45 protein-coding genes, 1 pseudogene and 1 other annotated feature (1 of these 47 running past the window's edge) are annotated in these 57,671 nt (G+C 44.3%); of the genes and pseudogenes, 35 read left to right on the forward strand and 11 right to left on the reverse strand.

The genetic code is table 11. The features are described 5' to 3' along the window. The first annotated feature begins 251 nt into the window (after positions 1–251). From L1028_RS00005 to L1028_RS00040, 8 genes are all read left to right on the forward strand, one after another. Entirely contained in the window at positions 252–1,031 is a 780-nt protein-coding gene (locus L1028_RS00005; protein WP_234529740.1) for a response regulator transcription factor, read from the forward strand. 318 nt (positions 1,032–1,349) lie between these two features. Then, a complete protein-coding gene (locus L1028_RS00010) occupies positions 1,350–2,720 on the forward strand; it encodes an ABC transporter substrate-binding protein (protein WP_234529742.1) in 1,371 nt (456 codons plus the stop codon). Positions 2,721–2,849: 129 nt separating this feature from the next. Then, a complete protein-coding gene (locus L1028_RS00015; protein ID WP_234529744.1) occupies positions 2,850–3,731 on the forward strand; it encodes a carbohydrate ABC transporter permease in 882 nt (293 codons plus the stop codon). 3 nt (positions 3,732–3,734) lie between these two features. Further along, a complete protein-coding gene (locus L1028_RS00020; protein ID WP_042186110.1) occupies positions 3,735–4,568 on the forward strand; it encodes a carbohydrate ABC transporter permease in 834 nt (277 codons plus the stop codon). Positions 4,569–4,644: 76 nt separating this feature from the next. Continuing rightward, positions 4,645–5,676 carry a glycoside hydrolase family 130 protein gene (locus tag L1028_RS00025; protein WP_234529747.1) on the forward strand — a complete coding sequence of 344 codons (1,032 nt, stop codon included), beginning with the start codon at positions 4,645–4,647 and terminating at the stop codon, positions 5,674–5,676. 344 nt (positions 5,677–6,020) lie between these two features. After that, complete coding sequence (locus tag L1028_RS00030; protein ID WP_234529749.1) at positions 6,021–6,983, forward strand: acetylxylan esterase; 963 nt, start codon at positions 6,021–6,023, stop codon at positions 6,981–6,983. Positions 6,984–7,031: 48 nt separating this feature from the next. Next, on the forward strand, positions 7,032–9,104 hold the full coding sequence (locus tag L1028_RS00035) for a methyl-accepting chemotaxis protein (protein ID WP_234529751.1): 2,073 nt from the start codon (positions 7,032–7,034) through the stop codon (positions 9,102–9,104). A gap of 206 nt (positions 9,105–9,310) precedes the next feature. Continuing rightward, positions 9,311–11,119, forward strand: coding sequence for a peptidoglycan D,D-transpeptidase FtsI family protein (locus L1028_RS00040; protein WP_234529753.1), 1,809 nt, complete (start codon positions 9,311–9,313; stop codon positions 11,117–11,119). On the opposite strand, the gene L1028_RS00045 is transcribed toward L1028_RS00040, so the two are convergent. After that, positions 11,080–12,270: an AI-2E family transporter gene (locus L1028_RS00045; protein ID WP_234529755.1), complete on the reverse strand. Its 1,191-nt coding sequence runs from the start codon at positions 12,268–12,270 to the stop codon at positions 11,080–11,082. The genes L1028_RS00040 and L1028_RS00045 overlap by 40 nt on opposite strands. A gap of 201 nt (positions 12,271–12,471) precedes the next feature. Here L1028_RS00045 and L1028_RS00050 point away from each other — a divergent pair, with 201 nt between their 5' ends. Next, positions 12,472–13,869, forward strand: a complete 1,398-nt coding sequence (locus L1028_RS00050; RefSeq protein WP_234529758.1) for a polysaccharide deacetylase family protein — start codon at positions 12,472–12,474, stop codon at positions 13,867–13,869. 172 nt (positions 13,870–14,041) lie between these two features. On the opposite strand, the gene ilvD is transcribed toward L1028_RS00050, so the two are convergent. Together ilvD and L1028_RS00060 are read right to left on the reverse strand one after the other, a co-directional pair. Beyond that, positions 14,042–15,727: a dihydroxy-acid dehydratase gene (ilvD, locus tag L1028_RS00055; protein WP_042125516.1), complete on the reverse strand. Its 1,686-nt coding sequence runs from the start codon at positions 15,725–15,727 to the stop codon at positions 14,042–14,044. 317 nt (positions 15,728–16,044) lie between these two features. After that, entirely contained in the window at positions 16,045–17,085 is a 1,041-nt protein-coding gene (locus L1028_RS00060) for an acyltransferase family protein (protein WP_234529759.1), read from the reverse strand. Between the two features lie 186 nt (positions 17,086–17,271). On the opposite strand from L1028_RS00060, the gene L1028_RS00065 reads away from it, so the two are divergent. The 4 genes from L1028_RS00065 to L1028_RS00080 all read left to right on the forward strand — a co-directional run bounded on the left by L1028_RS00065 (position 17,272) and on the right by L1028_RS00080 (position 20,692). Continuing rightward, the gene (locus L1028_RS00065; RefSeq protein ID WP_234529761.1) at positions 17,272–18,015 is read left to right on the forward strand and encodes an alpha/beta hydrolase; all 744 of its coding nucleotides are present in this window, start codon (positions 17,272–17,274) and stop codon (positions 18,013–18,015) included. 32 nt (positions 18,016–18,047) lie between these two features. Next, positions 18,048–18,812, forward strand: coding sequence for an HAD family hydrolase (locus tag L1028_RS00070; protein ID WP_234529763.1), 765 nt, complete (start codon positions 18,048–18,050; stop codon positions 18,810–18,812). 32 nt (positions 18,813–18,844) lie between these two features. Beyond that, positions 18,845–19,585 (forward strand): NAD-dependent protein deacylase, encoded by a 741-nt coding sequence (locus tag L1028_RS00075; protein ID WP_234529764.1) that lies wholly within the window; start codon positions 18,845–18,847, stop codon positions 19,583–19,585. Positions 19,586–19,693: 108 nt separating this feature from the next. Beyond that, the gene (locus L1028_RS00080; RefSeq protein WP_234529766.1) at positions 19,694–20,692 is read left to right on the forward strand and encodes an aminoglycoside phosphotransferase family protein; all 999 of its coding nucleotides are present in this window, start codon (positions 19,694–19,696) and stop codon (positions 20,690–20,692) included. A gap of 64 nt (positions 20,693–20,756) precedes the next feature. On the opposite strand, the gene L1028_RS00085 is transcribed toward L1028_RS00080, so the two are convergent. Continuing rightward, complete coding sequence (locus tag L1028_RS00085; RefSeq protein ID WP_234529768.1) at positions 20,757–21,653, reverse strand: AraC family transcriptional regulator; 897 nt, start codon at positions 21,651–21,653, stop codon at positions 20,757–20,759. A 188-nt stretch (positions 21,654–21,841) separates the two neighbouring features. Here L1028_RS00085 and L1028_RS00090 point away from each other — a divergent pair, with 188 nt between their 5' ends. The 13 genes from L1028_RS00090 to pulA all read left to right on the forward strand — a co-directional run bounded on the left by L1028_RS00090 (position 21,842) and on the right by pulA (position 39,971). Then, complete coding sequence (locus tag L1028_RS00090; RefSeq protein WP_234529770.1) at positions 21,842–23,017, forward strand: galactokinase; 1,176 nt, start codon at positions 21,842–21,844, stop codon at positions 23,015–23,017. Positions 23,018–23,021: 4 nt separating this feature from the next. After that, the gene (gene galE, locus L1028_RS00095; protein ID WP_042186143.1) at positions 23,022–24,008 is read left to right on the forward strand and encodes a UDP-glucose 4-epimerase GalE; all 987 of its coding nucleotides are present in this window, start codon (positions 23,022–23,024) and stop codon (positions 24,006–24,008) included. A gap of 60 nt (positions 24,009–24,068) precedes the next feature. Next, positions 24,069–25,649, forward strand: coding sequence for a UDP-glucose--hexose-1-phosphate uridylyltransferase (locus L1028_RS00100; protein WP_234529771.1), 1,581 nt, complete (start codon positions 24,069–24,071; stop codon positions 25,647–25,649). A 152-nt stretch (positions 25,650–25,801) separates the two neighbouring features. Next, the gene (locus L1028_RS00105; RefSeq protein WP_234529773.1) at positions 25,802–26,965 is read left to right on the forward strand and encodes an iron-containing alcohol dehydrogenase; all 1,164 of its coding nucleotides are present in this window, start codon (positions 25,802–25,804) and stop codon (positions 26,963–26,965) included. 290 nt (positions 26,966–27,255) lie between these two features. Then, entirely contained in the window at positions 27,256–27,792 is a 537-nt protein-coding gene (locus tag L1028_RS00110) for an NfeD family membrane protein (RefSeq protein ID WP_234529775.1), read from the forward strand. Beyond that, positions 27,792–29,366: a flotillin family protein gene (locus tag L1028_RS00115; RefSeq protein ID WP_423802992.1), complete on the forward strand. Its 1,575-nt coding sequence runs from the start codon at positions 27,792–27,794 to the stop codon at positions 29,364–29,366. Before L1028_RS00110 ends, L1028_RS00115 begins: the two co-directional genes overlap by 1 nt. Positions 29,367–29,477: 111 nt before the next feature. After that, on the forward strand, positions 29,478–30,185 hold the full coding sequence (locus L1028_RS00120) for an ABC transporter ATP-binding protein (protein WP_234529777.1): 708 nt from the start codon (positions 29,478–29,480) through the stop codon (positions 30,183–30,185). Beyond that, positions 30,178–31,791 (forward strand): hypothetical protein, encoded by a 1,614-nt coding sequence (locus tag L1028_RS00125; RefSeq protein ID WP_234529779.1) that lies wholly within the window; start codon positions 30,178–30,180, stop codon positions 31,789–31,791. The genes L1028_RS00120 and L1028_RS00125 overlap by 8 nt, the downstream gene beginning before the upstream one ends. 129 nt (positions 31,792–31,920) lie before the next feature. Beyond that, complete coding sequence (gene glcT / locus L1028_RS00130) at positions 31,921–32,796, forward strand: glucose PTS transporter transcription antiterminator GlcT (protein WP_234529781.1); 876 nt, start codon at positions 31,921–31,923, stop codon at positions 32,794–32,796. Positions 32,797–33,076: 280 nt separating this feature from the next. Continuing rightward, positions 33,077–35,140 (forward strand): glucose-specific PTS transporter subunit IIBC, encoded by a 2,064-nt coding sequence (ptsG, locus tag L1028_RS00135; RefSeq protein WP_234529783.1) that lies wholly within the window; start codon positions 33,077–33,079, stop codon positions 35,138–35,140. Positions 35,141–35,240: 100 nt separating this feature from the next. After that, positions 35,241–35,516: an HPr family phosphocarrier protein gene (locus tag L1028_RS00140; RefSeq protein WP_042131974.1), complete on the forward strand. Its 276-nt coding sequence runs from the start codon at positions 35,241–35,243 to the stop codon at positions 35,514–35,516. Continuing rightward, positions 35,509–37,221 carry a phosphoenolpyruvate--protein phosphotransferase gene (ptsP, locus tag L1028_RS00145; protein ID WP_234529786.1) on the forward strand — a complete coding sequence of 571 codons (1,713 nt, stop codon included), beginning with the start codon at positions 35,509–35,511 and terminating at the stop codon, positions 37,219–37,221. The genes L1028_RS00140 and ptsP overlap by 8 nt, the downstream gene beginning before the upstream one ends. A 410-nt stretch (positions 37,222–37,631) precedes the next feature. Next, positions 37,632–39,971 (forward strand): type I pullulanase, encoded by a 2,340-nt coding sequence (pulA, locus tag L1028_RS00150; protein ID WP_234529788.1) that lies wholly within the window; start codon positions 37,632–37,634, stop codon positions 39,969–39,971. Between the two features lie 59 nt (positions 39,972–40,030). Here the strand turns inward: pulA and L1028_RS00155 are convergent, their stop codons facing one another. The 4 genes and pseudogenes from L1028_RS00155 to L1028_RS00170 all read right to left on the reverse strand — a co-directional run bounded on the left by L1028_RS00155 (position 40,031) and on the right by L1028_RS00170 (position 43,030). Beyond that, positions 40,031–41,641 (reverse strand): diguanylate cyclase domain-containing protein, encoded by a 1,611-nt coding sequence (locus tag L1028_RS00155; RefSeq protein ID WP_234529790.1) that lies wholly within the window; start codon positions 41,639–41,641, stop codon positions 40,031–40,033. Between the two features lie 490 nt (positions 41,642–42,131). Next, positions 42,132–42,428, reverse strand: a pseudogene (locus L1028_RS00160) (ATP-binding cassette domain-containing protein); the annotation flags it as partial. Next, positions 42,391–42,750 carry a hypothetical protein gene (locus L1028_RS00165; RefSeq protein ID WP_234529792.1) on the reverse strand — a complete coding sequence of 120 codons (360 nt, stop codon included), beginning with the start codon at positions 42,748–42,750 and terminating at the stop codon, positions 42,391–42,393. The gene L1028_RS00165 and the pseudogene L1028_RS00160, both read right to left, overlap by 38 nt. Continuing rightward, a complete protein-coding gene (locus L1028_RS00170; protein ID WP_234529794.1) occupies positions 42,734–43,030 on the reverse strand; it encodes a hypothetical protein in 297 nt (98 codons plus the stop codon). Before L1028_RS00170 ends, L1028_RS00165 begins: the two co-directional genes overlap by 17 nt. A gap of 259 nt (positions 43,031–43,289) precedes the next feature. Beyond that, positions 43,290–43,576, forward strand: a binding site (T-box leader). A 60-nt stretch (positions 43,577–43,636) separates the two neighbouring features. On the opposite strand from L1028_RS00170, the gene pheS reads away from it, so the two are divergent. From pheS to L1028_RS00185, 3 genes are all read left to right on the forward strand, one after another. Continuing rightward, entirely contained in the window at positions 43,637–44,671 is a 1,035-nt protein-coding gene (gene pheS, locus L1028_RS00175) for a phenylalanine--tRNA ligase subunit alpha (RefSeq protein WP_234529795.1), read from the forward strand. 337 nt (positions 44,672–45,008) lie between these two features. Continuing rightward, the gene (gene pheT / locus L1028_RS00180) at positions 45,009–47,453 is read left to right on the forward strand and encodes a phenylalanine--tRNA ligase subunit beta (protein WP_234529797.1); all 2,445 of its coding nucleotides are present in this window, start codon (positions 45,009–45,011) and stop codon (positions 47,451–47,453) included. 205 nt (positions 47,454–47,658) lie between these two features. Beyond that, entirely contained in the window at positions 47,659–49,710 is a 2,052-nt protein-coding gene (locus tag L1028_RS00185) for a hypothetical protein (protein WP_480246729.1), read from the forward strand. Between the two features lie 240 nt (positions 49,711–49,950). On the opposite strand, the gene L1028_RS00190 is transcribed toward L1028_RS00185, so the two are convergent. After that, the gene (locus L1028_RS00190; protein WP_234529801.1) at positions 49,951–50,379 is read right to left on the reverse strand and encodes a cupredoxin domain-containing protein; all 429 of its coding nucleotides are present in this window, start codon (positions 50,377–50,379) and stop codon (positions 49,951–49,953) included. Between the two features lie 373 nt (positions 50,380–50,752). On the opposite strand from L1028_RS00190, the gene L1028_RS00195 reads away from it, so the two are divergent. Then, positions 50,753–51,688, forward strand: a complete 936-nt coding sequence (locus L1028_RS00195; protein ID WP_234530289.1) for a GGDEF domain-containing protein — start codon at positions 50,753–50,755, stop codon at positions 51,686–51,688. A 69-nt stretch (positions 51,689–51,757) separates the two neighbouring features. On the opposite strand, the gene L1028_RS00200 is transcribed toward L1028_RS00195, so the two are convergent. Further along, positions 51,758–52,105: a phage holin family protein gene (locus L1028_RS00200; RefSeq protein ID WP_234529804.1), complete on the reverse strand. Its 348-nt coding sequence runs from the start codon at positions 52,103–52,105 to the stop codon at positions 51,758–51,760. Between the two features lie 150 nt (positions 52,106–52,255). Here L1028_RS00200 and L1028_RS00205 point away from each other — a divergent pair, with 150 nt between their 5' ends. The 3 genes from L1028_RS00205 (at position 52,256) to L1028_RS00215 (ending at position 55,828) form a co-directional block, all read left to right on the forward strand. Beyond that, a complete protein-coding gene (locus tag L1028_RS00205) occupies positions 52,256–54,622 on the forward strand; it encodes an endonuclease MutS2 (RefSeq protein WP_234529806.1) in 2,367 nt (788 codons plus the stop codon). Positions 54,623–54,653: 31 nt separating this feature from the next. After that, a complete protein-coding gene (locus tag L1028_RS00210; RefSeq protein WP_042125581.1) occupies positions 54,654–55,073 on the forward strand; it encodes a DUF350 domain-containing protein in 420 nt (139 codons plus the stop codon). A gap of 212 nt (positions 55,074–55,285) precedes the next feature. After that, complete coding sequence (locus L1028_RS00215; RefSeq protein ID WP_076284226.1) at positions 55,286–55,828, forward strand: hypothetical protein; 543 nt, start codon at positions 55,286–55,288, stop codon at positions 55,826–55,828. A gap of 85 nt (positions 55,829–55,913) precedes the next feature. On the opposite strand, the gene L1028_RS00220 is transcribed toward L1028_RS00215, so the two are convergent. Next, positions 55,914–57,137 (reverse strand): NAD(P)/FAD-dependent oxidoreductase, encoded by a 1,224-nt coding sequence (locus L1028_RS00220; RefSeq protein WP_234529808.1) that lies wholly within the window; start codon positions 57,135–57,137, stop codon positions 55,914–55,916. A gap of 177 nt (positions 57,138–57,314) precedes the next feature. On the opposite strand from L1028_RS00220, the gene L1028_RS00225 reads away from it, so the two are divergent. Both L1028_RS00225 and L1028_RS00230 read left to right on the forward strand, forming a co-directional pair. Beyond that, positions 57,315–57,548: a spore coat protein gene (locus L1028_RS00225; protein ID WP_234529810.1), complete on the forward strand. Its 234-nt coding sequence runs from the start codon at positions 57,315–57,317 to the stop codon at positions 57,546–57,548. Positions 57,549–57,578: 30 nt separating this feature from the next. Then, a protein-coding gene (locus tag L1028_RS00230) for a spore coat protein (RefSeq protein WP_234529811.1) crosses the window boundary here: on the forward strand, positions 57,579–57,671 show its 5' end (the start). The gene runs 291 nt beyond the window's last position; only the first 93 of its 384 coding nucleotides appear in the window; its start codon is at positions 57,579–57,581; its stop codon lies beyond the right edge, outside the window.

The raw sequence follows: 57,671 nt of genomic DNA on the forward strand, positions 1-57,671 counted from the left end.
AATTTTGTTATATAGTTATTATTAATTTGTTAGTTTATAATAACAACTTAATTTAGTTATATACTTTTTCGAAGATGATTTCAAGGACAATCTATAGTTACAGCTGGGAAATTAGAATAACTTTCGTTATAGTAAATACAAGACTATAAATGAGCGCAATCGTACATTGACGTAATACATAGGGAGCATTCTATTCATGGTGATAGCGCAATCATAATAACTAGGAGATACAACTGGAGGGAAATACTCATATGATAAATGTTATGATTGCGGACGACGAGGAAGTCATTCGCAGGGGGCTCGAAAAAATCACATCCAGAATGGAGATAGACGTACATGTAATTGGATCCTACGGTAACGGGTTGGAAGCCTGGGAGCATATTGAAAAGTTATCCCGAGAGGATATGGATCTGCTGATTACAGATATAAAAATGCCTAGAATGGATGGCTTTATGCTGATTGAACAGGTTAGAGGACATATGGAGGATATGCCTATTGCCGTTCTTAGCGGTTTTAGTGAATTTGAATATGCCCGCCGAGCAATACGCCATGGGGTGATGGATTATTTACTAAAGCCTATTGATAAAACTCAGCTATATGAACTGCTCAAGAGAGTAGAAGATGCAAAGAAAAAGAATGTCAAAGAGCAGGAAGAGATGTTCTCTCAAACGGCAGATGGTGGAGAGCATTACGTCGTTGAACAGACTAAAAGCATACTGGAGAGGGAGTATGATCAGAACTTCGAACTTGAGCGTTTGGCGGAGACCGTTGGTATGAATGCGAGTTACCTTAGCCGTTTGTTCAAAATAAAGACGGGCCAGACCATAACCGATTATCTAATTCGGATTCGTATTACTAAGGCGAAAGAATTGCTGATGGAGCATCCCGACCTGAAAAATTATGAAATTGCCGATAAAGTAGGTTATAGTGATCCGGTTTATTTTAATAAATTGTTCAAGAAAATGTGTGGTATGACACCTAAGGATTATAAAAGCGGCTGTAAATTACCGAAAATGGAACGTGAGTTTTAGACTTATATAGGAAGCTATTATTTAGGAGAGCGAAAAGCTCTCTTTTTTTGTGGTTATTTCGGATAAATTAGATAACAAAATTACTGTAATAAAAACAAATATAACAAATACAAGACCAGAAAAAGCAATTCAAACCATCGTTTTGCGTTAAAAATAGATTTATAATGAGTTTGTAAGCGATATCATCACTTGTTTTCAAGAATTATCAATGATTTTAGTATTGATGATTACTCTATTAAATTGCTAGTGGTGATAAAAGTTATTATTTTTGTTATTAAACTAAATTAGAGTCAAATTGAAGAGAGGGGTCGTAAAAACATGAAAAAAGGCAAAACAATGATGAGTTTGATGGCACTGACACTTATGGCAGGATTGTTTAGCGGTTGTTCTTCAAACAACAACACTAACAATGAAGGCGCTAAAAACACAGGAAGCAATGGATCCTCAACAGAGGCGAGTGCAGCTCCGGCTGATGATACAGCAGCCAAGGACATTAAAGGGGATATCACGGTTATTACGCAAAGAACGGATATTGTTGATACCGTATTCAAAGAGTATGCGGCTAAATTCAATGAGAAATATCCTGATGTAAAGGTAAACTTTGAAGCGCTTGCTACTTACGAAGATCAAATTAAAATTCGCATGAGCACTAGTGACTATGGCGACGTTCTTTTGTTACCTACAAGCATAGCGATTAAAGATATTCCCGATTTCTTCGAACCACTGGGTAAACTGGAAAATATGCAAAAACAATATACAGGTGTGGAAGAGCGTGCAGTAGACGGAATGGCTTACGGAATTCCAATGACCATCAACTTTAACGGTATTATTTACAACAAACAAGTCTTTAAAGATGCCGGGATTACAGAGGTTCCAAGAACCCCTGAACAATTCTTGACTGCTCTGCAATCGATTAAAGACAAAACAAAAGCTGTGCCTCTGTACACAAACTACGCAGCTGGCTGGACATTGACCCAATGGGAAGCGGATCTGGCTACAGTAGCTGGTAACCGTGATTATGTGAACATTGGTCAAGTGGCTAGTGATGACAACTATGTTCCAGGTCAACCTCACTATGAGCTGTACAAAATTCTATATGATGCAGCGCAAAAAGGTTTGATTGAAGAAGACCCAACGACAACAGATTGGGAATCTTCCAAAGCGGATCTGGCAAACGGAAAAATCGGCACGATGGTTCTTGGATCTTGGGCGATTGGTCAAATTAAAGGCCTTGCTACTAACCCTGATGACGTTGGCTTTATGCCATTCCCTACGAATGCTGATAAAGTGCTTGTACCACTAGCGGGTGACTACAATCTGGGTGTCAGCGTTCATAGTAAAAACAAAGAAGCTGCTAGAGCTTGGGTGGATTGGTTCATTAACGAATCTGGCTACCCAACGACTGAAGGTGGCGGTATGAGTCCAGCTATCGGTGCTGAGCTTCCAGAAATTCTGAAACAATATGAAGGCACTGAAGTAACCTTTGATACACTTGCAGCTGCTAAAGCCGGCGAAGAAGGCTGGTCTGATGAAATTGACAAGCAAGCTGAAATCGGTGCTTGGCAGCCAGACTTCAAGAAACGCATTATTGAAGCAGCAATTGGCAACAGAAAAGAATCCTATGATGACATCATGAAGGATCTCAACGACAAGTGGAAAGCCGCTCACGCGAAAGTCATAGCACAGTAACAACTATAAGCTTTCTTAAATGCTATAGGCGGTGGTGGATGTGGGAGGGGATATGCTAACAGGCATTTCCCCCTTCACATTTAAATGAGTCATAAATAAATGAGGATGCTTTTTCTGGAGGTGTATCGGGTGTTCAAGTTTTCGAATTTGAGTTATAAAAATCAACGGATTGCCATCATTTTCTTGTTCTCATTAGTGCCGATCGTATTACTACTCACGTTTGCTTATTATCCAGTCATCAGTATGTTTCGATACAGCTTCACCAGCTGGAATGGACTAAGTAAAAATATGGAATACGTTGGGCTGGAGAACTACAAGACTATTTTTACGAAACCTGAGTATTTTTCCGTATTTAAGGTCAGCTTGTATTATTTCTTCACCACCTTTATTCAGATGGCGCTTGCTTTATATTTTGCGACCATTCTGAGCTTTAGTGTTCGTATGAAAAATTTGTTCAAAGGGATTTTGTTCTTCCCAACCTTGCTAAATGGTGTAGCCATCGGTTTTATCTTTCTTTTCTTTTTCAAACCAGATGGAACGCTAGACACGATTCTTAACCTGCTCGGACTTAGTGGTTTACAACAGAAGTGGCTGCTCAATCCGAATTTGATTAACTTCTCACTTGCAGGTGCGTCACTGTGGAGATACATGGGGATGAACTTCCTGATCTTCCTTGGGGCTATCTCCTCGATCGGTTCGGATATTTATGAAGCCGCTGAGATTGATGGTGCAAACAGATGGCATCAGTTTATGCATATTATTTTGCCAAGTATTAAACGTATTCTGCAATTGAACTTGATTTTAGCGGTTAGTGGCGCCATTGGTGTGTTTGAAATTCCATACGTCATGACAGGCGGATCTAACGGAAGTAGCACATTTGTTATACAGACGGTCGATGTAGCGTTTAAATATAGCAAAGTTGGATTAGCATCAGCGATAGCCGTAGTTTTGCTGGGTATCGTTATAGTAGTTACTATTTTGCAGCGCGTTCTGATCAAGGAGGAGAAATAAACTATGCATTCTGTAAAATATACCACTGCTAGTATATTCAAATATCTCACCTTGATTTTGGGAGCACTTGCAGCATTGATACCTATTGTAGTTGTATTTTTTGCCTCATTAAAAACAGGGCCAGAATACGCTTCAACCGGACCGTTAACACTGCCAGAGAATTGGCTGAATTTCTCCAACTACACAAAGGCTTTTGTTGATGGAAAAATGCTTCTTGGTTTTAAAAACACGGTCATTATCGTTGTGATCTCTATCCTGGGTGCAACGCTGACGGGTTCGATGATGGCTTATATTTTATCCCGCTTCAAATTTAAAGGCAGTAAAGTTCTCATCAGTATGTTTCTGATTGCTACCCTGATTCCGGGTGTTACTACGCAAGTGGCGACTTTCCAAATCATCAATCACTTGGGCTTGTTTAATACCAGATGGGCACCCATCGTGATGTACCTCGGTACGGATATTATCGCTGTATATATTTTTATGCAATTCCTGGATTCGATCTCCGAATCACTGGATGAATCCGCGATGCTGGACGGGGCTTCATATTGGACGATTTATTGGAGAATTATTTTGCCACTGCTGAAACCGGCGATTGTAACAGTAATTATTGTAAAGGGCGTAAATATTTATAACGATTTTTATACTCCTTTCCTGTATATGCCGAAAACAGATCTACAAACGATCTCCACAGCGCTCTTTAAGTTTAAAGGTCCATACGGATCACAGTGGGAAGTTATCTGTGCGGCGATTATGATCGCGATTATTCCGACATTGGTTGTGTTTACCGCGTTGCAAAAGTATATCTACAATGGATTTTCACAAGGTTCCGTTAAGTAAGCTTAGTAGTAGATTTCATAGCAGTACTAGATAAAATAGCAAACTGAAAAGTTGCATACATTTGGAGGGAATACTAATGAGTGAAGTGAAATTGGTAGGAGCGAGTGCAATGAACAACCCGAACATGCCTTGGCAGGATAAGCCTGCCGGCTACGAGAATCCGATTTGGAGACATAATGATAACCCGGTTATCAAAAGAAATCCTGCAAAAGGTGTAGCCCGTATTTTTAATAGTGCGGTTGTTGCGTATGAAGGTAGTTTTATTGGAGTATTTCGTGTGGAAGATAACACAACTCGTCCGCATTTGCGTATGGGACATAGTGTGGACGGTCTGGATTGGAAAATCGATGATGAGCCGATCCAATTTATAGATGAAGAAGGTAAACCTTATCAGCCGCGTTATGCTTACGATCCACGTCTGGTAAAGGTCGAAGATACATTTTATATTATCTGGTGTACAGATTTTTACGGCGCGGCCATCGGTGTTGCCAAAACACAAGATTTCAAAACATTTGTCAGCTTGGAAAATCCATTCCTGCCCTTCAACCGGAACGGCGTACTCTTCCCTAGAAAAATCAATAATAACTTCGTGATGTTGTCCCGTCCAAGTGACAGTGGTCATACACCATTTGGTGATGTGTTCCTTAGTGAGAGCCCTGACTTCGTATATTGGGGTAAACATCGCCATGTGATGAGTAAAGGTGGCCAAGGCTGGTGGCAAAGTGTGAAGATTGGAGGCGGACCTGCACCGATTGAAACTTCTGAAGGCTGGTTGATGTTCTACCATGGCGTTACTGGAACCTGCAACGGTCTTGTATATAGCATGGGTGCGGTTATTTTGGACATTAATGAGCCTTCGAAGGTGAAATATCGCTCGAAAAATTTTGTGCTAACCCCTGAAGAGTGGTACGAGGAAAGAGGCTTTGTGAATAACGTTCTGTTCCCGTGTGCTACTCTGCATGATGCAGAAACCGGCCGTATCGCCATCTATTATGGCGCTGCTGATACTTATGTTGGCGTTGCATATACAACCGTTGATGAAATTGTCAACTATGTTATCGACACCCATGAAGAGGTTGGCGACGATGCGGGTTTAGGCAAAATCTAATAGGGTGAACAAACTTTATCCCCTTCATGAGACCTCTCTACATCTAAGCTAAAGCCGATAGTTGCAGAAAGTGCACTTAAACTAACCTATGTGGTGATGTTTAGTCTAAATAGTTGCACATTGTACACTTATCTCAGGAGATTTTTCCTCGTAATCCCCGCTTTGAGCAAATTTAGTTGTATAGAGTGCAATTAAATGAACAACACAACATATTTTGCTGTAAATAGTTGCAGAAAGTGCAACTTTCGAGCCCTTGTTATTAGTGGAAGCTAACGGAAAACCCTCATATGCGGGTTTTCCGTTTCCATTGTTTTTAGTGAAAAAACTTTAAGGAGGATCTTAATATGGGAAGCGACATGACATTGTCACAATTAAAAAAATATAACGGAAGCAGCCCAAAGCCGGATGACTTCGATCTATTTTGGGAGCGGGCTTTACGTGATCTGGACGCCCAGCCGCTAGATTATGAACTAGAGCCTGCGGAGTTCGTGAGTGAGCTAGCGGAATGTTTTCATCTTTATTTTACCGGTGTTGGGGGAGCAAGAATCCATTGTAAATATGTAAGACCGAAGAAAAGAGGTACGGAAAAAGGTCCCGGTGTAGTAATGTTCCACGGATATTCCTGTGACAGCGGGGATTGGATGGAGAAGGTGACTTATGCGGCCCATGGGATTAGCGTCCTTGCGATGGATTGCCGGGGACAGGGCGGACTATCCGAGGATAATCTTACTGTAAAAGGCACAACCATTCGTGGACACATCATCCGCGGTATTGACGATCCTACTCCGGACAACCTTTACTATCGGAATGTGTTTCTGGATACAGCGCAGACTGCTCGAATATTGATGTCTATGGAAGAAGTTGATCCAGTACGTGTAGGTGCTTTTGGTTTATCTCAAGGCGGAGCGCTTACTGTAGCTTGTGCAGCATTAGAGCCGCGTGTGGGCATGGCTGTTCCTGTGTACCCGTTTCTTTCGGATTATAGACGGGCTTGGGAGCTTGATATCACTACGTCAGCATATGAGGAAATTAACTATTACTTCCGCTTTTTTGATCCCCATCATTTACGTGAGGATGAGATTTTTAATAGACTGGGTTACATCGATATTCAGAATCTCGCGGAGCGAATTCAAGCCAAAATGTTGTGGGTTACAGGGTTATCCGATGTGATTTGTCCACCTTCAACACAGTTTGCCACATACAACAAAGTACTAGCGCCCAAAGAGCTTATGGTTTATTATGAGTACGGTCATGAGTATTTGCCATATCTTTCCGATCGGGCGTTACAAATGTTCATGACCTTGTAAACGATAAGCCAGTAGGCATAACAGACGACAACGGTGGTGAATGATTAGATGAAAGTACAAGTGAAAAAAGAAAAAAGACGATTCCAGCTGCATCCATCCAAATCCATTGGGGTGCGGCTTTTTCTCATCTTCTTTGTTTCGACGATGGTGCTCGTGCTCTCTCTCGGCTACACTTCCTATTCCGTAGCTGAGCATACGATCGAGACGAATGCGCTGTCAGCCAATCAACAGACAGTCGTTCAAACCGCTGAGAAGTTTGATGTGGAATTGTTACGTTATGAGGATGGTCTAGGAAGAATCTTGTACGACAATGAAATTCAAAATGCACTCAAACAAGGGAATAATCCCACTACAAGTAATGAGGAACGTAAGGTACTGTCTAACCAGATTAGTGCGGAGCTAAATGATTGGCTCACGGCATCAAACGGTGTGGAGGCCGTATACCTTATTCCGATGAATGAAGGTTTTCCAATTTCTTCGGCGGGTACAAAAGATAGAGCTTTTATTGAGAGTTTCAGAGAATCCTCATGGTTTAAGCAGCTAGAGGAGAAGCCACAGAGTGTATGGATTCCACGTGAATTACAGGGCCAGGAAGGAAATACGTCAGGTGTTTTCCATTTGGCCAAATCGATTGCCGGTGATTCTAAAAGCTCGGGATACATAGTCATTAACGATATTACAATTAGCGAATTAGAAAATCAGCTTCGTAAAGTGGATCTTGGAACAAGCTCCTACATGCAATTACTAACGAATAAGGATGAATTGATTGCCTCCTCCCAGCAAGTGGGGACGGATACATATCTGAATCTGGGAGGGACGCTTCTGGGTGGTCTGCAGAATACAGCAGGCTCATTGCCAACAAAGGATGAGAAGGGGAAATCTATATTAGCTGTATACGGAACACTAGAAACCTCGGGATGGAGGTTACTTGGTGTTGTACCGGCTGAGAACTTGACGAAAGACGCGCTGCGTATTCTTAAGACTACTTATATTATTGTTGCTGTAGCTGCTGTTATCGCCATTTTGATAGGGTATTGGATGCTCAGAATGGTATCTCGACCGCTGACCAGACTTAAGAATTTGATGTCAGAGGGAGCCGAAGGGAATCTAGGGGTGCGTACAAATATCACCTCACGTGATGAGATCGGTCAGTTATCCAGTTCCTTTAACATGATGATGGAACGAATAACAGAGCTGGTTATTCATACTAATGAAACCGCTCGGAAGGTACTGGAAACCGCCGATGAACTTAGCGGTGTTTCGCGCAAGACCGCTGATGCAGCAATGGATATTGCCGCGGCCACGGAAGAAATTGCGGGTGGTGCTGGCAGTCTAGCTTTGGAAGCTGATCGTGGTAATGAGTTGACAGGGCAAATTTCGGTACAGATGGATTTAGTCAATTCAGCTACTCATGAGATGGATCACACCGCATATAACATCGGCGAACTCAGTGAGGAAGGTTTCAACAGATTGAAAGAATTACTTAATGAGACGAATAGGACTGGCCTGAAGACGAATCAGCTTGTGATGAAGGTTAATGAGCTGACAGAAACGGCATCTTCCGTTATGAGGGTTCTTAATGTCATGCAAAATATTACACAACAGACAAATATCTTGTCTCTGAATGCCACCATTGAAGCAGCAAGAGCAGGCGAGGCTGGACGCGGATTCATGGTGATAGCCGATGAGATACGCCAGCTTGCAGATCAATCGAAAGAGTCGATTGCTGTTGTGGCTGAAATAACAGATACCGTTATGAGAGATATGAACGAGACGGTTGTGGTTCTATCAGAGGTTGCACCGCTCTTTAATCAGCAAATGACCTCCGTGAAGAGCACTAGCGATATCTTCGTATCTGTGCAGGATCAAATGCAGCATTTTATCGCCCGTCTGAATGCTGTAACTGTGTCGATGGACAGCTTGAGTCAATCGCAAAAGGTTCTATCCGATTCGATGAGCAACGTAAGCTCTATAGCTGAGGAATCATCAGCTGCATCTCAAGAGGTTGCCTCACTTAGTGGAGAGCAACAAAGTGTAAGTGATCATTTGGTTGAGCTTTCTTTGAAGCTGGAGGATGCATCCTTGCAGTTAAAGGAGAAGTTATCGAAGTTCAGCGTGTAGGGTAGACGTAACATAATACTAAATTAATGAACCGCTTATTCCTTTAAGAGAAGCGGTTCTTTGTTTTGAGCGGCATAAGGACGCCGGAGGCGTTTTTGTTTGGAAAATAAATTATTGATTGTGATGTTGCAATGAACATTTTATGGCGATTCTAATGGATGTAGGTAGGACATAATTGGTGTGGAGTCTATTCAGGAGGGAAGACATTGCGTAATAACAAACATCGGCGTGTATTCAGCGGTCTTCTTATTTTATCTGCGGCTGTAGCCGTGTTGATCCTTAGGCTGGCGTGGGTTCAACTAATTATGAAGGAACAGACGGTTCCTGGAACAAAATATACACTTGCGAAGATGGCGGAAATTCAAAGTGAACGGGAGACTGTACTGGACAGCGGTCGGGGACGTCTGTATGACCGCAAGAATGAGCCTCTTGCTGGGGAAACCATTTGGACGGCGGCATTTTTTCCACAAGAGGAGATGGCTAAGAAATCTGTGACGAAGGTTGTTTATGAAGAAGCTAAATCCATGCACCGACTGGCAGAGATTCTGGATGTCAGTTATGAACAACTGTTGAATAAGCGATCTTCACTTAAAGAACCTTTGCTATGGCCATCTTCAGTGGGAAAAGGACCACTCGCGTTGTCTCAGGCACAGGCAGAAGAAGTGAGTGCACTGGGGATCGACGGAGTAGGCGTGCTTCCTTTCGCACGCAGATATGAAGGGATTTCTTCAGGTCGGCAATGGCTAGGTTATTTATCGGAAGCCACCATGCATGGTGGAGCTAAAGCTTCTACGACGGGTCTTAGGATACCTATGACGGGAACGGACGGTTTAGAGAAGACATTAGAGCCTTTGCTTCAAGGGGTAGGCCACACTGAAGCATATGTTCAAGTGGATGCGCGCGGGAATCGCCTTCCAGGCAGTCCCATTCAAGTTAAAGCTCCGGGAAATCCTTATTTCCCTCTGTCTTTATATACAACGATTGATAAGAAACTTCAGGAGGAAATTGAGGAGCTTGCGCTCAAATCCGGAATGAAGGAAGGAGCCGTAGTGGTGTTAGACACCAGGACGGGAGATATTGAAGCCATGGTATCTTTACCCTTCTATAACCCGGAGAAGATATCTCCGCAAGGAGGGGAGTGGAACAACCGGGCACTCCAGGCTGCCGTTCCAGGATCGATCTTCAAAATCGTTACAGCTGCCGCGGCGTTAGAAGCCGGTGTGACTTCCGCTGATGAGCTTTTTTATTGTTCAGGGCAATATGAGAAATATGGATTGTCTTGTCTAACAGGAAAAGGACACGGGGCCCTTACGCTGGCGCAAGGATTTGCCGTGTCCTGTAATACTGTATTTGCTGCTCTGGCAGAGCGCTTAAGCGGTGCTCAGCTTCAATCAACTGCACTGGCGCTAGGACTCGGTAGAGATATTAGCTGGCAAGCTGAAAAGACGCTTGGGTTTCCACTTCTAAAACCACTATCCGGAGAGCAAAAGGGGAGCATCTTTACTACCTTACTTCCAGATGACAAGGGAGCCAGAGTACAGACTGCAATTGGACAGCGGGATGTACAAGTCACACCCTTACAAGCAGCTAATCTTATTGTAACGCTACTGCATGGAGGGGAAGTAAGGGCGCCAAGGATTCTGCAGCGAGTCACATTTGCGAACGGGCAGAAGCTGGAGGAGCTGCCGGGACATCTGTCCCCTTCTTCAGCAGGAAGGATTTCTGAGTCTACAGCCCGCCAGTTACTGTCCATGATGCGCAAAGTTGTGACGGAAGGAACCGGAACCCGTCTACAAAGCACACACTGGCCTGTTGCAGGTAAATCAGGGACGGCGCAGACGCTGGTTAAGGGCGTAGCACGTAACAATCAATGGTTTATCGGCTACGGCCCGGTGGATCACCCGAGATATGCTGTATCAGTCGCTGTGGAGAATGTCGCTCCGGATAGTCCACATCTTGCCATTAAGCTATTCGGTCAGATATTTGATTTATTATCGTCTTCTACAGAAGCTTGAGGCTCCGGAGGGGGAGCAGTGGCCGTGCCCTTAGATGAAGGGCCATTTGCAGCAAAGGGCGAAACGATAAACTCCTCTTGAGGCAAATAGATCCAGCTCTGAAGATATCCTTGTTGAATTAGTTCTTTAATCAGAATAAGCAGAATCGGCGACAGGATCAGACCGGCCATACCGAACGCGGATGTGGACAGAATGACGAAGGACAGCATTAGAAAAGCAGACGATACGCCAATCGAATTCCCGGTAATCTTCGGTTCAAGCAGCTGTCTTACAATCAGTACAATCGCCAGGAGTACGATTAAACCGATTGCTAAAGAGGTATTGCCAACAATGAACAGATAGATGATCCAAGGGACTAAAATCGTCGTTACACCAAGGAGTGGCAAGACATCAAATACAGCACAGATAAGCGCCATAGTGATTTCGTTACCGGTCCTTAGTATGAATAAGCCAACCAGTACGATAACAAAGGTAATGCTGATCAGAATAAGCTGAGCTTTTAAATAAGAGCCGATGGCTTTAAAGACATTGCCCTGCAAAAAGGCATAAGCAGTTTTAAATGTTTTTGGCATTTTGTCATGGGCAATCTTGCGCCAATCTTTAATCTCCATACTAAGGAAAAATGCTAAAATAATGGCGATCCCAAAATTAGCCATGAAGGAGGAAAAGGATCCGAGCACACCGACCATATATTTTAGAGAAATAACAAGCCATCCAGTAAGAACATTCGTGGCATTTTTAAAGTAGCCATTCACTTTGTCGGTAATATCCGGCGGCAAGCTTTCGATTTTTTGCTGAAGGTAGGTTGTGGATTCCACGAAATGTTGTTGTACCACATATGTATACTTAGGAAGATTATCTTGAAAGTGAAGCGCTTGGATAGTGATTAATAGCCCAGCGCCAAATAACGTACCTAGAAGAATGATTAGGAACAGAAGCACTGAAATCGCCGAAGCGAATGGTTTGGCAAGCCCCCGTCGGTTCAAGAAACGGGCAAGCGGTTCAATAAGCAAAAATACAAAAAAAGATAGGAATACAGGTGCAGCTAATTGATACAATTTACTGAAGGCGAACATAACCAGATAGACCGTGAGGACAATTAATCCAATGTCGAAGAACGTGCGCCAATATTTTTTGTATAACGGCAGCATAGATATAAACATCTCCCTTTTTAAATAAGTTGATAGGTCAGCTTGAATACATTGTACATGATTTTACGTAAAAACCGTCTATTTCTTTGATACATGTGTTAAAATAGGGGGTAACGTATTTTTTATCTAACTTCACTTGGCCGTATCTGCTTGCAGACGTAAGGCGAGCCAAAGTCAACTCTGGAAAAGCGAGGAATTCATATGCAGACTTTGCTGCTCTGGTTATTTTATATCTCATCTTTTTATGCTTTTATCCCGGGTATGATTAGCCGCATTTTTGGTTACCGTGTCTTTCGTAAAGGAACTGGGCGCAATGAGTTCGCGTTGACCTTTGATGATGGACCTGACCCTCGATTTACACCGTTACTCCTGGATTTATTGAAGAAGTATGATGCAAAAGCAACCTTTTTTGTAGTAGGATCTAACGCTGAACGTTATCCGGAGCTTATTAGGCGGATACATGAAGAGGGACATCTTATTGGAATTCATAATTATGTTCACAAGACGAACTGGCTCATGCGGCCCGCAACCGTTCGGCGGCAGATTCAGCACACGAATGATATTATCTACAACATAATAGGCGAGCGTAGTACTTATTATCGTCCGCCTTGGGGAATTGTCAATTTGTTCGATATTTCCAAACGTCGCCAAGTTGAAATTGTTCTATGGTCGGTAATGTTTGGAGATTGGCGTGAGAAGCTTGGTGCGCAGCGGCTTACCGAGAAAATGCTAGCTCGACTAAATCCCGGCGAAGTGATGCTGCTGCATGATAGTGGCACAACGCTAGGTGCCGATCCGGATGCACCCGAGAATATGCTGGTAGCCCTTGAACTAACACTGCAAGAAGCCCAAAGAAGGGGACTTCGCAGCATTCGGGTTGACGACATGATCAAGATGGAGAAGTCGCCCATTCGGCACTTATCCTTTGGTAAGCGAGTAATAGTAGGACTCTGGTTAGCTTGGGAGCAGGTATTTCAAGTAATGTTCCAGCTCAAGACGATTAACCCAGCTGATCCTTTCATGCATTTTCGAATGCGTAAATATAAGGGAGAGCCTGTTGAACTCGGTGATGGAACCCTGTTGAGTAAAGGTGATAAAGTCATTGAGCTGCATATTGATAACAGGCAATTATTCGAATTAGGTATTCATTCTCGTTCTTCTGCTCAACTTGCGATTCGAATGATTCGCAGAATGGAGAAAGGGTTACCAATGCTGGCTGAAGTTATTGCCAAAGACGTAAACCTCGCGCAAGCCAAAGCACTTTATGGGGTTAGTATGATTAACCGTGGGCCAGAGAAATTCGGCTTTAGTGTACATGATTTGCCCGATGGCATTTTCGCACGTTCCACCAAGTTTTACTTAAAGATCCTGTTAAGTGTGATTCATCCAGATGGGGGTGCTAGGCTCAAGGAGCGTAGTGAGGTTCTTGTACCGAAGCTAATCCTGATGCCTGTCTCAGAATTACTCAAGAAGATGAATCAGCAACTGCCTCATGATGAAAGGTCGGTAAGGAAACGTAAACCGCAGCAAGAGGAAGCATTGTCACTTAACGATTCACATACAGAAGTGGAATTACCAGGAGCAACAGTAACGAATTGATTCATGATATTATTAAGTCTTATATAATGAGCCGTAATATAGATGCCTCACAAACCAGAAATGGATTGTGGGGCATTTTTTCTTGTGCCCAATAAAAGAGCAGTCCGACCATAGATGATCTAAGGTGGACTGCTCATGTATGCTAGGAACAACTAGAATTTGATTATGCTAATTAAATCTTCAGTACTGCACCGTTACTTGCATTGGTAACCATTTTGGAATAGCGAGCCAGGTAGCCAGTCTTAACTTTAGGCTCAAACTCTTTCCAGCCCGTACGGCGAACCGCCAATACTTCTTCGTCAACCAGCAGTTCAATCTTACGATTGTTGAGGTCGAGTTCAATGATGTCTCCATCTTCAACAAAAGCGATCGGGCCGCCTTCAGCAGCCTCCGGAGAAATGTGACCGATGCTAATTCCGCGGGAAGCCCCCGAGAAACGTCCGTCTGTAATCAGACCAACCTTAGCACCAAGACCCATCCCGACGATTTGCGAAGTAGGAGCTAGCATTTCCGGCATTCCCGGTCCACCCTTTGGACCCTCATAACGGATAACGACTACATGGCCTTCTTTAACCTTACCGTTAGCGATACCTTCGAGTGCGGATTCTTGGGAATCAAAGCAGATCGCAGGACCTTTGTGATATCCGCCAACAGAAGCATCTACTGCACCTACTTTAATGATGGAACCTTCAGGAGCGAGGTTGCCGTAAAGGACGGCAAGACCGCCCCTTTCGGAGTAAGGGTTATCGATCTTATGAATAACGGAAGTATCTTGGATCTCATGTCCGATTACGTTCTCGGCTAATGTTTTGCCGGTAACCGTCATGCAGTCTCCGTACAGAGCACCTGGTTTCTTCAGCAGTTCATTCAAGACGGCACTAACGCCGCCTGCGCGGTCCACATCTTCAATGAAAATATCGGATGCTGGAGCCAGCTTCGCCAAATAAGGAACACGGTTAGCCACTTCGTTAATACGTTCAAGCGGATAATCGATACCAGCTTCTTGAGCCAGTGCAAGGGTGTGTAGCACCGTATTGGTGGAGCCGCCCATTGCCATATCCAGTGCAAAAGCGTTATCGAGTGATTCTTTAGTTACGATATCTCTTGGTTTAAGGTCCAACTTAATCAATTCCATCAGTTGAGTAGCGGATCTGCGTACAAATTCTCTGCGCTCATCAGCTACAGCTAGGATGGTACCGTTACCTGGCAATGCCAGTCCAAGTGCCTCTGCCAGACAGTTCATGGAGTTGGCAGTGAACATTCCTGAACAAGATCCACAGGTAGGACAACCGAATTGTTCTAATTCAAGCAACTCAGCATCATTGATTTTTCCGACTTGGTGAGCACCTACGCCCTCGAATACGGAGGTAAGGGAGAGCTTTTTACCTTTACTGTCTACGCCGGCTTTCATTGGACCACCACTTACGAACATGGTTGGGATGTTGACACGCAGTGCGCCCATCATCATTCCCGGTGTGATTTTATCGCAGTTAGGGATGCAGACCATGCCATCAAACCAATGCGCGGAAACGACAGTTTCCAAGGCGTCAGCGATGATCTCGCGGCTTGGTAGGGAATAACGCATGCCGATATGTCCCATTGCGATACCGTCATCAACGCCGATCGTATTGAATTCAAAAGGAACGCCGCCAGCTTCACGAATCGCTTCCTTAACGATCTTACCGAACTCTTGAAGATGCACATGACCTGGAACAATATCAATATAGGAATTGCAGACCGCAATAAACGGCTTTCCGAAATCTTCTTCTTTTACTCCGGCTGCACGCAGGAGACTACGGTGTGGAGCACGGTCAAAGCCTTTTTTAATCATGTCTGAACGCATTTTCTTAGCTGCCATATTGACATTTCCCCCCTAAATAAATTGCAATGAAATATAGTGTCGCATTAACGCAATGAACTCCAAAGACCTGCGTATATACGGTTTATAGAATGAACGGGGACGAGCTTCCTGAAGAAGAAGGGCGAAGCCGATTCTATAAAAAATGCCGCTGTTTTGGTATAAACGGTTCCCGCCTATAATGAACGGAGAAGTCATTGTTATTAGTGAGTCTATCACAAAGAGCACGTTTTTTCTACCGGACAATGTGAAGTTTCTCATTAGGAGACCGATCTTAAATAGTATAAAAAAACCTATCCACTAGGGGATAGGCCACCTTATAATGAGCGCCTTAAGGCAACACGCTGCAGGGTGATCATCCAGCCAATGGGGGGCTCAATAATAGGATGCATCAGCCGTTTTACACTTGGTTGGGCTAAGAGAATGGTCAGTAAGATTGCCGAAAGCACCAATAACATGGCACCTATAGAATGGTTGATATAAGAGTACAGGCCAGAAACAGCGGCAAAACGAACGATAAATCCGTGAAGTAGAAAAACATATAACGTACGGGAGCCCCAGTCAGTCAGCCGGCTAAGCGAGTAAGGAATCCACCCCATAAACGCTAGTGCAGCGGTGATTTGTAGCCCGTAAATGCCCAGACGATAAATTCCTGCGTACCATTCTTGAAGCCCAAGCTGCATGTAGGTCATACTTCCGTAAAGCCAGCCTATCGGCAACTCTGATCCCCAAGATGCAAACAGAAGGAATAGAAGGATGGAGACTGCGGCAGCGGTAATTTTAATCCATTTTTGAAAAAAGCGAGAAAAGGACTGGAACGAAAAATGATAACCTAATACGAAGAATGGCAGGTATACAAAAGTGCGGCTAATGCTGAACCATACGCCATCAAGCTGTAGGTATCCAACGGAAACTCCAGCGGCGACAGCAAAAATGAATTGAGTGGCGGGCGCCCATTTACGCATCCCGATCATAAGTATACGCCAGAAGGCATGACTTGCCAGAAACCATAAGAGCAAATAGGGGGCGAAAAAGGAATGATGGATACCCTGTACCTGATATATGGTGGCGTCTAGCACAGAGTAGAGGCTTTGGAAAATAATGTACTGCAATCCGATTTGCATGATCAAGCGACGGCCTTGTGTACCAGTAAGGTGTTTATTAGCAAAATAGCCCGTAACGAGCACGAAGAGCGGCATATGAAAGCTGAAGATCCACATATATAAGCTATGCAAGCTGCTCATGGAGCCTATCAGTGGTTCTATGGCGTTTCCAACGAATACAGTGACAATGAGAACAAAACGTATATTTAGAAAAAAGGTCTTTCCAGGCGTGTCTAGCGAGTTTTCCCCTACCATGACTTCCCCCCAAAGATGCTTGATGCTTTAATTTTAAAATACAAGATTTTCTTCAATTGAATTGTGAATTAACTCACTAGTGAAAGCGCTGTCATATGTGCCAAATGTGGCGATGTGTTGAAGGTTGTTAGAATAGTGGGTTTCTACTATAATTTTCTTATATGCAGTAACATCCGGGAGTGGAGCATGTTGAAGAAAAGAATAACTAAGCGTCGTATTGGTTTAATTGTATTAATTATTCTTGTTGTAGCCGGATTGCTGCTGTGGAAATATTTAACTCCGTATGCACCGGCTGAAGAAGCCGAAACTGCACTGATTTCAAGCGGTGGAGTTACAGTCGAACAGAATGAAAACTGGATTTCGTTTGAACCCTCCATTACTAAGGGGGCCTCTATCATATTTTACCCTGGAGCTCTGGTGAAACCAGAAGCTTACTCCCCACTTGCGAAGGGCATTGCTGCTGCGGGACATCCTTTCTACATCGCCAAAATGCCGCTTAATTTAGCAGTAACAAAGGGTGATGCCGCAGAAGAGATTATTCGTGTGCATCCAAAGCAATCTTTTGTTCTAGGTGGGCATTCGCTTGGGGGTGTCATGGCGTCACGTTATGCGATTGAGCATACGGACCAGCTGGAAGGTGTGTTTTTCCTGGCTTCTTATCCAGATGAAAAAGGTAGTCTACGAGAGACTACTTTGTCAGTATTGTCTGTAGTGGGTACAGAGGATCAGGTTATTGACAGAGACAGCTACAACAAAGGACGTTCTTATTTGCCAGATAATACGGTTTATAGTTCAATCGTCGGTGGAAATCACGCTCAGTTTGGAAGTTATGGACCACAAAAAGGAGACGGGAAAGCAACCATCTCCGAAGAAGAACAGCAAAATGACACTGTGCGAGCCATGTTGGATTGGCTTGGGAATCTCAGGTAGTCTTTGGTCTTTCCAACAAAGGGAGGATATTTATGCCAGAATTACAGATTAACGATGACTGCATTCCCTGTTCAGGAATACTATTCGACAAAGATGGTACGTTATTGGATCTATTAGCCACTTGGGGGAATTGGGCCGAGCTTGTACTGTGTGGAATGGAAAATCAGCTTGCGATTATGGGAACCGATTTTATCGTGGATCGGAGTAAAGTGCTAGGTACCCAGCATGATGCTGCAGGAAAGTTGATTGGTTATGATCCAGCAGGGCCGCTTACCATGGCTACAGAAGAAGAAAGTTATGGTGTGCTTGCATGGCAGCTGTATGCTGCGGGTGTTCCTTGGAATGAAGCATTGACCCGCGTTAAGAGTATAGCTAAGGACGCTATGTATGAATTACGCAAACGCCGCACGGCACAGCCTCTAGAAGGGCTTCTTCCTTTTCTGGAACAGTGCGCGGCTGCATCACTCAAGCTAGGGGTGGTTACCTCAGATGGCGCAAAGACCACTCAGGAGCATCTGGATTGGCTTGGTATTGCTCATTATTTCCATTCGGTAGTTACAAGAGACAGAGTATTAAACGGAAAACCCGCACCTGAAATGGCTGAATTAGCCTGCCGGGAGCTGGGGCTGTCTCCTGAAGTGACGATTATTATTGGTGACAGTAATGCAGATATGCAATTGGGTAAAGGTGCAGGCTTACGCCTTGCCGTTGGAATCTCAAACATGGGTGATGGAAATCACTTGATTGATGCAGATGTGATTATTTCTAGCTTTAATGAGCTAAGGATCACTTACTGATCGCATATAATGGAAAGGATGTGCTACAACACATGGATCAATTGCAGACACTTGCTTCTTGGATTAAAGACTGTGACAATATCGTTTTTTTCGGAGGGGCAGGTACATCAACAGAGAGCGGGATCCCGGATTTCCGCTCGGCAGCAGGATTATACCAGACTCAGCACAATTCACCTTATCCGCCTGAAGTGATGCTGAGCCGAACCTTTTTTATGTCCTCACCGGACATTTTTTTTGATTTTTACCGCAGTAAAATGATTCATCCCGATGCTCGTCCGAATGGCGCACATCTGCTGCTTGCAGAATTGGAACGGCAGGGCAAGCTTAAGGCTGTTATTACGCAAAATATTGATGGCCTACACCAGCTGGCGGGTAGCCAAAAGGTACTTGAGCTGCATGGTTCCATTCATCGTAACTATTGCATGGGCTGCTCACGTTATTACGGGCTGGAGCAGCTCTTAGGTATCACTGAGATCGTCCCTCGCTGCCCCGAATGTGGTGGCATTATTAAGCCGGATGTTGTGCTATATGAAGAAGAATTGGACCACTCGGTGCTGGTGAGTTCTGTCGAAGCGATAGCGGCTGCAGATATGCTTATGATTGGTGGAACCTCTCTTACGGTCCAGCCTGCGGCTAGTCTAGTCACTTATTTCCGGGGCAAACGTACGGTGCTGCTGAATGGCGACCCGACACCTTTTGATGATCAAGCTGATCTTCTGATTACAGATCGGATTGGGAAAGTACTCGGCAGTGTAAAGGATCTGCTTGGTTAGAAGGGATAATCTCATTAGGATTATGGCAGAATTGGATCGCATTGAGACTATTCTTCAAACGGAGAATGGAACTTGATGAAGACGTGGGTGAAGGGATGAGATGCATCAGTGGATTTGCATCATGATGAAAACAGGGTGAAAGAGTGGACTGAAGCCAACTCGCAATCTTTAGAGTTAAATAGCTCGAAGATTGAGGCTAAATATATTTGGAACCCTGGTGGGTTTGTTAACCAGTCTTATCGCATAACAGATGGTCAAACTGTTCGTCATCTAAAACTTTCGCAAGAACAAAAAGCAGCAGGACTTAAACAGTGGGTTAAGATCAGTGAACATTTGACTTATAATTACATGGCACCACGGTTGATTAGGGAGATTTCACAAGAAATAACGCCTGGTTATTCTTATGGTTTAGTATTTGATTTTATCGAAGGTAAACCATTAAGCTCCATTTCTGAACCACTGCCAGTGATTGAGAAGGTTCTGAAGTCCCTTCATCAATTACATGCGGATACTGAGATTAGGATGGCAGTTGCAAGTGAGGCTAAGGACTACAACTATGCCGCCGCATTTACTGACGAATATATCACTCGATTTGAAGAAGATTTACAAATCATTAGAGCGGAAAAGCATTTGCTGGACTTCGTAACGGAGGACACTTTAGATTGGTTCGATACGGAAGTGGAGGCATTGCGAATAATGGTTAGTCAGCACCCTTCTTTTCAGAGAAAGGCGACCGACATTGTCCACAATGATATAAATTGGCAGAATGTCTTAGTCGATGATAGTAATGATTATTGGATTATTGATTGGGATGACTTAACGGTATTTGGAGATGCTGCAATGGATTACTCCGTACTTCTATGGCCGATCTATAAATCAAAGGATTGGGGTTATTGTAGAGACCTGGTTATTGATTTAGCAGGCCATGCAATATTGGAACGGATGGAGTTTTATTTTAGAGCGAAGCTCCTTGATGATGTGATTGATGTTCTCGCTGACTATGTTGATGCGGAGCATGTGTCAGAACTGAAGGAAATGGCTCAGAAAAGGGCAAAAGAGATACATCTTCGTGCTTACCCCGAATATCTGAGTCTATATGAAAGTTAGCTTAGCAAAGGGATTCACATATTGGACTTGTCTAATATGTGAATCCCTTTTGCGCTACCTTCCATTACCGATCTGTTTTCTTTACATGTCTGGTCGTTGTGAGACGGTAAGCGGTGGGTGACTGAGCACAAAACCGTTTGAATTGGCGTGAGAAGTATAAAGCATCGGTGAGCCCCACGGATGCTGCTACCTGTTCAACGGACAGCTCGGGTCGTTCACGCAGCAGCTGTCTGGACTTTTCAATGCGCAGCTTTAGCAAGTATGTTACCGGAGATAATCCGGTCTCCTGCTTAAATACACGGGATAGATAGGCCCGGTTATAGCCAAGAGTATCACACATTTGTTCAATGGATACTGGATGAGCATATTGGGAGGCCATGTAGTGGATCATTTGCTTTACAGTACGCTTAACCTGCGATTCAGCTCCAGGAAGACGGGAGAAAGAAGAGAGTAAATCTGCAGCTTCACCTACTATGAGATAAAGATACCCTAGAGAAGTTAGGTGGGCACTTTCTTTGTTTGCTTTGAAGGCTTGCATGATATTGGATAGGGCACCTGGGATGACGCTATCACCCGTTGTAGTCACCACAGGTTTTTGAGGTGTAAAGCCTGTCTGCAGCACAAGGCTATCAGCCTCACTCCCAGTAAAAGCTGCCCAGCGATAGCACCAGGGCTGATTTTTATCCGAAATATAACTGACCAGCTGTCCTGGATGAATAAGGAAGCAGTCACCTTTTCCCAGTGCATATTGATGATGTTCAGTACGGAAAACACCTGAGCCAGACTCTATAAAGTGAAGTAAATAATAATCGTAAATTTTAGGGCCAGCTTGATGCATAGGAATCGTCTGACTCTGACCAGCAAACAGTACATGGAGATTTTGTTTATCGTAATACACGGGATTAGATCCTACGGAATAAGTATGCTCCATTTGAGACAGCCTTTCTTGTGTTATTGTCATTTTATGGCTTATAGTTTAGGGTGTATCAATTATTTGTGTAATTATTATATTATGGGAAGTCACATTTATCCATACATTACACACATGATTGCATTATCAGAGGATGACTGATTCTATTATAATGAATACATAAAGAACGCTTTACTAATTCCCACTGGCTGAAGCAGCGAAAGGATGGAGTGGCATTAATGAGCACACAGGAACTTAAAAAGAAATTCATCGAAAAGTACGGGGTGAGCGAGCAAGAAGCTCAAGTATTTTATGCACCAGGCCGTGTTAATCTCATCGGAGAGCACTTGGATTATAACGGTGGATACGTGCTGCCGGCAGCTTTGGAATTCGGAACAACTTTGATTGTGCGTCCACGCAGTGACAGCAAAGTGAATTTTGCATCTACTAATTTTCCTTATGAAGCATCTATTGATTATAGTGAAATTGGTAAGGCCAAAACTGGGGAATGGATCGACTATCCGGTTGGAGTAATGGTTGAATTGGAGAAGAAGAAAACCCCAGTATCTAAAGGTTACGATATGCTGTTCCATGGTGATATTCCGAATGGCGCAGGCTTGTCCTCATCAGCTTCTCTTGAAGTCGTGACTGCTTATGCTTTTCTAACTCTCGAAGGCGGAGACACGGATACCGTTGAGATTGCACTCTTGTCTCAGCGTGCTGAGAACCAGTACGTAGGTGTAAACTCCGGAATTATGGATCAGTTCGCAGTTGCTAATGGCAAACGAGATCATGCAATCCTATTAATGTGTGATACGCTTGAATATAATCTGGTACCTTTCATCACGGGTGCTTACAAACTGGTTATCGGCAACACGAACAAACGCAGAGGACTTGTAGATTCCAAGTACAATGAACGTCGTCAGCAGTGTGATGAGGCCTTGTCTATTTTGCAAAAAGAAGTTCCTTCACTAGCTTATCTGGCACAGCTCAATCGTGAACAATTTGAAGCACATCAAGAAAAAATCACAGATGAAATTGTTAGACGCCGCGCTCGCCATGTTGTGGAAGAGAATCAACGTGTACTAGAATCCGTTGAGGTCTTAAAGAACAATGATCTGAAGCAGTTTGGACAGTTCATGAATGACTCACATACTTCCTTGCGTGATTTGTATGAAGTTAGCTGTGATGAGCTAGATATTATGGTTGAAGAAGCACAGCGTATTCCCGGTACACTCGGTTCCCGTATGACTGGTGCAGGTTTCGGTGGCTGTACTGTATCCTTGGTACATGAAGATGATGTAGAACGTTTCATTCGTGAAGTAAGCGAGGCATATACCACACGATCTGGTTTGGTTGGTGAGTTCTATGTTTGCGGCATCGGTAATGGTGTCCAAGAATTGAAGGGAGTGTAATCAGATGGCAATTTTAGTAACAGGTGGAGCAGGGTATATTGGATCTCATACTGTAGCAGAGCTGTTGGATCGCGGCGAAGAAGTGGTAGTCATCGACAATCTGCTAACAGGGCATCGTGAGGCGCTACTGGGTGGCAAGCTGTACGAAGGCGATCTGCGTGATAAGGAACTGCTGGGTAAGCTGTTCGCTGAGAATGAGATTGATGCGGTTATACATTTTGCGGCAAGCTCTTTGGTTGGTGAAAGCATGAAGGACCCTGTGAAATATTATGACAACAACGTATACGGCACGCAATGCCTTTTGGAAGCTATGCAAAAAGCTGGCGTGAACAAAATCGTATTCTCGTCTACAGCTGCAACCTACGGCGAACCGGAAAAGGTGCCGATTGAAGAAACAGACCGTACCGAGCCAGCAAACGTATATGGCGAAACTAAGCTGACTATGGAACGCATGATGGCTTGGTTTGATAAAGTACTGGGTATCAAATATGTAGCGCTTCGTTACTTTAATGCTGCAGGTGCACATGCTAGTGGCAAAATTGGTGAAGACCATCGTCCGGAAAGTCATTTGGTTCCGCTGGTATTGCAAACCGCTTTGAAGCAACGGGAAAGCATCGCCGTGTTCGGAGACGACTATCCTACAGAAGACGGTACTTGTGTGCGCGACTACATTCATGTTAGCGATCTGGCTGACGCCCATGTTCGTGCAGTAACTTATCTGCGTAGCGGAAGCAGCAGTAATATTTTCAACTTGGGAAATGGACTTGGCTTCTCGGTGAAACAGGTTATTGAAACTGCGAAGAAAGTCACAGGACTAGAAATTCCTGTAGTTATTCAAGAACGCCGTGCTGGAGATCCGGCAGTACTGGTAGCTTCCTCCGATAAAGCACGCTCTATCCTTGGATGGAACCCTCAGCATGCTGACTTAGAGAATATCATTCAAAGCGCCTGGAACTGGCATTCTGCCAATCCGCAGGGGTACGGAGAATAAGGGGCTTTAGCATAGCTTAACTTAAATAGAGCATGAGACCTTACTTAAGGAGAATTGAAAATGCACAACGAGAATAAGGTTACGCCTGCTGGCCTGAAAGCCTTACATGCGATTGAGCAGCTAGTTCTGTTCGCACTACGTGAGCAGCTCATTGCTCCATCAGATGAAGAATATAGCCGTAATGTGCTGCTAGATCAGTTCGGATTTAGTGAGCCGTTCGTTGGCGAGGTCGATCAAAGTCCACTTACAGGTCCGCAGGTTCCACTGGATGCACTGATTGATTATGGTTTTGAAATCGGATTGATTCCAGAAAATAGCGATACTTACCGTGACTTGCTCGATGCCAAGATTATGGGACTCGTAATGGCCCGTCCATCAGACGTAAATGCGGAGTTCAACCGTTTAGCTGCTAAAAAAGGCATTTCCGCGGCTACAGATCGCTTTTATAAATTAAGCATAGATTCCAACTATATCCGGATGGACCGGATTTCCAAGAATGTCTACTGGCTGCAAGATTCGCCTTACGGTGACATCGAGATGACAATCAATTTGTCCAAGCCTGAGAAGAGTCCGAAGGAAATTGCTATGGCCCGCTTGCTCCCGCCGCCGGTCTATCCAAAATGTCTGCTGTGCCGCGAGAATGTTGGGTACGCGGGTCGGGTTAATCATCCGCCGCGCCAGAACCTGCGTGTCATTCCACTTCAGTTGAATAATGAGAAATGGCTCTTTCAGTATTCGCCATATGTTTACTACAATGAGCACTGTATTGTATTCCATCATGATCATGTGCCAATGAAGCTTACCAAGGATACCTTGAAGCGGCTGCTTGGCTTCGTGGAATCTTTCCCGCACTATTTTATTGGCTCGAATGCAGACTTGCCGATTGTTGGCGGATCGATTCTGACGCATGACCATTTTCAAGGTGGACGTCATACCTTCCCTATTCAGAAAGCGCCTAAGGAAGATATCTTCACGCATGCATCTTATCCGGGTGTCAGCATTAATATCGTAAAATGGCCTATGTCCGTATTACGTTTGAATGGTGTAGATCCAGCGGTATTGCTGGAGTGTGGCAATGCACTTTATGAAGCTTGGAAGGCGTATAGTGATCCTGAAGCAGAAGTGTTGGCGTTCAGCGAAGTTGATGGTGAAGTGCAGCCTCATAATACCGTAACTCCAATTGTTCGTCGGGCGGAAGATAGAAGCTTCGAGATGGATCTCGTGCTGCGTAACAACCGGACTAACGAGCAATATCCTGAAGGGATTTTCCATCCCCATCGGGAGATGCACCATATCAAGAAAGAAAATATCGGCTTGATTGAGGTTATGGGACTCGCAATTCTGCCAGGGCGTCTGAAGGAAGAGCTCGATTCTATTACGAGCATCCTTGCAGGAGATCAAGCGCTATTAGAAGCGCTGAAGAATAATCCGAATCATCCACTTGCGCAGCACGCTGCTTGGGTTCAGGAGCTTGTAGAGCGTTTCGGAACGGCATTACAGCATGAAGAAGCCGTCAAGATTGTACAGAACGAAGTCGGCATCAAGTTTACACATATTCTTGAACATGCGGGTGTCTATAAACGGACTCCGGAAGGGCAAGCTGCTTTCCGTCGTTTCGTGAAGAGCTTCGGCGCGATCTAAAGTTTGGAAAGGGGATGTCCTCAAGTCTGTAGGCTTAAGGACATCCCCTATTTTATGTGGCTTGATGCTAATCCATTTGAATGCGGCTATTCAGAGGTTTATAATACGAGTGAGCAAAACATTCTGAAATAAACTAATGGAGGTTTACACATATGCGCAATTTTGATTTTTATAATCCTACCAAGTTGATCTTTGGACAGGGTACGCTGGAAGCGTTGAGGACTGAGGTTCCTAAGTACGGCAAGAATGTACTGTTGATGTACGGTGGCGGTAGTATCAAGCGTAGCGGTCTGTACGATAAGGTAATGGCTGAGCTGAGCGCAATAGATGCTGTGGTTACTGAACTCTCAGGTGTAGAGCCGAATCCACGCCTTTCCACCGTACATAAAGGTGTAGAGCTGTGTCACGAGCATAATATCGACCTCATCCTCGCTGTAGGCGGCGGTAGCGTGTTGGACTGCGCTAAAGCAGTTGCTGTTGGGGCGAAATATGAAGGTGACATGTGGGACTTTGTTGAACGTAAGGCAGCTGCTCAAGATGCTCTCCCACTCGGTACAGTGCTGACGATGGCAGCTACAGGATCAGAAATGAATAGCGGCTCTGTAATCACCAACGAAGTGACCAAGGAAAAAATGGGCTGGGGTAGTATTCATGCATTCCCGGCATTCTCGATTCTTGACCCAGAGAACACCTTCACTCTGCCACGTGATCAGACGGTCTACGGCATGGTGGATATCATGTCTCATGTTCTGGAGCACTATTTCCATAACGACACCAACACACCGGTACAAGACGGCTTCTGTGAGACTTTGCTACGTACTGTGATCGAAACCGCACCAAAGCTTATTGAAGATTTGAATAATTACGAATTGCGTGAGACGATCATGTACTGCGGTACAATGGCGCTTAACGGTATGGTTAGCATGGGTTTTGCAGGAGATTGGGCGACCCACAACATCGAGCACGCAGTATCAGCTGTATACGACATTCCACACGGTGGAGGACTGGCCATTCTGTTCCCGCAATGGATGAAATATAATATCGATACTGATCCTGCCCGTTTCCGCAAGCTTGCTGTAAACGTGTTTGGAGTTGATCCTGCGGGCAAGAACGATAAGGAAATAGGGCTGGAAGGAATTGCAGCGCTGCGTAGCTTCTGGGATTCCATTGGCGCACCAAAGACACTCGCTGATTATGATATTGATGACAGTGAGATCGGCAGTATGGCTGATAAGGCGGTTCGTTTCGGACCGTTTGGTAATTTCCGCAAGCTTGACCGTGAGGATGTTGTTGAAATTTATAAAATGGCTTTGTAAGTAAATTCTTCTACGAAAGAGACTATCTGTCTTTATTCTAGAAGACGTAATTGAAAGCCAAAGAAGCGATTCTCCTGTAATGGATGAGTCGCTTCTTTGCGTTTATGCTCCACTGTGGCTTACTCCTCGACATCGTTCCCGAACTCCGCTGCTGCTGACTGTATTTTTCGTACGTTTATCCTCAGAATGGAACTTTTGTGGGTGAATATCCAAAGTTTGTGAAACCAATGGCCTACTTTATTCGTTTAAAGTAATATGACAGTCCTGAATGAAGACAGGAGGAAGTAAATATGCAAACGCTGTATTTAGGCTGCTTGGCGCTAGGCGTCATATTTGCCATAGTCAGCGTCCTGGTGGGTGATGTGATCGGAGATGCTTTGCATGGAGTCTTTGATTTCGTATCCGTAGATTTTCTGAATCCCACCGTACTGGCAGGAGGAATAACCGTGTTCGGCGGAGCGGGCATTCTTCTAACCCGGTACAGCGCTCTGGAAGCTGGGGCGATCATTGCTTTGTCTTTGTTAGCCGCCGCTTTTTTGGGAGTACTTATGTATCTAGGGGTGGTTAAGCCCATGGACAAAAGCGAAATGTCGAATGGTTTCTCAATGAGTGAACTGCCCGGCAAAATTGGGGAAGTCACAGTTCCAGTTCCTGCTAAAGGATATGGTGAAATTATGGTGAAGTTTGGTGCTGGCAATAGTTTGCATACGGCAGCAAGCTTTGATCATGAGCTTCTCCCGGCAGGCGTTAAGGTTGTTGTAGTGGAAGTTAGAGATGGCGTTGCAGAGGTATCAGAATTTGAAGAGAGAAAAGGGGAGGATCTTTAATGTTCGGTATTCCTGATTATTTGTTAATTCCTGCTGTTGTCGTCGCTGTTCTGTTTGTGCTTGGAATCGCATTCTGGGCACGTTACAAAACAGTAGGACCGGATGAAGGGATGATCGTAACCGGTTCTTTTTTAGGGAACAATCATATTTCCGACGATGGATCTGGACGTAAAATAAAAATTGTGCGTGGGGGCGGAGCGTTTATCCTCCCAGTATTTCAGAAGGCTGAATTTATGTCACTCCTTTCTCATAAACTCGATGTGACGACTCCAGAAGTATACACCGAGCAAGGTGTACCGGTAATTGCTGACGGGGTTGCGATTATTAAGGTGGGCAGTTCCACTGAAGACGTGGCAACAGCCGCTGAGCAGTTCATGGGGAAACCTATTGAGGCGCTGAAGAGTGAAGCCCAAGAGGTCCTTGAGGGGCACTTACGTGCAATACTCGGTTCCATGACTGTGGAGGAAGTATACCGTAACCGTGACCGTTTTGCGCAAGAGGTTCAAGGTGTGGCGGCACGTGATCTTAAGAAAATGGGTCTGCAGATTGTATCCTTCACCATCAAGGATGTACGAGACAAACATGGATACCTGGAAGCATTAGGTAAGCCGCGGATTGCTGCGGTGAAGCGGGATGCAGAGATCGCTGAAGCGGAAGCTTTACGGGATGCGAGAATTCAAAAGGCGAACGCTGAAGAGCAGGGACAAAAAGCAGAGCTGCTGAGGGATACAAATATCGCCGAAGCCTCTAAGGATAACCAGCTTAAGGTGGCAGCGTTTAAACGGGATCAGGATACAGCGAAGGCGGAAGCCGATCAGGCTTACCATATTCAAGAGGCACGTGCGAAGCAGACCGTGGTTGAAGAGCAGATGAAGGTTGAGCTGGTACGCAAGGAACGTGAAATCGATCTGCAAGCGAAAGAAATTCAAGTTCGCGAGAAGCAGTACGACGCAGAAGTGAAGAAAAAAGCGGAAGCAGATCGTTACGCAGTAGAACAAGCGGCGGAAGCTGATAAGGCGAAGAGAATGCGCGAGGCGGATGCCTTGCAATACAGTATCGAGACGCAGGCAAAAGCTACGGCGGAGCAGAAGCGCCTTGAAGGTCAAGCGATGGCGGATGCAGAGCTGGCTAAAGGTACAGCGGATGCCGAAGTTATCCGGTTGCGGGGTCTAGCGGAAGCAGAAGCCAAAGAGAAGCTGGCGGAAGCCTTCCAGAAATTCGGCGAAGCAGCGGTGCTCGATATTATCGTCAAAATGCTGCCTGAATTGGCTGGCCAAATCGCGAAGCCGCTGGCATCCATTGATAAGCTTACCGTTGTAGATACCGGTAATGGTGAAGGTGCGGCACGTGTCAGCAACTATGTAACTCAGTTGATGTCTACGGCTCCTGAGATGCTGAAGAGCGTCTCTGGGATTGACGTAGAGGCCCTGATCAAAGGGCTGACGACTAGATCCTCAGGGTCAACTGGAAGCAAGGCTGTTCCAGTCACACCCGTGACCTCCATACAACCTCCAGCAGCATCGGGGGGAGCGAGCAAAGCTTCAACTTCTGTGGCTGAGCAACCTGAAGACTAGTTAAAGCAATAACTATTATAGAATGATTTAACTTAAGGTAAGCTCGGTGATTGCTACCGGGCTTACTCTATGTTTTGGGTCTTTGCTATAGAATAGGAGAGGTGCGCGAGCGTGCAACTAATTTTAGATCATATCCATAAAAGCTTCGATGGTAAACAGGTGATTAAAGATGCGGATTTCACCTTTGAAAGAGGGAAGATCTACGGGCTACTCGGACGGAATGGAGCAGGTAAAACCACACTTTTCAATTGTTTGAGTGGTGAGATCCAAATGGATAGCGGAGCTGCTTTTATTGGTGAGAAGGATAGTGCCCGTCCGCTTCGTGATGAGGACATCGGATATGTATTTTCCCTACCCATTTTACCTGAGTTTCTGACAGGTTATGAGTTCGTAAAGTTTTATATGGACATTAACCGTGAGAAGATCGATCCGTATAAAAGCATTGAAGATTATTTTTCCATTATTAAGTTTGAGGAAGAAGATCGACACCGACTGATTAAGGGTTATTCCCACGGGATGAAGAATAAAATTCAAATGCTTTGCTTTATCATTACTCGCCCACCATTGATTTTACTGGATGAGCCTTTAACCTCTTTTGATGTTGTTGTGGCGCTTGAGATCAAGAAGCTACTGCGTGAGATGAAGGAGGATCACATCATTATTTTTTCTACACATATTTTACAATTGGCCGCCGATTTATGCGATGAGTTGGTTATTCTAAATCATGGAACCCTTCAAGAAATTCCACGTGAGACCCTACAAAGCCCGGAGTTTGAGGAGCAGATTATAGCTTTACTTCAGGATGGTAACAATGATTAGTACACTTCGCAGCATCCAGAGGATCAGAGGCTCGTCCGGAGCCAATCGGTTGATTTACTATTTCAAAAAGCTGCCTGTTCTTGGCAAACTTTTAAAAGGGGATATCTACTCTAACATTGCACTAAAACAGGTCTTCGCTGGAATTGTAGTTGTACTGAAGGTACTGTGGGGATTTTTAAATAAGTTTGCCTATTTGGGAATTGTGATCTATTTTCCAATTGTTCTTATACACAAAGAATTAACGCTCGCCGAGCAGTATGCATTGTTCTTACATATCTTTATAATTCTGAGCTTTATAGTGGCTGCAGTTTCGAATGTATTTATATTAGAGCCCAAACGGGATAAATATATATGTGTGAAGCTGATGAGAATTCCGGCTAAACAGTATATGCATGCTACGCTTTTACTTAAAGGGCTAACGTTCTTTATATATTATGTACCAGCATTAACCGTGTTTGCGGGAATTTTTGGAGCTCCACTTTGGCATGGCGTATGGCTCACACTACTGTTAACGACCTGGAGAATAGTCACCGAGGCGCTGAATCTTTGGTTTTTTGACAAAAAAGGAATTGTGTTAGTTAAAAAGATGAGCTGGGTATGGTCGGTGATTGGACTAGGTGGTCTACTTGCCTATGTGCCCCTTTATCTAGGATATGCTTTTGTAAATGATGCGACAGGATTTAGTGTCCCAGTGAGTCTTGTGATTGTTGTACTTGGAGGAATTGCAGCTGTGTATATTGGGAAATATCCTAACTATCGCAGTGCTGTAGATGTCGTTACCAAGATAGATGATCCACTCTTGGACATGAACCGGATGATGAAAGAAGCGAGGGTGGCAGATGTTCAGACCAAGGAGAAGGACTTTTCGTCGGAAGAACTTAAGGGGAAAGCTTTTCAAGGAAAGACGGGTTATGCTTACCTGAATGCTATTTTTTTCTCCAGGCATAAACGCTTGCTGATTCAACCCATCCAGAGACGTTTAACGATCATTGGTGTGCTCTTTATAGTGGCTGTCCTAATGATGCTTATTTCGCCAGAAACTTCGTCCAAGTTTATAACATATCTGCTTGGTGGACTTCCCTTTTTTGTATTTATTATGAACTATACTTCGATAGGTGAGCGAGTATGCAAAGCGATGTTTTACAATTGCGATCTAAGCTTATTGCGCTATGGATTCTATCGTGAACAAGCTGCGATTCTGGACAATTTTAAGATTCGTCTTATTAAATTGAGTGGCCTTAATCTTATTCCTGCTTTCGCCATATGTTTAGCATGTACTCTGCTGTTTCTTCTTTCTGGTGCAGATTGGGGTTTGATGGATGCGGTGATCTTTTGGGTAACTATTCTTTGTCTTTCCTTGTTCTTTTCGGTGCACCATTTGTTCATGTATTATATTTTTCAACCGTACAGTACGGAGCTAAATATGAAAAATCCGTTCTTTTTTATCGTCAACAGCATTGTAATGGGACTAAGCGTGGCTTGTATCGGATTCCCAAAAGCATCGTCACTATTTACGCTAGTTGTTCTTGCGGGAACGATTGCTTATATGGTTATTGCCGTGACGTTGGTATACAAGTTCTCCAGCCGAACCTTCCGGGTAAAATAGAACGCAGAGTGTTCTTCTAATATCGGAATGTTGATGATATGATGGTAACGAGAGGTTTTTAATCGTACCGTTTCATGTTGCTTTTGCTGCTTGGAAGTCAGGTGTTTAGAGATAAAAGAGGTGGCAAAAATGAGTAGCATAACTGTAGCAAAGGTGTTAAATAACAACGTTATCATTGCGGACCATCCCCAATATTCCGAGGTTGTAGTGATTGGCAAAGGGATAGGGTTTAATCGAAAATTGCATGATCGGATTAATCTATCTTCTGTGGAGAAGATGTTTATTCTCCGCAGCCAGGAAGAACAGGAACAATATAAACAGCTTCTTCCCCAAGTGGATGAGAAGTTGATAGAGATTGTACATGAAATTTTGTTATATATTATGCATAGCAGTAGTCAACCACTTAATGAGCATGTTCATATTGCACTCACTGATCATATCTCATTTGCTATACGACGTTATGAACAAGATATCCCAATTCACAATCCGTTTTTGTATGAGACTAAGGAAATTTATCCTGAAGAGTATAAAATGGCAGAGTATGCGATTGAGCGGATTAATGAAGGCATGGGAGTGGAATTGCCTGTAGATGAGGTGGGTTTTGTTGCACTTCATATCGTTAGCGCGCTGAGTAATAGACAAATCTCCGAGGTCAGACAGCATTCTCTATTGATTGGGGATTTGATCGGAATCGTAGAGAATAATCTCGAATATCGAATTCCACGTGATTCACTTGATTATTCGCGATTGGTGACTCATCTACGATTTGTCCTAGAAAGACTGCGCCGTGGGGAATCAGTACGGGAGACTTCTACGCTGGATGGTCTTATGAAACGAGAGTATCCCGAAATGTATACCTTGGCTTGGCAATTAACTAAGGTTATTGAGAACCGAGTGCGAATTCCTGTGTATCCAGCAGAAGTCAGTTATTTGACAGTTCATTTGCAACGTCTTGCCCAGAAGAAAGAGGATGAATTGGATATGGAGACGAATCGAGAAATATAAGGATAATGTATAAAGTGAAACTAATACTTTCTTATATTTTTAAAAAAAGCTTGTCACTACAAAAAAACGGTGCTACAATATCGGTGTCCTAATTAAAACAGAATACCAAGCGTGTAACTGATTCGATCAGGCATGAGTGATTTACAGTATTTTGGTTGCTAGTCCCCATCTTGGGGTAATCTAACCTTAGCGTTAGATAACAACCTTTATGCTGTGTTGCTCATGCCTTTTTTGGCATCTGTTTTACTGAAAATGTGAATAATGAAAGGAAGTGACCATAATGTTCAAAAAGCTGTTCGGCGTTTTACAAAGAGTCGGTAAAGCGCTAATGCTCCCAGTAGCCATACTTCCAGCAGCCGGTCTGCTCCTTGGAATAGGAAACATGCTGGTAAACCCCGATTTTCTACAATACGTTCCGGCACTGGAGAACGATGTAGTTCAGGCAATTGCGAACGTATTGATGAACTCAGGGCAAATTGTATTTGATAATCTATCCTTACTATTTGCCGTGGGTGTTGCCATCGGTTTATCCGGTGGTGAGGGTGTTGCTGGTCTAGCCGCTATTATTGGTTTCCTCGTAATGAATGTTACGATGGGGACTGTAATTGGCGTCAATGATTATGTCCTGAGCCAAGGCGACTTTTCCTATGCTAGTGTCTTAGGAATTCCAACACTGCAAACGGGGGTATTTGGAGGTATACTCGTTGGTATATTGGCATCGTCCATGTACAAACGATTCTTCAAAATCGAACTTCCATCTTACCTGGGGTTCTTCGCAGGTAAACGTTTCGTTCCGATCATGACTGCGGTAACGTCTTTGCTTCTTGGTCTGGCATTGACCTTAGTTTGGCCGCCAATTCAACACGGTCTGAACTATGTATCACAAAGTATGATTGATACGAATAAAACGCTCGCAGCGTTTATCTTCGGAACAATCGAACGCTCGCTCATTCCTTTTGGTCTGCATCACATCTTCTATTCTCCGTTCTGGTATGAATTTGGTACCTACGTAGATAAAGCTGGAGAATTGGTTCGTGGTGACCAACGGATCTTTATGCAGCAGCTTCGTGATGGTGTAGAATTCACAGCAGGAACATTTACAACAGGTAAGTATCCTTTCATGATGTTTGGTCTTCCAGCAGCTGCTTTGGCCATTTATCATGAAGCTAAACCTCAGAATAAAAAACTTGTCGGAGGTTTGATGCTTTCCGCAGCACTGACTTCATTCCTGACAGGGATTACTGAGCCGCTTGAATTCTCATTCTTGTTCGTAGCTCCATTGCTGTTCGCAGTACATGCTGTTTTTGCTGGTTTGTCCTTTATGACCATGCATATCCTTAATGTCAAGATTGGTATGACCTTCTCTGGAGGTTTTATTGATTACGTGCTTTTTGGTATTATCCCGAACCGTACGGCTTGGTGGCTCGTAATTCCAGTAGGTCTTGCCCTTGCCGTAATTTACTACTTCGGATTCCGCTTTGTTATTCGGAAGTTCAATCTGATGACTCCGGGTCGTGAAGAGGATACGGGTGAAGTTGAAGATACTAACACAGAAGCCGTCTCTAAAACGGGTGATGATTTACCACGAAACATCTTGTCTGCGTTGGGTGGTAAAGAGAACATCGCTCATCTGGATGCTTGTATTACCCGCCTTCGTGTGGAGGTTAAAGATAAATCAGGTGTGGATAAGACTCGTCTGAAGAAGTTAGGTGCATCAGGTGTGCTTGAGGTGGGTAATAACGTTCAAGCGATCTTTGGCACACGTTCCGATACCATAAAATCTCAGATTCAAGATGTAATTAACGGGAAGACACCCGCACTAACGCCGGTAGCGGCTACACCACAACCTGAAGAAGAACAGCAGGCAGGTGAAGCCGGTGAAGCGATTATCACAGAAGATATCGTCTCTCCGGTAAATGGTGAACTAGTGGATATCACTGAGGTTCCTGATGCAGTATTCTCCCAAAAAATGACGGGTGATGGTTTTGCTTTCCTATCCGATGATGGAAAGATTGCTTCACCGGTCTACGGTAAAGTGTTTAATGTGTTCCCGAGCAAGCATGCGATCGGCATTATGTCCGATGGAGGTAAGGAAGTACTCGTTCATATAGGGGTTAATACAGTTAAGCTTAAAGGTCAAGGCTTTACAGTTCTAGTTGAAGAGGGCGACCTTGTAGCTGCTGGACAGCCAATCATGGAAGTGGATTTAGAATATGTAAAAGCACATGCACCATCTGTAATGTCTCCTGTTATTTTCTCTAATTTGCCAGAAGGCTCTTCCGTAACCTTGAAGAAGCCAGGTAAGGTATCTATTGGCGATAAGGATATTATTACCATTCAGTAAAAGTGCAAGGGCGGACGCTTCCTTTAAACATTAAAGGGAGCGGAGCCTTCACTATAAATTAAAAAATATTCTATTAAAAGAAAGCGAGTTGGATAATATTATGCAAACAACATTCAGAATTATCGATGAAGATGGAATTCACGCACGTCCGGCAACTGCCTTGGTAAATACAGCTACGAAATTCAAAGGTACAGAAGCTTATGCAGAAGCAAAGGGCAAAAAAGTTACATTGAAATCTATCCTTGGCGTATTGTCATTGGGTCTAGAAGCTGGAGACACTTTGTCTCTGATTACTGAAGGTAGCGAAGAAGCTGAAGCTTTGAGCGCACTTTCTGATGTAATGATTAAAGAAGGGCTAGGGGAAATCCATGAGTAAAATTTCAGGAATCGCGGCTTCAGCAGGGATTGCAGTAGCCCGTGCTTTTATCCTGAAACATCCGGATTATACAATTACAAAGACTAGTATCAGTGATCCTGAAGCAGAAGTTGCCAAGTTGAATGACGCACTTGCTAAATCAAGTGCTGAACTGCAAACTATTAAAGAGCGTACTTTAGCAGAACTAGGAGAGAAGAAAGCAGAGATTTTTGCATCCCATCTGCTGATTCTTGAGGACCCTGAGCTGATTAATCCCGTAATTGATAAAATTCGTCAGGAATCGGTTAACGCGGACTATGCACTCAACGAAGTAGCTACACAATTCATTGAAATGTTCGAAAACATGAAGAGTGCTTACTTACAAGAACGTGCAGCTGACATGCGTGATGTGACCAAACGCCTGCTGAACCACTTGCTGGGTATTCATTATGTTAGTCCTGCAGAAATCAATGAAGAGGTTATTGTTATCGCTGAGGATTTGACACCTTCTGACACAGCACAGCTAAATCGCAAGTATGTTAAAGGCTTCACAACAAACATTGGTGGACGTACGTCCCACTCAGCGATTATGGCACGCTCCTTGGAAATTCCAGCAGTTGTTGGAACTAAAAATGTCATGACAGAAGTGAATTCTGGGGATCTGGTGATTGTCGATGGTCTGAACGGAGACGTTCTTATTAATCCTAGTGAAGCAGAAGTGGCAGAGTACGTTCGCAAGCAGGAAGCTTACGACTTGCAAATTGCAGAGTGGAAGAAACTTCGTGATAAACCAACAATTTCTGCAGACGGTAAGCACGTGGAGCTGGCGGCTAATATCGGTACACCAAACGATGTCAATGGTGTAATTGAGAATGGTGGCGAAGGTGTAGGCTTATATCGTACTGAGTTTCTATACATGGGCCGCGATAAGTTGCCTTCTGAGGAAATTCAATATAACGCCTATCGTACTGTGCTTGAGAATATGAAACGCAAACCGGTAGTCGTACGTACACTTGATATCGGTGGCGACAAAGAACTTCCGTATCTAGATCTTCCAAAGGAAATGAATCCTTTCTTAGGATTCCGTGCAATTCGTCTTTGTCTGGATCGTCAGGATATTTTCCGTACGCAACTGCGTGCTTTACTGAGAGCAAGTGTTCATGGGGATCTTCGCATTATGTTCCCTATGATCGCAACACTTGGTGAATTCCGTGCAGCCCGTGATCTTCTACTTGAAGAGAAAGCGAAGCTTCGTGAAGAAGGCAAGGAAGTATCTGACAACATTCAGCTCGGCATTATGGTTGAGATTCCTTCTACTGCTGTACTAGCTGACCAGTTTGCAAAGGAAGTTGATTTCTTTAGTATTGGTACGAATGACCTTATTCAATATACAATGGCTGCTGACCGTATGAATGAACGGGTGTCTTACCTGTATCAGCCATATAATCCGGCCATCCTGCGTCTGGTCAAAAATGTAATTGATGCCGCGCATGCAGAAGGTAAATGGACAGGAATGTGTGGTGAGATGGCTGGGGACGCAACAGCGATTCCACTCTTACTAGGTCTTGGCCTTGATGAATTCAGTATGAGTGCAACGTCAATTCTGCCAGCACGTAGTCAAATTTCTAAATTGTCGGCTGCCGACATGAAGGAACTGGCTGCAAAAGCACTGCAACTTGGCACTGCTGAAGAAGTAGCTGCACTTGTTCAAAGCATCACTAACTAACTATTTCCATATGCATTACTCCGTTAAACGTTTTATAACGTTCCAACTACTATTACCGACTTCCGATGTTTGGAGGTCGGTTTTTTTGTGTTATATCGATAATTTTATTTCTTACGTTGGCTTATGTTCTTACGCGAGCGTTATACTCCATTTAGAATAACTAAATTCACTTTTTATTTGCTTTATTGCACAGATGTCTATGCCGATAGTAATAGTGATGAGTATAAAGTCGGTAAGGAACCCAAACCTGTAAATATGTCTTACATATAATAGTATGAATCCATAGAAAGTTTAGACTCCTTTATCGACTTGCAGAGCTGTGCAAGTATTAATATGATCTTTATTGGAAATATTTGGACTTATAAGCATCCCTATAAGTTAGGCAGGGAGCCATAGGATGGTGTTAACTCATGAGTAAAAATGTTATAAATACAGAATTAATGTTAGAGGTATATGAAGGTAAAGACCTGGGCTTGACGTACTCGGTGGAGTACAGTGTATTTAAGGTTTGGGCACCTACTGCTTTTGCTGTATCTCTAGTTTTATACGAAACAGACGGAAATCAACTTAACATTGGATTTGATCCGAGCGCTACAGATAGTGGGCGTATTATATATATGCAGCGTCAGAACGGCGGAGTCTGGCAGACTAAGTTATCAGGTGATTTAAAAGGGAAATATTATATGTACCGTGCTGTATTTGCTGATGGAAATGTGACGGAAGCAGTAGATCCTTATGCAACAGCCGTATCGGCAAATGGTTTAAGAACAGCAATCGTTGATTTGCGTAGGACCCATCCTGAGCATTGGGAGAAGGACATTGCTCCTCCATTGCAGCATCCTGCAGACGCGGTTATTTACGAGCTGCATGTGCGTGACTTCTCCTCACATGAGAGCTCTGGCATGTACTATAAGGGCAAATTCAAAGCATTTACCGAATTTGGCTTAAGAGATTCGGAAGGAAATGCAATAGGTATTGATCATCTGGTTGAATTGGGTATCACCCATGTACATCTGATGCCCGTGTTTGATTTTCAGACCGTAGATGAGTTAAGTGTAATGAAGCGTGGTTCGTCCATTGAACATACCGACTACAATTGGGGCTATGATCCTCAGCATTATAACGTACCGGAAGGATCATATAGCACTGATCCTACCGATCCAGGGCTACGAATTCGGGAATTTAAAGAAATGGTCCAGGCTTTGCATAGCCGTGGGATTTCGGTGATTATGGATGTGGTTTACAACCATACGTACACTGTGGAGAAGGGCCCATTTGAGCCGCTTGTACCAGACTACTTCTATCGCCGTGACTACTTGGGACGTTTATCTAATGGCTCGGGAGTTGGTAATGAGCTAGCTACAGAGCGTCCGATGGTACGCAAATATATTAAGGATTCGTTGTCCTACTGGGCTACGGAGTACCATATTGATGGCTTCAGATTTGATCTTATGGGTCTGATGGATAGTGTGACCATGCGTGAAATAACGGAAGAGCTTCGACTTGAAGTGAATCCTAATCTGCTGTTATATGGCGAACCTTGGACAGGAGGAGATTCTCCACTGGCAACAAAGACGCTAAAAGGTGTACAGCGGGGAAAAGGATATGCTGTCTTCAACGATAATTTTCGTTCGGCGATCAAAGGTGATAGTGATGGATGGGGAAGGGGCTTCATTACAGGGGAATACGGCAAAGAAGGGGATATTGCAGCCGGAATCAAGGGAGCCATTCACGAATTTACGGACTCCCCTGTGGAATCTGTGAACTATGTAACGGCCCATGACAATTTGAATTTATGGGATAAGGTGCTTACCGTTCAAGGGGGATTTCAGGATGCTGTTTCACGGGCTAATCCATACGTGAATGTAGATCTGGAGAATATTCTCAACAATGAGACCGTGCGCCGATCCTTACTTGCAAACGGAATTATTCTGACCTCGCAAGGGATTCCATTCCTGCATGCCGGTGATGAGCTCCTGCGTAGTAAATTTGGAGATCATAACAGCTATCGTAGCGGTGATACGATTAACGCGATCCGCTGGAATATGAAGAGTGAGTTTAAGCTTGTATTTCAATATTATAAAGGCTTGATTGAACTACGGCGTACACATCCGGCATTTCGTCTACATGGTCGGCATGAAATTGAGCGTTCGCTGGAATTTCTGCGCTGTGATGGGGGGATAGTGTCGTACCTGCTTAGAAACCATGCAGGAGGCGACCTCTGGAACAATATAACAGTCATCTTTAATGCCAATAATGATCGAGTAAAGCTATCTCTTCCTGAAGCTTCCAACGGTTGGAACGTGGTAGTGGATCATACCCGAGCGGGGACAGAGGCATTCCGAAAGGTTGCAGGTAGCGAGGTAGAAATCGAAGGCTTGTCGATGATGGTGCTCTATGATGAATGTGGTAAGCCAGCACCGCGGTCCAAAATTATCGAAGTACACTATGAACGGCCAGATGGTAGATATCAAGGCTGGAATCTTTGGGTTTGGGATACAGGAATTCAGGATGGACAATGCGATTTTCGGTATATGGAGGATGGGCGTGCAGTTGCACGAATTGAGGTGTTGCCAGATACCGATTCTATCGGGTATATATTACGACTTAATGACTGGGAAGAGAAAGATGGGGATGGCGATCGCTTCATTGATTGTTCCAAAGATGACATGCTTATCAAGGTCATGGTTATAGATCGTGATCAGGAAAATGATGGGATCTCAGATGATCATCTACAGTTAACCAGTTAAAAAATATAAAAGAGCTGCTTCAGGGTTAGTTGTACCCCTAAACAGCTCTTCTGTTGTTCTTATGGTTTTCCAATGGTCTGGTTGGCTAACCCTAAATCCAAAAGCTCGTAGTAGAGATTAGCTTCATTCCCTCCATGGTCTTTGGAAAGGTACATCGCTAGATCTGCGGCACGCAGAAGTTCATTAATACTGCTTCCATGCTCAGGAAATAGAGCTACACCAATACTTGCGGAGGTATGAAAGCTAGATCCATTGTCAATAGACCAAGATTTGTTGAATAGCTTTAGCAACCGCTGTAGCGTTTCATCTAACATTTCTAGAGAGGTGAATCGGTGCAGTACCACCGCGAATTCATCACCGCCAATCCGAAATGCCTGGCCCACACCTTTAACCGTTTGCAAAAGCTCTCGTGAGAGCAACTGGAGAAATTCGTCTCCAGCCAGATGTCCTAAGGTATCGTTTAGCTGCTTGAATCTGTCACAATCCAGCAGGGCGAGTGCAATATTCTTTCTCCGTTCCTCGGGTTGACTGATAAGATTCTCCATGTACATTTTGAAATGAGCCCGGTTGGGAATCGCGGTTAAATGATCATAGAAGGCCAGCTTATGTAATCGTTCTTCGTATTGCTTCCGTTGTGTAATTTCACGGGACACTAACATAAATTGTGCTGGGAAATTATTGCTACCTCGAACAGGCGACACCTTCGTTTCCAGCCATACCCATTGCCCTTCAGCTCCACGCATTCGTAGCTCTGAGATACGAGGGGTTCCCTGAACGACACTCTTTAGTTTAGCCCAAGCAATTTCCGGTTCACGAATGTAGTTGGAGAGTGGGTCACCCTTTTTTGGAACATAGCCGAGAATACTTGAATGTGAAGGGGAGCTATACAGTATCAACCCGTTAGGATCAGTCAATATAATAAAGTCAGACATGGTTTCACCGATTAGCTGATAGAGTGTTTGTTCCTCCAGCATTTCATTTTTGAGCCAAATAATTTTGCGACCCAGATAAATAATAACTAGAAGTAGAATAAAGAAGACCAATGAGTATAGGGCAAAGAGCGCACTTTTTTTGTCTTGGAACCCATCTGTTACCTGTAAGGCGTAGGTGTCTATCAGGTCTTCTGATTGATCTAGATGAGTTCTAACTTCATTTAACTCCATGTTCAGACTTACAGGATGATATGAAGCAGGATCCCATCCGATCTGCATCCGTTCAGCAATCAATGTACTTCCTGTGCTCTTCCAAAGGATTAGGGATGTTTCGAAGGCATGGAGCTCGTTCTCTAATTCAGTATGTATATTTGCCTGCTTCAAATCACTGTAAGGTTTGTTGATAGATTTGATGTCTGAACTTGCTAGGCCTACCCGTTCTTGTGCTTGTTGATTATTGTCCTTATATTCCTGAATGAACTGATCACGTTCAGCTTCAGTGAGGTTCGTGCTCATGGAGGAGTGGAGAGCGATTGCGGCTTGATACAAATCACGATCAGCGCTCAGTATGAGCTCAGAGTTCTCAAATACATCTTCATATAATGAATCTGACATTCTGTTAATAGTATGATTTAGATAGAGTAAAGAAGCTACACTAATCCCAACCAGTAGGATGGAGATCGCAGCGAAAATAAAGATTAGTTTGCGTGTTACTTTGATATTGAAAAATCCAGCCACGGTCATCTTCTCCCCGCATAAGATGTTTAACAGATCTTATTGCTGCTAACCTATAACCTGCGGAACTTCCATCTGTGGCAGGCGTGTTTTATTTTCAGGCAAAGTTGTTGAGAGTGACTATGTGAAAAAAGAGGTGTTGTAACATAGTGGAAAATGAGGCATGGGAAAGATAAATTGTGTATGGATCGCAGTTTGTAGTACAACAAGTATATAGGACGTCCTACTTATAGAGCAATCGCTTCCTCAAATAAATATCAATAATAAAAAATTTAAATGATTATGGAATGGGCCTATTGCCTTATCTATATTCAAATCCATAAATCCTATTACCCATCGCTTTCGTAAATAATACCCAGCTCAGCCCCGAAAGTATGCGTTCTGTTATGTTAAAAAAGCTGCCCAGTCATAATAATGACTTTGATCGTTAAAAAAGCTCTTACTTTACTGCTGTAAATACTTTTTAGAGCTATCCTCATACTTTGAAATAATTTCACCTCGCATTCCTCCGATCTTCTACGAGGTTGCCATCCTGAATACGAATGATCCGCTTCGCTTGCTTTGCAATTTTGAGATCATGTGTGATTAGGATGATTGTATGACCCTGCTCGTTTAATTCTCGTATTATCTGCATGACCTCTTGTCTAGTTCGCGTATCAAACGCCCCGGTAGGTTCATCTGCAAGTAGAATCGGGGGAGATCCAGCCATGGCCCGCGCAATCGCTACACGCTGTTGCTGTCCTCCTGAAAGATCAGAAGGCCGGTGATGCATTCTCTCCTCCAAACCTAAGCCACGACATAAACGTCTGCGGATTCATTTGGCCCGAGTATGGTTTGCGTGCTTTCTGTGACGACTTGGGAAGTGCTGCTAATATCACTCTCACCAGCTGTAATGACACTTGTAAATGCAGGAAGCTGTATAGAGGTCGATTTTGTGTTGCGAATATTGAAATCTTAACTCCATTTAAAGATGTGGATTTACCGACGTTTACGTAATAGCTTACGGATTGACTGCTTTTGGAGGGGATGGATTTGCTGGTTGCGCTGCTGGTTACTGGGCTTCCTTGGATAACCGTTCCTCCGGCAGTAGTTACCTTAGAGAAATAGTCCACAAGATTGATGCTGCTTCCGCTCCCATTGTTTATAGCTGAGGGTGTATGTAAGAATATTGCCGCCATCCTGAGTCAAAAAGCCAACATCGCTCAGCTTCACACTAAAGTTACTCTTTAAAGCTATCAAGCCGAGTTTATCCAGAGTGGATACAGTGGTGGTAGTTGCTGTTTTGGTGGATGATGTAGTCGTTGATGCCGCGTATGCTCCATACGCTGAAGCTTGACTCAGAACTGCTGCGCTAAGTATGATCACAGCTACTTTGGTTCTTCGTGCATGCATGTAATTCCCTCCCGGTATGAAATTCCTTGTACTATGAAGGTGATTTATGATTGAATACAACCAAGCCTTCTTTATAATGGAAATTATCAAGCTCCGCTGAACGTTAGCTGAAAAAAAGTCCCCAAAAACGGCTCTGAACCTTAAAGCTAGATAAAAATTGCCCTAATTATGCTTGAACTTGTCAAAACGACAGATTTTGCATATAATAAACAGACATATCTCTTGCATAAAAGAGATACCTGACAATTAGATTGAATTGTGAAATGCAGTGATGGAGAAGAGTACACAGTGCCTGACTTACAGGGAGGAGACGCCGGTGATTGAGAGCGTTTCTAGGAAACAGAGCTGTCGAAGTTCACTCCGGAGCAGTTCCTTGAATTCCTTAAGATTGCCTTGTAAGGAAGCGTAGGGGAAACCGGTCACAGACCGTTATTTCTGTATAAAGTGAGATAGGTATCTGTCCAGCCAAAAGAGGGAATGAAGCTCTTAAGGGGAACAGATCAGCTTGTCTAACAAGGGTGGTACCACGGTCTTTTCGTCCCTTACCGGGAGGAAAGGCCTTTTTTTGTTGAACTAGACAATGATTGAAGGGGGCTGTACACGGCCATGAAAGAGAAGTTGGAAGCATTAAAGGTTGAGGCGCTGGCTAAGTTGCAGGAGGTTATGGATCCACAGGTTTTGAATGACCTAAGAGTGAAGTATCTCGGTAAAAAAGGCGAGCTTACAGAAGTTCTACGTGGTATGGGAGGACTTAGTGCTGAGGAGCGTCCGGTTATCGGGCAAGTAGCGAATCAGGTTCGCGGTGCAATTGAAGAGATCATTGGAGCGAAACAAGAGGCATTTCAACAGCAAGAGACTCAGCAACGTCTGCAGGCTGAAAAAGTAGACGTAACCCTACCAGGTCGCCGCATGCAGCAAGGGGGCATCCACCCGCTTAGCAGAGTGGTTCAGGAAATTGAGGATATTTTCATTGGTATGGGCTACCGTGTGGCTGAAGGTCCGGAAGTGGAGACCGATTATTATAACTTTGAAGCCCTAAATCTGCCTAAAAATCACCCGGCACGCGATATGCAGGATTCCTTCTATTTGACGGATGACCTGCTTATGCGTACTCAAACGTCTCCGGTACAGATTCGTACTATGCAGGCTATGAACGGTGAAGTTCCAGTTAAAATCATTTGCCCGGGTAAAGTGTTCCGCCGCGATGATGACGATGCAACGCATTCCTTCCAGTTCCATCAAATTGAAGGTTTGGTTATCGGAAGCAACATTCGGATGAGTGATCTGAAAGGCACCTTGCAGCAATTCGTACAAGAGATGTTCGGCCCGAATACAGACATTCGCCTTCGTCCGAGCTTCTTCCCATTCACCGAGCCAAGCGTTGAAGTGGACGTAAGCTGTTTCAAATGTGGCGGCGATGGATGCAGACTGTGCAAGCAAAGCGGATGGTTAGAAATCCTTGGTGCGGGTATGGTGCATCCAAATGTTCTGAAAATGGGTGGCTATGATCCTGCTAAGTATAGCGGCTTCGCATTTGGTATGGGTGTTGAGCGGATCGCTATGCTTAAATACGGCATCGATGACATCCGTCATTTCTATAACAACGATATGAGTTTTGTAAAGCAGTTCAAGGGCGTTTAGATTTTTGGTGGGCGAGCTGGCTGACGGGTTAGGAGGATGGATTTTGGAGCATTTGATTTCATGTTGTAGAAACCCTGTTAAGCTAGGACCGGAAAGGAATTTTGGAACTGTAGGAGCGATAGCGACCGCCTTTGTCCCCGGATTTCCACCGCGAAGAGCGGTTTAGATCAAGAAATCTGGGGACAACAGCGGCCGGAAGTCCAAAGATTCCTTGTAGTGACCGTCCTTAATAGTGTTTTGCAGTTGAAATTGAGAGCTCTTAATCTAGCCTCCCACAGGAAGCAGATCGATCGGCAAGTAGATAAATACATCTGAAACATAAAGGAAGTGAGCGGACATGAAAGTATCAACCGGATGGTTGGCTGATTATACATCGATTGAAGGAGTAACCGCCGAAAAGCTTGCGGAGAAGATTACCGCTGCTGGCATTGAAATTGACGGAGTAGAGCGCCGCAATAAAGGGATTTCCGGCATCGTAACTGGCTATGTAAAATCGAAAGAAAAACATCCTGATGCGGATAAACTGAACGTATGTATCGTGGATGCAGGTCAAGGCGAAGATCTGCAAATCGTCTGTGGTGCAAAAAATGTGGCTGCGGGACAAACCGTTCCTGTAGCTCTTGTTGGCGCTAAACTGCCAGGGCTGGATATCAAAAAAGCGAAGCTGCGCGGGGTATTATCGCAAGGGATGATCTGCTCGGCTAAAGAATTGGGACTCAATGATAAATTGCTTCCTAAAGAGCAACAAGAAGGAATTCTTGTACTTCCTGAAGGTACTGAGATCGGTCAAGATATTTCAAAGTTGCTGGGTCTAGATGATGAAATTCTGGAATTCGATCTGACTCCGAACCGTTCAGATTGTCTAAGCATGATTGGTGCTGCTTATGAAGTGAGCGCGATTCTCGGACGTGACATCAAATTACCTGATCCTGCGAGCGAAATGATTGAGATCAGCGGAGCAGCTGCTCAATCTGTTTCCGTTAAGATTGAGAATGAAGAACATTGCAGTCATTACGCTGTTCGTTATATCTCGGGTGTTAAACCTGCAGCATCACCGCTGTGGATTCAGAATCGTCTGATGGCGGCTGGTATTCGTCCAATTAACAACATCGTAGACATCACTAACTACGTGATGCTCGAGTACGGACAGCCGCTTCATGCTTTTGATGCGGATAAAATAGAAGGCGGAGAACTCGGCGTTCGCCTTGCTCATGAAGGTGAAGTCCTGATTACACTTGATGGCCAAGAACGGAAGCTTGAGTCACATATGCTCGTTATCGCTGATGGAGCTAAAGCAGTAGCTCTGGCTGGAGTAATGGGAGGACAGGATACGGAAGTTACTGCTGAGACGGTAAATCTCGTTTTGGAATCCGCTAAGTTTGATGGAGGAACCGTTCGTAAAACCTCGCGTCAACTGGGACTTCGCTCGGAAGCGTCGCTTCGTTTCGAGAAAGAAGTGGATCCAAATGCAGTGATCCCTGCATTGAACCGTGCAGCAGTACTTATTGCGCGTTATGCTGGCGGATCTGTGCATGAAGGAATTGTGCAAGCAGGAACAGTTGCTGGAGAAGAGAAGGTACTTACTTTGTCCTTGGAGAAGCTGAACCGTTATCTCGGAACAGATCTGTCCTTGCTAGAAGTGAAGACATTGTTTGCTCGTCTACATTTCAAATGCGGGGATACCACACAAGGGCTGATCGAAGTTCAGGTGCCAACTAGACGTGGCGATATCAGCTATGATGTTGACCTTATCGAAGAAATTGCTCGTCTGTACGGGTACGACAATATTCCAACGACTCTGATTGAAGGTGTTACAACGCCAGGCGCATTGACGCATAAGCAATCACTCCGCCGTGAACTACGTCGCCTGTTGTCCCATGGGGGTTATCAGGAAGTGATGGGCTACTCCTTCATCCAGCCGGAACAAAGCAAGATGTTCCCTGAGTTATCAGAAGGCTCACAAGCGGTTAAATTGGCGATGCCAATGAGTGAAGAACGCAGTGTACTGCGTACTAGCCTTCTGCCACAACTATTGGATATTGCTAGCTACAATACCAACCGTCGTCAAAGCGATCTAGCGTTGTTTGAAATCGGCAATGTCTTCTTCACAGATGAAGAACAGTTGACTCGTCAGCCGCGTGAACTGCCAGTGCTGGGATTGTTGCTTAGCGGCAGCCTAACCGTGAAGCAATGGAACGTTTCTGCACAGCCTGCAGATTTCTTTGATTTGAAGGGTGCGCTGGAATCAGTATTTGCTTATTTGGGTCTTACAGACAGAATTATCTACGAGGGAGATAGTCCAGAAGGGTATCATCCTGGACGTTCCGCGTCGGTATATTTCGTCGGAGACGAGGGTCGTGTGAAGATTGGAACTATGGGCCAGCTTCATCCGGAACTGCAAAGAGAGCTTGATCTAGTGGATACTTATGTAGCTGAGATTCTATTGCAGCCGCTGTATGATAACACGCAAAGCCGTCTGCAATATAATGAGCTTCCACGTTTCCCAGGTATGGAGCGGGATATTGCAGTGGTTGTAGATTCAACTGTACCAGCAGGCAATCTGCTAGCTTCCATCCGTGCAAACGGAGGGACTTTGCTGCAATCCGTACAGGTATTCGACGTGTACACTGGTGGCAAGTTAGAGAGTGGAAAGAAGAGTATTGCGATCTCACTTCTGTATCGTCACGGTGAACACACATTGACAGATGAAGAGGTTGGAGAAGTGCATGATAAGCTATTATCAGTCCTTCAACAAACTTTTGGTGCAGAATTAAGAAAATAGCAGGAATTGTGTAAAGCCGCAGCGAATCCATTTAGAAACTGAGATTCGCTGCGGCTTTTTCTGGGTAGAGTGAAATGCGGAGGATGTCAGCGAGAATCTATTGATTACAAGGGATTTTGCCAAATGCTTAAGAAAAAAGCTACAATAGAAACAGTAAGACTAGCTTAGAATCCGCACACATACAAAGGAGGGCACAACTGTGGCTATGGACCGGACACGTGTCGCCGTGGAGATATACGGAACTTCCTATAAACTCGTCGGAAGCAGCACTGAATATATGAAACAAGTTGCCCGTTATGTTGACGAACATATGCGCACGATTTCTAAATCACACAACAGACTGGATACGCCGCGCATAGCGGTGCTTGCAGCAGTACATATGGCGGAGCAGGCTATTCAGGTTCAGGATTTTAAAAATGAACTCAACATGATGACAGGTGAACGCAGTGAACTGCGATTGGAAGTATCTCGCCTGCTGGAGGTTCAGCGGGAGCGACAAGAAGAATATGAACGCTTTGAAGCGGCGGCTAAGGAAGAAGCTACACGACTGATTGCTGCGGTTGAAGAAGAGCGCAAGCGTCATCTGGAAATTCAGGAGAATGAGCGTAAAGTACATGCTAACCAGCTTCAGGAGGCAACCCAAGCGGCTGAAGCCGCACGAGAGAAGCTAGAAGAGGAGCTGCTTGCGCGTGAGCTGGAGCTGCAGGCAATGCGGACAAGTTATGAGGCTGAACAGTCTGCTATGCGCGAGAATCATCGAGAGGAACTAGCGAATGCAGAAGCCATCCGTCTACAGCAGTTGGAAGAGCAGAAGGCAGCGCATTTGCAAGAGCTGGAGAATATCCGGGAGACGCTGAATAAGGAGAATTCAGACTCTTTGTCTGCTCTGGAGCTTGAGTTAACCGAGACCAGGTCAACATTAGAGAAACAGCTTGAGGAAACCAAATCAACATTAGGTAAGGAACTCGAGGAGACGAAGTTGACACTGGGTAAGGAGCTTGAGAGCACGACAACGAAGCTAGGCAAGGAATTGGCTGAAGAACGGGAAGCTTTACAACGGGAGCTTACTAAGAATAAGGAACTTCGTCAGTCACAAGGTACTCAGGAACATAGACATAAGCAAAGCATTCAAGAGCTCGAGAAACAGCTGGCTGAGCTTCGTGGTGGAACAGGACAACTTCAGTCTAGACTCCGTTCGGCTGAAGCCAGTCTTAAGAGTGAACGAGAGGCTCGTCAGACGCTGCTCGGACAATATGAAGCGGTGGTTAAACGTGAAGAACAGCTCAGTGAGGAGCTGCGTACTGCTACTGAGCTAGGCACACTGTTGAATGAAGAGCTGGAAGAATTGCACCAGCGTTATCAGCAGTCTCAGAATGAAACTTCAGAGCTGCGGAAGTCACTACAGGAAACGAGTGACAATCTGCACCGTGTTCAGGAAGAACTCGCTGGATCTATGGCAGAGGCAGCAAATTGGCAGGAGCTCTCGGATAAACGGATGGAAGATATTAGTGAGCTTGAAATGAACCTACTGGAGAACGAAGAGAAATCATTGGCGCTTCAGAAAGAGATTGACATCCTTCGTGGTCAAGCGGATGGATTAGTACAACAGTTAGATCGGGAAGTTCAGCTTCGTACGGATACAGAACACGAAACTGCAGCACTCCGTGAACAAGGTGAACAGGTTCAGAAGGAACTGTCTGCACTTCGTGAACGCTATGAGGAACTGATCTCTCAATATGATGAAGTTCTGCAAGATGGAGAACGTCTGCAGGAAAGATATCAACTGCTGCAAGAAGAAGGCGAAGAGACAGCTCGACGCTTAGAAGAATTGTCTGAGGCTAGCCTTGAAGCCGCTGCTACTGTTGCAGAGCAGAAGGATGTTCTGAGGGAGGCGGAGGCATACGGTGCTTCCTGGAAGCATAAGTACGAGGAGTTATTCGAGCGGCAGCAGCAGTGGAGTGATTTGGAAGCGAAGCTGCGCGAAGAGATAGATATTTGGCAGCAGGAGGCTGGTGAGGCTGAGGCTAAGCAGGAATCTATTGAACGTGAACGCAGTGAGGTGCTTCAGCAGCTTGGTGAAGTCGGCGAGAACTATGAATTGGCCCAAGGACAACTTCGTCTGCTACAGGTCCAGTTTGAGATGCATCAGAATGAACTACAGAAGATGACGGATGAGCATCGTAATCTTCAAGAGGAATATGCCAAGCTTCAGAATGAATATAATGAATGGATTCAACTAATCGAACAGGACAGTTGAATGTCGGATGCAAGAAAGAGGGCTGTACCTGATGTGTAGAGAGATCTATTTCAGGTCAGCCCTCTTTGTTTAAAATATTAGACAGTATAAGATTCACACCATATTTTATATCTTATATTTTTCGATTTAACAATTACCTTCTTTATAGGGGCGCCGAAGGGTTTATGTTTGTGACCACAGATTCAATAAATAGCCGATCGTCAGGGCAATTCCCTAACGATCGGCTATTTATTGATTCAACTATTCCACAATAATTTTTGCATTCATGCCGCTATGTCCGGAACCACACATAATCGAACAGGTCATTTCGAATGTGCCGGCTTCCTCTGGAACAATTACTTTCGAGGACTTTTTGCCATCAAGCTGGAGTTCGAATTCAGGAACAAGGATGCCGTGATTGCCGCTATCGTTTTTAAAAATAATTTTGACGGGCACACCCTTTTTTAGATGATATTCTTCCTGATCAAAGCTGTAATTCGTAGCGGTAATTATAAGTTCTGTCTCTGCTTCGATCTCCGGCTCCGATGGGTTAGCATTGCCAGCAGCACTATCATTGCTGTTTCCACAGGCTGTAAGTGCTATAACGAACAAAATTGAAAGTAGAATTGCAAATTTTTTAATGATCCAAACCTCCTCCCAAGAAGTCCAAGCATAGTGAAAATGTGACAATTATGTAGACATCATAACTTAAAATTTAAGTAAGCGCTTTGATTAAATGTGAAAAATCCGTGAACAAGGGAGACTGTTCAAACTTTGTCGTAAATTGCAAATAAATGATGAAAATATAACTAAAATTTATTATAATGAAAGCTATTACATTAACGTATAAAAGTAGGGGATACATATTTTAAGTATTAACGATACGCTAAATACGGAGTTTTGGCACCGTAGAATCTTAAAAGGTTATTGGATGGTAGTTATTCTTTTATTAATCTCACAGATGCTGTTTTTGTCGAATATTGACAGACTCCAAATAAAAACAACCTTGGACACGAATCTATGGCACTTATTTATAGCCTGTAATTTACTAATTGTGGCTCTAATGATTACTGCGGAGCTGTGGCTTCGTTATAGTAAACAATCCCCTAAATATGGGGTGGTTAGTTGTGGGTTTTTAGTGTCCTACCTTATGTATTTTGTATTAGAGCCCTTTATCGATGGTGCTCAGATGACGCTTATGATGCCGATTATGGTCGCTCTTATTTATTTTGATCGTAAGCTCCTGTATCTAATGGGACTATTTAGTATTGTGTTTTATGCGGGGGTATATTTCGGGTTGGAACGGCCATTCCTACATAAACCGCTGCTTGAATTCTTAATGGTAGAGTGCGTATTTATAGTATTTGTAGGGATGGCTCTTGCTGTAATTATTCGTGCACGGGAAGCGCGTGTAAATCTGGAGAGATTAACAAAGGAAGGCCAAGATCTGATGGTGGAGAGGGCTATTTCGGATAAGCTGCTAAAGATAGATGCACTCACTGGACTATATAATCATAAAACCTTTCATGAATATTTGGATTCATTATTGGAGCAATGTGAAAGCAACAACCTTCAACTACAGCTGGCTCTGTTCGATATAGATAACTTCAAGCAAGTTAATGATACTTATGGACATAGGGTTGGAGACCTTGTTCTTAAGGTAATCGCGGACAAGGTGGGCGGTATGATTGAGTTGAATGATTTTGCGGCTAGATATGGCGGTGAAGAGTTCGCTGTGATTTTTACAGACAAAAGTTTTTCAGAGTCTTTTGATGCTGTAGAGAAATTACGGATCAATATTGCTCAAATCGAGCATTTGCAGGCTGGCAACAAGCCGATCACTGTCAGCATTGGAATTTGTGATTATCAGCTTGGGGATGGGAAAGAGCTTCTTTTTCGTAAAACAGACAAAGCGCTCTATACCGCTAAAAAGCAAGGCAAGAACAGAGTGGTCAATTGTGCTGAAAGTCATGAAGCGGAGATTGTGTCCTATGGATAAAAACAACACAGAACCCTTATTACCGGAAAAGAACCGGGAATAGGGGTTCTGTGTTGTGGATAGCTTTCGTTACTTTGCGGCCTCAAACGGCGTGGATACCGGCAAGAACAAATCGACAATACCGATGACTAATGCCGCCAGGATAGCTCCTAGAATGGAAACGCTGACTCCACTCACTACGAATTGAGCAACCCAGATGACTAATGCACTAACGATGAAACCGACGATACCGCGCCCGAAGGGCGTTGCTTTTTTGCCGAAGATTCCTTCGACAACCCAGCCGAGTAACGCAATCACCAGTGCAAGGATTAGAGCGCTCCAGAAGCCACCAACCGAGAACTGTGGAACAATCCAACCAACAACCATCAGAACAAGCGCTGCTACAATAAAACGACCCACATGACTCAAGAAATTCACTGTACTAACCTCCTTTGGCCCAAGCTAAGGATATGTGCAGTTCTTATTGTGACCTTAATATTAGTTTTTATGCTTACCTGGATACCAAATAGCGAAATTGACTTGAATTCTGTATAATGGAAACATCTATGAAGGGAGCTGTGACTGTAATTGGACGACAAAATTTTGCATACGCTTGAATATCGCAAGATTTTAAATAAATTAATGCAATATACGCAAACCTCAATGGGGCGATTAACTGCGGAGCAGCTAAGACCCTCCGGTGACTTTGAAGGCGTGAAGAAGTTGCTTCAAGCCACGGATGAAGCGGCTAATGTGGATCGTCTGAAGGGCATTCCTTCATTCGGCGGGATAAGCGATATTCGAGCAGCACTAAAACGTGCCTCTATAGGCGGAATGTTGGGAACAACTGAACTGCTGGCAGTGGGAACTACCATTGGCGGCGCACGAAGAGTCAAACGATTCCTGGCAGCTATGCATGAGGAGGAAAAGATTGAATTCCTATTTTCACTCAGCGATGTTTTATCAGAGCAAAAACATGTAGAAGATGCCATCCGTTTATGTATAGACGAGAACGCAGATGTACTTGACACAGCTAGTTCTGAATTGGCTACGATCCGCCGTGAATTGCGGGGAGGAGAGACCCGGATTCGTGAGAAGCTGGATTCCATGATTCGTTCTTCTTCCGTTGCTAAAATGCTGCAGGATCAGCTGGTAACCATTCGTGGGGATCGGTTTGTTATTCCTGTAAAAGCGGAGTATCGTGCGCATTTCGGCGGTATTGTACATGATCAGTCTGGATCAGGAGCCACTTTATTTATCGAGCCTGAGTCCATTGTAGCGATGAATAACAAACTGCGTGAAACACGGCTGCGTGAAGAACGGGAGATCGAGATCATTTTGCACAGGTTGACAGCGCTTGTAGCTGATATAGCCGAAGAAATGACTTATGATATCGAAATTCTTGGCGAGCTTGACTTTATCTTCTCCAAGGCGCGTCTTGCTCGAGATATGAAGGCTACACAGCCACGTATGAACGATCGCGGGTATTTGAAGCTGCGCAAAGGACGCCATCCGCTTATTCCTGTGGAGCATGTGGTTCCTCTAGATGTGGAGCTCGGCAACCAATATAGCTCCATTATTGTAACCGGACCGAATACGGGTGGTAAAACCGTTACACTCAAGACCATTGGACTGTTGAGTCTCATGTCGATGTCTGGTTTGTTCATCCCTGCAGAAGAAGGCAGTCAAATGTGTGTGTTTGATGCCATTTATGCAGATATAGGGGATGAACAGAGCATTGAGCAGAGTCTGAGTACATTCTCCAGTCATATGACGAATATTATTTCCATTCTGCAGAGAATGACTCCCAAGAGTCTTATTCTGCTTGATGAAGTGGGTGCAGGAACGGATCCGGCAGAAGGCTCCGCGCTGGCGATTGCCATTCTGGAGCATATTCATCGGACTGAATGCCGTATGGTTGCTACCACGCATTACAGCGAATTGAAAGCCTACGCTTATGAGCGTAAAGGGGTCATTAATGCCAGCATGGAATTTGATGTCCAAAGTCTCAGTCCCACCTATCGTTTGCTGATCGGTGTTCCTGGACGAAGCAACGCCTTTGCAATTGCAGAGCGATTAGGTCTGCCAGGCGCAATTCTGGAGCATGCACGCGGCGAAGTGAAGGAAGAGGATCTACGTGTAGAGCATATGATTGCCTCTCTCGAAGAGAATCGACTTGGAGCGGAACAGGAACATGAGCGAGCAGAGAGTATCCGCCGCGAAGTAGAAGAGCTGCGTAGCAGACAACAGAAAGAGTTGGAGAAGCTGGAAAGTCAGCGGGACAAACGACTGGAGAAGGCGGAGAAGGATGCCAGCGCAATCTTGGAGAAAGCGCGTAAAGAAGCTGAAGAAATCATCAGCGACTTGCGCCGTTTGGCTATGGAAGAGGGCGCTTCGGTCAAAGAGCATAAGCTGATTGAAGCACGGAGACGTCTAGATGAAGCGGAACCTTCACCGCGTAAGAAAGCCGCTATTCGCAAGCCTGCTAAGGCTCCGCGGACGATTGGCCCTGGTGATGAAGTGAAAGTAGATAGCTTAAACCAAAAAGGTTTTGTAGTGGAATTAAGCGGCACCAAAGAGGCTTTAGTACAGTTTGGGATCATGAAGATGAAGGTAAGCCTGGATGATTTGGAACTTCTCTCTTCGAAAGCAGCTTCTGTACCAACACCTCTTCGGCAGGCGACAACCGTTAAACGCTCCCGTGATGAGAATATTCGCAGAGAACTGGATTTGCGAGGTACGAATTTGGAAGAAGCGATTATGGAGACGGATCGTTTTATTGATGAAGCCTTCTTAGGAAATCTGGGCCAAATTTCTATTATTCATGGTAAAGGCACAGGCGTGCTCCGCACTGGGATTCAAGAATATTTGCGTAAGCACAGACATGTTAAGAGCTATAGGCTTGGTAATTATAATGAAGGCGGCGCAGGCGTAACCGTGGCTGAGCTGCAATAGCGGGATTGCCCGGCAGAAAGAAGGGGAATGTGTGCAAGGAGATATTGATCTTTTGCTGGGTCATCCGCTAGGTGCCTTGCTTGGCTACTTTGCAGTAGCAATTCTTGGGCTTGTTGTATTTCTGTCTATTTTTGAAATGGTAACGAAATATAATTGCTGGGAAGAAATTCGCAAGGGGAACTTGGCAGTAGCCATGGCTACTGGTGGCAAAATCTTCGGAATTTGCAACGTACTGCGTTTCAGCATTGAATCAGGTGTTTCGATTTATGAGACGATGAAGTGGTCAGTCGTTGGTTTTTTGCTGCTGCTGCTTGCCTATTTTTTATTTGAATTCCTAACCCCTGTGTTCTCTATTGATGAGGAGATCGCTGCAGATAACCGTGCTGTTGGGCTAATAGCGATGCTGATCTCGGTTTCGTTGTCTTATGTGATCGGTGCAGCTATATTTTAAAAAATAGAAAGTTTTGCACCTCCCTACAAGGATTCCAGATGAAGCTGGACAAGCTTTGAAATGAGCAGCTCCACTTTGTGGGGGATTAGGAGGATATCATGAAGATTCTTACCCGAGTTCTGTTTGTGTCAGCTATTGCTTTTATAGCAGCCGGTATTATTTATTTAATGATGAACTAAATTTAAACGTGAAGTATGAAGGAGATTATTAAGATGGAAACAACTGTGTGCCCTTGGTGTCATACTGAAATCGTATGGGACGAGGAATTCGGACCCGAGGAAAATTGTCCTCACTGCAACAATGAACTTAACGGATATCGTACAGTTACTGTAGGAATAGACGGCATTGAAGAAGAGGAAGAAGAAGTTGTAGAAGAACCTAAACAAGAGGTTATTAACGATGATGATCTTTGGGGAGACGTCGACAAAGACAGTGTAGTTCCTATCTACAATACGCTTAATCAATTCGGTGACGATTATGATTTGAATAAGTATGAAGAGCGTGTATCGGGCATCTTAGCGATTCAGGAAGAAGCTCCGGAATGTACACAATGCCATGAGTTAACTATCCTTGCTGGTAAACAGCTTGTTAGCAACTTCGAGCCATCTGCACCGGCTACACTAGGTGGACCTGTATTAACATCTCCATTCTCCCTTAATGTGTATGTGTGCCCGTCTTGTTTCCATGTACAGCACAGTCTAGCACAGGAAGACCGTATTCAGCTCGTACGTAATCTGAGTACCGATAAAGCATAAGTATCCTCATAAAAAAGCTTAGTCCTCTTATTAACCAAAAGAGAACTAAGCTTTTTTTAAAACCTCAATACAGCCTATCCATATTCTAAGAAGGAGAAGGTTTAGCTGATCGTGTCAATGAGAATAGATCAAGCTCCGGCCGATGTTTACCTGCAATCGTATCTGTTAATAACTCCGCAGCAATCATACTATACACCGTCCCATTGCCCCCATAACCCTCTATGAAGTAGCAATGAGGGAACTTGGGATGAGGGCCGATATAAGGAAGCCCATCACGCGTAGAGCCGAATACAGCCCCCCAGGAGTATTCTATCTCGATGCCTTTAATTTCAGGAAACAATGCTTCCAGCTCTTCCAATAACCTTTGACTCTGTGAAACCACTCTGATTTCACGGCGCTCTGGATCCGTCAACGGTTCATCTTTACCTCCTGCAATAAAACGTCCCTCTGGGGTGGTACGAAAATATAAATACGGACGGGCGGTTTCCCATAATAGGCTGCGTTCATGCCATTTCGGAAATTCCTTCAGAGGTTTGGTCATTATCGCATACGTATTCATTAACTCGGCGCCCCGGTCTTTTTTTAATTTCTGCGTTTCGTACCCCATTGCAAAAATGACATTTTTAGCAATAATGCGCCCCTTCCCAGTGTGGCAAATCACGCCATCGGCCGTAAACTCATAGTGTTTAGCTTCACTTTCCTCATAGACGCGTACGCCATTGGATGCTGCCTTGGCGATCAATCCATGCAATGTCCGAAAAGGATTCGTTTCAGCGTCACCACGCGAATACAGCCCAGCTGATTTTCTGAAAGAGTACAATGAAGCAATTTTATCATCTTCCCAGAATTCAGAATCGAAGCCGTTGGCTACGAGATTCTCGTATTCTTCCCGTAAAGCAGGCACGTCTGCTGGTGTACTTGCATATAAGAGACTGCTGCGCGGAATGATTTGAGGATCGATATCGAGCTTGCCTGGCAGATCCAGAATGTTCCTAACTCCGGCTTGGCATAACTGGTAAAAGAGCAGGCCATTCTTTTTCCCAAAAGTGTTCATACATGAGGTTAATGATTTATCGTTAAAAATTTGCAGCAATCCCGTATTGGCATGCGAGCTGCCGCTTCCTACCCGTCTTTTTTCGATCAGAACAGCCTCAGCTCCGCTTAATGATAAGCGATAGGATGCCATTGCTCCACCCATTCCAGCGCCGACAACCAGGCAATCACAGTGAACGATATCCTCTAGCGGAGGATAAGTCGGGGGATTCTGTAAAGTGCTTGACCAGGGTGTGTTTCCACTATTTAAATCCATGAATTGTTCGCTCCTTCATTCGTGCCGTGATTTAGTATTGGCGGCAATTTATTGTCTCATTCGTAGGTATGTTCTTATTTTTGTCATATCTATCAAGTACCTTTGGGCAAATAAATGAACTACTTTGGCGGCATACTAAAGCCTGTTTGAATCAATTACAAGGAGGGACTACAACACATGCAATCAACTCAAATGCAGGCGTTAAGTGGAAAAGAACTGGAATATATCGCTGATTCCATCGCCAATGAGGACTTGCTTCTCAAACAATGTGCAGCTACAGCAGCAACAACACAGAATGAGCAGGTTCGTCAAATTTGTATGCAGCATATGCAAAATCACACAAAGCACATGACTGAGCTCACTCAGTTAATCCAGCAACATCAACAATATGCGCCAACAAGCCCACAATAATTTCCATACTAATCCTAAGGAGGTTTTTAAATGAACGCGCAAAATTCAGCAGCATTTATGCCGGATGAAGATTTAATGAACACCATTTTGTGTGATCTGAAGCGGACGGTTCGGGAATATGCT

This window comes from Paenibacillus pseudetheri, assembly GCF_924513355.1.
Classification (GTDB): domain Bacteria; phylum Bacillota; class Bacilli; order Paenibacillales; family Paenibacillaceae; genus Paenibacillus_AQ; species Paenibacillus_AQ pseudetheri.

What these genes read in the sequence shown, in the direction of transcription:
- L1028_RS00005 (WP_234529740.1), top strand. Translation starts at nt 252, where the DNA reads ATGATAAATGTTATGATTGCGGACGACGAGGAAGTCATTCGCAGGGGG.
- L1028_RS00010 (WP_234529742.1), top strand. Translation starts at nt 1,350, where the DNA reads ATGAAAAAAGGCAAAACAATGATGAGTTTGATGGCACTGACACTTATG.
- L1028_RS00020 (WP_042186110.1), top strand. Translation starts at nt 3,735, where the DNA reads ATGCATTCTGTAAAATATACCACTGCTAGTATATTCAAATATCTCACC.
- L1028_RS00025 (WP_234529747.1), top strand. Translation starts at nt 4,645, where the DNA reads ATGAGTGAAGTGAAATTGGTAGGAGCGAGTGCAATGAACAACCCGAAC.
- L1028_RS00030 (WP_234529749.1), top strand. Translation starts at nt 6,021, where the DNA reads ATGGGAAGCGACATGACATTGTCACAATTAAAAAAATATAACGGAAGC.
- L1028_RS00035 (WP_234529751.1), top strand. Translation starts at nt 7,032, where the DNA reads ATGAAAGTACAAGTGAAAAAAGAAAAAAGACGATTCCAGCTGCATCCA.
- L1028_RS00045 (WP_234529755.1), bottom strand. Translation starts at nt 12,270, where the DNA reads ATGCTGCCGTTATACAAAAAATATTGGCGCACGTTCTTCGACATTGGA.
- L1028_RS00050 (WP_234529758.1), top strand. Translation starts at nt 12,472, where the DNA reads ATGCAGACTTTGCTGCTCTGGTTATTTTATATCTCATCTTTTTATGCT.
- ilvD (WP_042125516.1), bottom strand. Translation starts at nt 15,727, where the DNA reads ATGGCAGCTAAGAAAATGCGTTCAGACATGATTAAAAAAGGCTTTGAC.
- L1028_RS00060 (WP_234529759.1), bottom strand. Translation starts at nt 17,085, where the DNA reads ATGGTAGGGGAAAACTCGCTAGACACGCCTGGAAAGACCTTTTTTCTA.
- L1028_RS00065 (WP_234529761.1), top strand. Translation starts at nt 17,272, where the DNA reads ATGTTGAAGAAAAGAATAACTAAGCGTCGTATTGGTTTAATTGTATTA.
- L1028_RS00070 (WP_234529763.1), top strand. Translation starts at nt 18,048, where the DNA reads ATGCCAGAATTACAGATTAACGATGACTGCATTCCCTGTTCAGGAATA.
- L1028_RS00075 (WP_234529764.1), top strand. Translation starts at nt 18,845, where the DNA reads ATGGATCAATTGCAGACACTTGCTTCTTGGATTAAAGACTGTGACAAT.
- L1028_RS00085 (WP_234529768.1), bottom strand. Translation starts at nt 21,653, where the DNA reads ATGACAATAACACAAGAAAGGCTGTCTCAAATGGAGCATACTTATTCC.
- L1028_RS00090 (WP_234529770.1), top strand. Translation starts at nt 21,842, where the DNA reads ATGAGCACACAGGAACTTAAAAAGAAATTCATCGAAAAGTACGGGGTG.
- galE (WP_042186143.1), top strand. Translation starts at nt 23,022, where the DNA reads ATGGCAATTTTAGTAACAGGTGGAGCAGGGTATATTGGATCTCATACT.
- L1028_RS00100 (WP_234529771.1), top strand. Translation starts at nt 24,069, where the DNA reads ATGCACAACGAGAATAAGGTTACGCCTGCTGGCCTGAAAGCCTTACAT.
- L1028_RS00105 (WP_234529773.1), top strand. Translation starts at nt 25,802, where the DNA reads ATGCGCAATTTTGATTTTTATAATCCTACCAAGTTGATCTTTGGACAG.
- L1028_RS00110 (WP_234529775.1), top strand. Translation starts at nt 27,256, where the DNA reads ATGCAAACGCTGTATTTAGGCTGCTTGGCGCTAGGCGTCATATTTGCC.
- L1028_RS00115 (WP_423802992.1), top strand. Translation starts at nt 27,792, where the DNA reads ATGTTCGGTATTCCTGATTATTTGTTAATTCCTGCTGTTGTCGTCGCT.
- L1028_RS00125 (WP_234529779.1), top strand. Translation starts at nt 30,178, where the DNA reads ATGATTAGTACACTTCGCAGCATCCAGAGGATCAGAGGCTCGTCCGGA.
- glcT (WP_234529781.1), top strand. Translation starts at nt 31,921, where the DNA reads ATGAGTAGCATAACTGTAGCAAAGGTGTTAAATAACAACGTTATCATT.
- ptsG (WP_234529783.1), top strand. Translation starts at nt 33,077, where the DNA reads ATGTTCAAAAAGCTGTTCGGCGTTTTACAAAGAGTCGGTAAAGCGCTA.
- L1028_RS00140 (WP_042131974.1), top strand. Translation starts at nt 35,241, where the DNA reads ATGCAAACAACATTCAGAATTATCGATGAAGATGGAATTCACGCACGT.
- ptsP (WP_234529786.1), top strand. Translation starts at nt 35,509, where the DNA reads ATGAGTAAAATTTCAGGAATCGCGGCTTCAGCAGGGATTGCAGTAGCC.
- pulA (WP_234529788.1), top strand. Translation starts at nt 37,632, where the DNA reads ATGAGTAAAAATGTTATAAATACAGAATTAATGTTAGAGGTATATGAA.
- L1028_RS00170 (WP_234529794.1), bottom strand. Translation starts at nt 43,030, where the DNA reads ATGCATGCACGAAGAACCAAAGTAGCTGTGATCATACTTAGCGCAGCA.
- pheS (WP_234529795.1), top strand. Translation starts at nt 43,637, where the DNA reads ATGAAAGAGAAGTTGGAAGCATTAAAGGTTGAGGCGCTGGCTAAGTTG.
- pheT (WP_234529797.1), top strand. Translation starts at nt 45,009, where the DNA reads ATGAAAGTATCAACCGGATGGTTGGCTGATTATACATCGATTGAAGGA.
- L1028_RS00185 (WP_480246729.1), top strand. Translation starts at nt 47,659, where the DNA reads ATGGACCGGACACGTGTCGCCGTGGAGATATACGGAACTTCCTATAAA.
- L1028_RS00195 (WP_234530289.1), top strand. Translation starts at nt 50,753, where the DNA reads ATGATTACTGCGGAGCTGTGGCTTCGTTATAGTAAACAATCCCCTAAA.
- L1028_RS00215 (WP_076284226.1), top strand. Translation starts at nt 55,286, where the DNA reads ATGGAAACAACTGTGTGCCCTTGGTGTCATACTGAAATCGTATGGGAC.
- L1028_RS00220 (WP_234529808.1), bottom strand. Translation starts at nt 57,137, where the DNA reads ATGGATTTAAATAGTGGAAACACACCCTGGTCAAGCACTTTACAGAAT.
- L1028_RS00225 (WP_234529810.1), top strand. Translation starts at nt 57,315, where the DNA reads ATGCAATCAACTCAAATGCAGGCGTTAAGTGGAAAAGAACTGGAATAT.